The sequence below is a fragment of the Variovorax sp. J22P240 genome (assembly GCF_030316855.1).
GTDB lineage: Bacteria > Pseudomonadota > Gammaproteobacteria > Burkholderiales > Burkholderiaceae_C > Variovorax.
Genome location: NZ_JASZYR010000002.1, coordinates 1 through 57,671, shown reverse-complemented (window position 1 = coordinate 57,671; position 57,671 = coordinate 1). Strand labels below are relative to the sequence as shown.

44 protein-coding genes and 1 rRNA gene (1 of these 45 running past the window's edge) are annotated in these 57,671 nt (G+C 66.4%); 25 read left to right on the top strand and 20 right to left on the bottom strand.

Going from position 1 to position 57,671, the window contains the following annotated elements:
• Positions 1–5,444, top strand: partial view of a glycoside hydrolase family 94 protein gene (locus QTI24_RS07160; RefSeq protein ID WP_286599372.1) — the 3' portion only. The gene continues 2,719 nt to the left of window position 1, outside the view; 5,444 of the gene's 8,163 nt are visible here — the last part of the coding sequence; the start codon falls outside the window, past its left edge; it ends in the stop codon at positions 5,442–5,444.
• A gap of 102 nt (positions 5,445–5,546) precedes the next feature.
• Here QTI24_RS07160 and QTI24_RS07155 read toward each other — a convergent pair whose 3' ends face one another.
• Genes QTI24_RS07155 through QTI24_RS07145 form a run of 3 tightly spaced genes read right to left on the bottom strand, consistent with a single transcriptional unit; the run spans position 5,547 to position 8,568 of the window.
• On the bottom strand, positions 5,547–6,734 hold the full coding sequence (locus QTI24_RS07155) for an AI-2E family transporter (protein ID WP_286599371.1): 1,188 nt from the start codon (positions 6,732–6,734) through the stop codon (positions 5,547–5,549).
• Entirely contained in the window at positions 6,731–7,483 is a 753-nt protein-coding gene (locus QTI24_RS07150) for a LytR/AlgR family response regulator transcription factor (protein ID WP_286599370.1), read from the bottom strand. Before QTI24_RS07150 ends, QTI24_RS07155 begins: the two co-directional genes overlap by 4 nt.
• Positions 7,480–8,568, bottom strand: coding sequence for a sensor histidine kinase (locus QTI24_RS07145; RefSeq protein ID WP_286599367.1), 1,089 nt, complete (start codon positions 8,566–8,568; stop codon positions 7,480–7,482). The genes QTI24_RS07150 and QTI24_RS07145 overlap by 4 nt, the downstream gene beginning before the upstream one ends.
• Positions 8,569–8,617: 49 nt before the next feature.
• Here QTI24_RS07145 and argH point away from each other — a divergent pair, with 49 nt between their 5' ends.
• The 5 genes from argH to QTI24_RS07120 all read left to right on the top strand — a co-directional run bounded on the left by argH (position 8,618) and on the right by QTI24_RS07120 (position 14,940).
• Positions 8,618–10,015 carry an argininosuccinate lyase gene (argH, locus tag QTI24_RS07140; RefSeq protein WP_286599366.1) on the top strand — a complete coding sequence of 466 codons (1,398 nt, stop codon included), beginning with the start codon at positions 8,618–8,620 and terminating at the stop codon, positions 10,013–10,015.
• Between the two features lie 221 nt (positions 10,016–10,236).
• Positions 10,237–11,073 carry a glycosyltransferase family 2 protein gene (locus QTI24_RS07135; protein ID WP_286599364.1) on the top strand — a complete coding sequence of 279 codons (837 nt, stop codon included), beginning with the start codon at positions 10,237–10,239 and terminating at the stop codon, positions 11,071–11,073.
• 33 nt (positions 11,074–11,106) lie between these two features.
• Complete coding sequence (locus QTI24_RS07130) at positions 11,107–12,078, top strand: UDP-glucuronic acid decarboxylase family protein (RefSeq protein ID WP_286600066.1); 972 nt, start codon at positions 11,107–11,109, stop codon at positions 12,076–12,078.
• 4 nt (positions 12,079–12,082) lie between these two features.
• On the top strand, positions 12,083–13,456 hold the full coding sequence (locus QTI24_RS07125) for a UDP-glucose dehydrogenase family protein (protein ID WP_286599362.1): 1,374 nt from the start codon (positions 12,083–12,085) through the stop codon (positions 13,454–13,456).
• 17 nt (positions 13,457–13,473) lie between these two features.
• Complete coding sequence (locus tag QTI24_RS07120) at positions 13,474–14,940, top strand: rhomboid family protein (protein ID WP_286599361.1); 1,467 nt, start codon at positions 13,474–13,476, stop codon at positions 14,938–14,940.
• A 16-nt stretch (positions 14,941–14,956) separates the two neighbouring features.
• On the opposite strand, the gene QTI24_RS07115 is transcribed toward QTI24_RS07120, so the two are convergent.
• Positions 14,957–16,255 (bottom strand): hypothetical protein, encoded by a 1,299-nt coding sequence (locus QTI24_RS07115; RefSeq protein ID WP_286599359.1) that lies wholly within the window; start codon positions 16,253–16,255, stop codon positions 14,957–14,959.
• A gap of 180 nt (positions 16,256–16,435) precedes the next feature.
• Here QTI24_RS07115 and QTI24_RS07110 point away from each other — a divergent pair, with 180 nt between their 5' ends.
• Entirely contained in the window at positions 16,436–17,197 is a 762-nt protein-coding gene (locus QTI24_RS07110; protein WP_286599357.1) for an SGNH/GDSL hydrolase family protein, read from the top strand.
• Here QTI24_RS07110 and opgC read toward each other — a convergent pair.
• On the bottom strand, positions 17,174–18,316 hold the full coding sequence (opgC, locus tag QTI24_RS07105; RefSeq protein WP_286599356.1) for an OpgC domain-containing protein: 1,143 nt from the start codon (positions 18,314–18,316) through the stop codon (positions 17,174–17,176). The genes QTI24_RS07110 and opgC overlap by 24 nt on opposite strands.
• 130 nt (positions 18,317–18,446) lie before the next feature.
• Between opgC and QTI24_RS07100 the strand changes: the two genes are divergently transcribed.
• Complete coding sequence (locus QTI24_RS07100; RefSeq protein WP_286599354.1) at positions 18,447–24,380, top strand: alpha-2-macroglobulin family protein; 5,934 nt, start codon at positions 18,447–18,449, stop codon at positions 24,378–24,380.
• Positions 24,381–24,402: 22 nt separating this feature from the next.
• Here QTI24_RS07100 and QTI24_RS07095 read toward each other — a convergent pair whose 3' ends face one another.
• Genes QTI24_RS07095 through QTI24_RS07085 form a run of 3 tightly spaced genes read right to left on the bottom strand, consistent with a single transcriptional unit; the run spans position 24,403 to position 27,038 of the window.
• The gene (locus QTI24_RS07095; RefSeq protein ID WP_286599352.1) at positions 24,403–24,984 is read right to left on the bottom strand and encodes a hypothetical protein; all 582 of its coding nucleotides are present in this window, start codon (positions 24,982–24,984) and stop codon (positions 24,403–24,405) included.
• Positions 24,985–25,027: 43 nt separating this feature from the next.
• Entirely contained in the window at positions 25,028–26,452 is a 1,425-nt protein-coding gene (locus tag QTI24_RS07090) for a phospholipase effector Tle1 domain-containing protein (RefSeq protein WP_286599350.1), read from the bottom strand.
• Between the two features lie 28 nt (positions 26,453–26,480).
• Positions 26,481–27,038 (bottom strand): hypothetical protein, encoded by a 558-nt coding sequence (locus tag QTI24_RS07085; protein ID WP_286599348.1) that lies wholly within the window; start codon positions 27,036–27,038, stop codon positions 26,481–26,483.
• Between the two features lie 740 nt (positions 27,039–27,778).
• On the opposite strand from QTI24_RS07085, the gene QTI24_RS07080 reads away from it, so the two are divergent.
• From QTI24_RS07080 to QTI24_RS07065, 4 genes are read left to right on the top strand one after another with little or no spacing between them, the layout of a single operon-like run.
• Complete coding sequence (locus tag QTI24_RS07080; protein ID WP_286599347.1) at positions 27,779–28,054, top strand: DUF2277 domain-containing protein; 276 nt, start codon at positions 27,779–27,781, stop codon at positions 28,052–28,054.
• A 25-nt stretch (positions 28,055–28,079) separates the two neighbouring features.
• Positions 28,080–28,484 (top strand): PaaI family thioesterase, encoded by a 405-nt coding sequence (locus QTI24_RS07075; RefSeq protein ID WP_286599346.1) that lies wholly within the window; start codon positions 28,080–28,082, stop codon positions 28,482–28,484.
• A 4-nt stretch (positions 28,485–28,488) separates the two neighbouring features.
• On the top strand, positions 28,489–28,755 hold the full coding sequence (locus QTI24_RS07070; RefSeq protein ID WP_286599345.1) for a hypothetical protein: 267 nt from the start codon (positions 28,489–28,491) through the stop codon (positions 28,753–28,755).
• Positions 28,752–29,171 (top strand): GFA family protein, encoded by a 420-nt coding sequence (locus QTI24_RS07065; protein ID WP_286599343.1) that lies wholly within the window; start codon positions 28,752–28,754, stop codon positions 29,169–29,171. Before QTI24_RS07070 ends, QTI24_RS07065 begins: the two co-directional genes overlap by 4 nt.
• Before the next feature lie 3 nt (positions 29,172–29,174).
• On the opposite strand, the gene QTI24_RS07060 is transcribed toward QTI24_RS07065, so the two are convergent.
• Genes QTI24_RS07060 through QTI24_RS07050 form a run of 3 tightly spaced genes read right to left on the bottom strand, consistent with a single transcriptional unit; the run spans position 29,175 to position 33,845 of the window.
• Positions 29,175–31,745 (bottom strand): branched-chain amino acid ABC transporter ATP-binding protein/permease, encoded by a 2,571-nt coding sequence (locus tag QTI24_RS07060; protein WP_286599342.1) that lies wholly within the window; start codon positions 31,743–31,745, stop codon positions 29,175–29,177.
• On the bottom strand, positions 31,742–32,620 hold the full coding sequence (locus QTI24_RS07055) for a branched-chain amino acid ABC transporter permease (RefSeq protein ID WP_286599340.1): 879 nt from the start codon (positions 32,618–32,620) through the stop codon (positions 31,742–31,744). The genes QTI24_RS07060 and QTI24_RS07055 overlap by 4 nt, the downstream gene beginning before the upstream one ends.
• 37 nt (positions 32,621–32,657) lie before the next feature.
• Positions 32,658–33,845, bottom strand: a complete 1,188-nt coding sequence (locus QTI24_RS07050) for an ABC transporter substrate-binding protein (RefSeq protein ID WP_286599339.1) — start codon at positions 33,843–33,845, stop codon at positions 32,658–32,660.
• Between the two features lie 157 nt (positions 33,846–34,002).
• On the opposite strand from QTI24_RS07050, the gene QTI24_RS07045 reads away from it, so the two are divergent.
• The 4 genes from QTI24_RS07045 (at position 34,003) to QTI24_RS07030 (ending at position 38,499) form a co-directional block, all read left to right on the top strand.
• A complete protein-coding gene (locus QTI24_RS07045; protein WP_286599338.1) occupies positions 34,003–34,911 on the top strand; it encodes a polysaccharide deacetylase family protein in 909 nt (302 codons plus the stop codon).
• Positions 34,912–34,953: 42 nt separating this feature from the next.
• Positions 34,954–35,703, top strand: coding sequence for a GntR family transcriptional regulator (locus QTI24_RS07040; RefSeq protein WP_286599337.1), 750 nt, complete (start codon positions 34,954–34,956; stop codon positions 35,701–35,703).
• A gap of 22 nt (positions 35,704–35,725) precedes the next feature.
• Positions 35,726–37,882: a penicillin-binding protein 1C gene (gene pbpC, locus QTI24_RS07035; RefSeq protein ID WP_286599336.1), complete on the top strand. Its 2,157-nt coding sequence runs from the start codon at positions 35,726–35,728 to the stop codon at positions 37,880–37,882.
• A gap of 326 nt (positions 37,883–38,208) precedes the next feature.
• On the top strand, positions 38,209–38,499 hold the full coding sequence (locus QTI24_RS07030) for a hypothetical protein (protein WP_286599335.1): 291 nt from the start codon (positions 38,209–38,211) through the stop codon (positions 38,497–38,499).
• On the opposite strand, the gene panE is transcribed toward QTI24_RS07030, so the two are convergent.
• Positions 38,457–39,392, bottom strand: a complete 936-nt coding sequence (gene panE, locus QTI24_RS07025) for a 2-dehydropantoate 2-reductase (protein ID WP_286599333.1) — start codon at positions 39,390–39,392, stop codon at positions 38,457–38,459. The genes QTI24_RS07030 and panE overlap by 43 nt on opposite strands.
• Positions 39,393–39,494: 102 nt before the next feature.
• A complete protein-coding gene (locus QTI24_RS07020) occupies positions 39,495–39,626 on the bottom strand; it encodes a hypothetical protein (protein WP_286599332.1) in 132 nt (43 codons plus the stop codon).
• Positions 39,627–39,817: 191 nt separating this feature from the next.
• On the opposite strand from QTI24_RS07020, the gene QTI24_RS07015 reads away from it, so the two are divergent.
• The 5 genes from QTI24_RS07015 to QTI24_RS06995 all read left to right on the top strand — a co-directional run bounded on the left by QTI24_RS07015 (position 39,818) and on the right by QTI24_RS06995 (position 44,762).
• Positions 39,818–40,492, top strand: coding sequence for a response regulator transcription factor (locus tag QTI24_RS07015; RefSeq protein WP_286599331.1), 675 nt, complete (start codon positions 39,818–39,820; stop codon positions 40,490–40,492).
• 134 nt (positions 40,493–40,626) lie between these two features.
• A complete protein-coding gene (locus tag QTI24_RS07010; protein ID WP_286599330.1) occupies positions 40,627–42,420 on the top strand; it encodes a sensor histidine kinase in 1,794 nt (597 codons plus the stop codon).
• Positions 42,413–43,711, top strand: a complete 1,299-nt coding sequence (locus QTI24_RS07005; RefSeq protein WP_286599328.1) for a flavin-dependent oxidoreductase — start codon at positions 42,413–42,415, stop codon at positions 43,709–43,711. Before QTI24_RS07010 ends, QTI24_RS07005 begins: the two co-directional genes overlap by 8 nt.
• A gap of 36 nt (positions 43,712–43,747) precedes the next feature.
• Entirely contained in the window at positions 43,748–44,137 is a 390-nt protein-coding gene (locus QTI24_RS07000; RefSeq protein WP_286599327.1) for a nuclear transport factor 2 family protein, read from the top strand.
• Positions 44,138–44,390: 253 nt separating this feature from the next.
• Positions 44,391–44,762, top strand: coding sequence for a hypothetical protein (locus QTI24_RS06995; RefSeq protein ID WP_286599325.1), 372 nt, complete (start codon positions 44,391–44,393; stop codon positions 44,760–44,762).
• Here the strand turns inward: QTI24_RS06995 and cynS are convergent.
• A complete protein-coding gene (gene cynS / locus QTI24_RS06990) occupies positions 44,756–45,199 on the bottom strand; it encodes a cyanase (RefSeq protein WP_286599324.1) in 444 nt (147 codons plus the stop codon). The two genes, QTI24_RS06995 and cynS, sit on opposite strands and share 7 nt — an antisense overlap.
• Before the next feature lie 83 nt (positions 45,200–45,282).
• Entirely contained in the window at positions 45,283–46,950 is a 1,668-nt protein-coding gene (locus QTI24_RS06985) for an L-lactate permease (protein ID WP_286599322.1), read from the bottom strand.
• Positions 46,951–47,044: 94 nt separating this feature from the next.
• On the opposite strand from QTI24_RS06985, the gene QTI24_RS06980 reads away from it, so the two are divergent.
• Positions 47,045–48,202, top strand: coding sequence for an alpha-hydroxy acid oxidase (locus QTI24_RS06980; RefSeq protein ID WP_286599320.1), 1,158 nt, complete (start codon positions 47,045–47,047; stop codon positions 48,200–48,202).
• 28 nt (positions 48,203–48,230) lie between these two features.
• Here the strand turns inward: QTI24_RS06980 and QTI24_RS06975 are convergent, their stop codons facing one another.
• Positions 48,231–51,332: a helix-turn-helix transcriptional regulator gene (locus QTI24_RS06975; protein ID WP_286599319.1), complete on the bottom strand. Its 3,102-nt coding sequence runs from the start codon at positions 51,330–51,332 to the stop codon at positions 48,231–48,233.
• 33 nt (positions 51,333–51,365) lie between these two features.
• Complete coding sequence (locus QTI24_RS06970) at positions 51,366–51,623, bottom strand: DUF4242 domain-containing protein (protein WP_286599317.1); 258 nt, start codon at positions 51,621–51,623, stop codon at positions 51,366–51,368.
• Positions 51,624–51,821: 198 nt separating this feature from the next.
• On the opposite strand from QTI24_RS06970, the gene QTI24_RS06965 reads away from it, so the two are divergent.
• Positions 51,822–53,204 (top strand): FAD-binding oxidoreductase, encoded by a 1,383-nt coding sequence (locus QTI24_RS06965; protein WP_286599315.1) that lies wholly within the window; start codon positions 51,822–51,824, stop codon positions 53,202–53,204.
• Between the two features lie 18 nt (positions 53,205–53,222).
• Here QTI24_RS06965 and QTI24_RS06960 read toward each other — a convergent pair whose 3' ends face one another.
• A complete protein-coding gene (locus QTI24_RS06960) occupies positions 53,223–53,783 on the bottom strand; it encodes a putative glycolipid-binding domain-containing protein (protein WP_286599314.1) in 561 nt (186 codons plus the stop codon).
• Between the two features lie 182 nt (positions 53,784–53,965).
• Between QTI24_RS06960 and QTI24_RS06955 the strand changes: the two genes are divergently transcribed.
• Positions 53,966–55,171 (top strand): Y-family DNA polymerase, encoded by a 1,206-nt coding sequence (locus QTI24_RS06955; protein WP_286600064.1) that lies wholly within the window; start codon positions 53,966–53,968, stop codon positions 55,169–55,171.
• Between the two features lie 9 nt (positions 55,172–55,180).
• Here QTI24_RS06955 and QTI24_RS06950 read toward each other — a convergent pair whose 3' ends face one another.
• On the bottom strand, positions 55,181–56,209 hold the full coding sequence (locus tag QTI24_RS06950; protein ID WP_286599313.1) for a purine-nucleoside phosphorylase: 1,029 nt from the start codon (positions 56,207–56,209) through the stop codon (positions 55,181–55,183).
• Positions 56,210–56,365: 156 nt separating this feature from the next.
• Between QTI24_RS06950 and QTI24_RS06945 the strand changes: the two genes are divergently transcribed.
• Positions 56,366–57,493 carry a DNA topoisomerase IB gene (locus QTI24_RS06945; RefSeq protein WP_286599312.1) on the top strand — a complete coding sequence of 376 codons (1,128 nt, stop codon included), beginning with the start codon at positions 56,366–56,368 and terminating at the stop codon, positions 57,491–57,493.
• 93 nt (positions 57,494–57,586) lie between these two features.
• Here the strand turns inward: QTI24_RS06945 and rrf are convergent.
• Positions 57,587–57,671 (bottom strand): 5S ribosomal RNA (gene rrf, locus QTI24_RS31625); the annotation flags it as partial.

Genomic DNA, 57,671 nt, shown 5'->3' with positions numbered 1-57,671 from the left:
TCATGCAGTTGGCGGCGCAGACGCGCCTGCTGCTCGATGCGTCGGTCCGCGCTGCATGGCGATTGGCGGTGAGCCGTCGCCATCTGCTCGAATGGACGACGGCCGCCCAGGCCCAGGCGCAGGCGCGCTATGAGTTGCAGTCGTTCGTGCGGGGTGGCGCACTCACCAGCACCGTGTGCCTCGCGCTCGCCGTGGCATCGATGTGGAGCCCGCATCCCTGGATGGGGCCCCTGCTCTTCGGGCTGTGGGCGCTCGCCCCGGTCGCTGCGTGGTGGAGCAGTCGCACGCCGGCAGCAACCGAAGGCGAACTGACCGCCGAACGGCGCAGCTACCTCGAAATCCTGGCGCGCGACACCTGGCTCTTCTTCGAGCACGTCGTCGGTGCCGAGGACAACCACCTTCCGCCCGACAACCTCCAGTTCGAACCCGAGCCCACCGTCGCGCACCGCACGTCGCCGACCAACATCGGCATGTACCTCCTGGCGTGCTGCTGCGCACGGGAGTTCGGCTGGATCGACACGGGGGCGCTCGCCGCGCGGCTGGCCGCGACGCTCGACACGGTCGATCGCCTCGACAAGCACGAGGGCCATCTCTACAACTGGTACGACACGCGATCGCTGCGGATGCTGCCGCCAGCCTATGTATCGAGCGTCGACAGCGGCAACCTCGCGGGCCATCTGATCGCGGTCGCGCAAGCTTGTCGCGCTTTCGCTGCGGCGGAGGGCGAGTCCGCAGAGATGGAGACGCTGGCGCAGCGCTGCGAGACCTTGTGCGCGGGCATGGATTTCCGCGGGCTGTACGACACCAAGCGCCACCTCTTCCACATCGGACTGCGGATCGAAGAGAACGTGCTCGACGCGAGCTACTACGACCTGCTCGCCTCCGAGTCGCGGCTGCTCAGCTTCCTGGCCATCGCCAAGGGCGACGTGCCGCGCCGCCACTGGATGGCGCTGGGCCGCCCCTTCCTTTCCGTGGGGGTGAAGCCCGGCCTCAAGTCCTGGTCGGGCTCGATGTTCGAGTACCTGATGCCCGCGCTCGTCATGGCCGAGCCGCACGGCGGCTTGCTGCAGGTTGCGAACCTCGTCGCCATCGGCGAACAGCAGAGCTTCGGTTCGGCACACGGGCTGCCATGGGGAGTTTCCGAATCCGCCTACTTCGCGCAGGACCATTCGCTCGCCTATCAATATTCGCCTTTCGGCGTCCCGAGGCTCGCGTTGCGCCGCACGCCTCCTACCGATCGCGTGGTCGCACCCTACGCCACCGCGATGGCGGCGGTGCTCCGGCCGGCCGATTCGGTGGAGAACCTGCGCCTGCTCGAATCGCTCGGCGCGCGCGGCGAGTTCGGATTTTTCGACGCGGTCGATTACACCGTCTCGCGCCAGCCTGCCGGACAACCCTACACCGTCGTGCGCAACGTCATGGCGCACCACCACGGCATGACTCTGGTGGCCCTGTGCAATGCCGTGCGCGGCGACGCACCGCGCCGCTGGTTCGGCAGCGCACCTCTGGTCGAAGCGCATGCGTCGCTGTTGCACGAGCGCACGCCGCGCCAGATCATCGGCAGCGCCGATCCGCGCACGCCGCCCGAGCCGGCGACGGGCGAAGCGCCACCGATCTTCCAGCCCCGCGTCGTCGACCCGATGGAGCCCGGCTTCCAGCCCACGCACCTCCTCTCGAACGGCAGCTACACCGTGGCACTGCGCGCCAACGGTGCGGGCGTGAGCCGCTGGCGCTCGTTCAACGTGAGCCGCTGGCGGGACGATCCGCTGCGCGACGGCTACGGCACCTTCTTCTACGTCCGCGACGCGAACAGCCGCGCACTCACATCGCTGACGGCCCTGCCCGCCCCCGGCGAACATTGGCGCTACGGGGCACGCTTTCTCGCCGACCAGGTGCAGTTCGACGCGACGGGACCGGGACTGCAGGCGCGCATCACCGTGCTCATCAGCCCCGAGGACGACACCGAGCTGCGCACCGTCGCACTGCACAACACGGGCACCGAAACGCGCACGCTGGAACTCATCTCGTACTTCGAGCCGGTGCTGTCCAACCCAAAGGCCGACGAGGCGCATCCGGCCTTCGCGAACCTGTTCGTCGACAGCCGCTGGGAGCCAGGTTGGCGCGCGCTGTTGATGTCGCGCAAGCCGCGCCTGCATGGCGACCCGATCGTCGCAGCGGCGCACTTCGTCGCGTCAGTGGACGCGCAGGTGCTGTCCATCGACTGCATGACGGATCGGCGCGCCTTCATCGGGCGCAATCGCACGCTCGCCACGCCTTCGCTCGATCCGCAGCCGCTGGCGGCGGACAGCACACCGATCAACGGCCTCGACCCGATCGCGTGCCTGCGCGTGCGCCTGTCGATCGAGCCGGGCGCCACCGCCCGCGTGACCTTCGCGACCGCAGCCGACGACGACGTCGAAGCGCTCATGCCCTGCATCGACCGCTACCTGCAGCCGATGCACGTGGAACGTGCGACGCGCATGGCCGCGACGTTGGCGCAAGTACGCCTGCGCGACCTGAGCATCGATCCCGCGAAGAACCTCGCGCTGCAGGATCTCACGACCATCCTGACCTACACCACGCCCCGCGTGATGCGCGACCGTGGCCTGATCGACCTGCGGCAGATCTGGCGTTTCGGCATCTCGGGCGACAAGCCGATCGTGCTCGTCTATATCCACTCCATGGAGGGCAAGGGGCTGGTCGACACGCTGCTGCGCGCACAGCCCTGGTGGGGCTTCGGCGGCGTGGCTTGCGACCTCGTGGTCCTCAACAGCGAGCCGCATTCGTACCTGATGCCCCTGCAAAGGGACATCGAGGCGCTGCGCAACCGCGTCGCGCAACAGACGCAGAACAGTTTTCCGCGCAACGACGCCGCGGGCTTCTACCTGCTGCGCGACGCCGAAGTGGCGCCTTCGGAGAAAGCCGCGCTGTCGAGCCTGGCACGCGTGGTCTTCACCGCCGATGGGCGATCGCTCGAATCCCAGGTGGCGGCGCTGCGCGAGTCCGTGGGGCCGACCGAAGACGACGCGCGGCCTCGCGTCCCGCTCTCGACGCTCCCGCCCACCGCACACATCAACGACGCCTTGATTGCGCCGCAAGGCGGCTTCGACGCCGAAAGCGGCGAATTCCGCTTCGAAGTCGATGTGAACCGCCGCACCGTGCGGCCCTGGGTCAACGTGATCGCCAATGCCTCGTTCGGCTTTCAGGTCTCGGAATCGGGCACGGGCTTCACCTGGGCGACCAACAGCCGGCTTCATCAGGTGACGCCATGGTCCAACGATCCCGTGCAGGATCCGGCCTTCGAACACTACCTGTTGCAGGACCTCGACTCGCGCGAGCTGTTCCCTCTGACTCCGGCCGGCCGTGGTGTCGTCGCTGCGCGGCACCGCGTGCGCCATGGACAGGGCTATTCGGTATTCGAATGCCTGCACCGCAACGTGGTACTCGAAACCACCTTCTTCGCCGACCGCGACGAGCGGATGAAGCTGGTGCACGTGAAGATCCGCAACGAGGGCATCGGCGCCCGCCGCATGCGAGCCGTTGCGATGGTCGAGTGGCAGCTGGGCGCGGCCCGTGGAGAGCGGCGGACGGTTCACACGTGGAAGCCAGAGGGCCTCGCGGCGACGTTCGGCCAGCAGCGGGAATCGAGCGCCGGCTTCGGCGGCAGCACCGGCTTCCTGCAACTCGCGGGACTCAACGGCGCGACGCAGTGGACCTGCGAGCGCAGCGAATTCTTCGCCGGCCGCGGCACGATCGAATTGCCCGAGACCCTCGGCGGGCGCGGCGGCAGTGGCCTCGATGCCTGCGCCGCGATCGCCGGCGAATTCAGCCTCGCGACCGGCGAGAGTGCCAGCTTTACCTTCATGCTGGGACACGCGGACGATCCGGACGCGGCCATGCAGTTGGCCCGGCGTTGGCAACAGCGCGACGTGCCCGAGGCTCTTGCGCAGGCGCGCGGCTTCTGGGATGAACTGTTGGGCCGCCTTCAAGTCAGGACGCCCGACCCGCTCTTCGATGCCATGGTGAACCGCTGGCTGATGTACCAGACGCTGGTGTGCCGGCTGTGGTCCAAGGCCGGCTTCTACCAGGCCGGCGGTGCCTTCGGCTTCCGCGACCAGTTGCAGGATGCGATGGCTTTTGCGCTGACAGATCCGGCGCGCCTGCGCGAGCAGATACTCGTCAATGCGGCGCGGCAGTTCCCCGAAGGCGACGTGCAGCACTGGTGGCACGCGCCCGGGGGCGCCGGCGTGCGCACGCATTTCTCCGACGACCTGCTGTGGTTGCCGTACGCCGTGTCGCATTACGTGGAGGTCACCGCCGATCGTTCGGTGCTCGACGAAGTCGTGCCCTTCGTCGAAGGCCCGGAAATTCCGCCCGGCGCCGAAGACGCCTACTACGCGCCCCAGGTCGGCAGTCGCAACGCCAGCATCTACGAGCACAGCGCCCGCACCATCGACCGCAGCCTCGCGACCGGCGCGCATGACCTGCCGCTGATGGGCACCGGCGACTGGAACGACGGCATGAACCGCGTCGGCCACGAGGGCCGAGGCGAATCGGTCTGGCTCGCCTGGTTTCTGTGCAGCGTGGTAGAGCGCTTCGCGCCCTTCGCTCTGGCGCGCGGCGAACACGAGCGGGCACGGCGGTGGCTCACAGCGCGACAAGGCTGGATCAGCGCCCTGCATGCCGCAGGCTGGGACGGCACCTGGTTCCGGCGTGCCTTTTTCGACAACGGCGCGCCGCTGGGCTCGTCGATCAACGAGGAATGCCGCATCGACCTGATCGCGCAAGCCTGGTCATTGCTCTCGGGCGCCTCGGACGAGAAACACACGGCACAGGCGCTCGCGTCGATGAAGCAGCATCTGCACGACGAGCCCCACGGGCTGATGCGGCTGCTGCATCCGCCGCTGGCGCGATCGACCAACAACCCCGGCTACATCCAGGCCTATCCGCCCGGCGTCAGGGAGAACGGCGGCCAGTATTCGCACGCCGCCGTGTGGGCTCTGATGGCGCAAGCGTTGCACGGCGAGACCGAAGCCGCATGGCAGAGCTTCCAGGGCTTGAGCCCCGCGCATCGCGCTCGCCATCCCGAGCGCGGGCCGTTGTATGAGCTGGAGCCCTATGTGATGGCCGGTGATGTGTACGGCGCGGCGCCCTATGCGGGGCGCGGCGGATGGAGCTGGTACACGGGCTCGGCGGCCTGGATGCACCGGGCCGCGGTCGAGACCCTGCTGGGCCTGTCGGTGCGCGGGGACCAGCTTTCGCTCACGCCGAGAGTGCCGAAGGATTGGCCGGGGTTCGAAATCGTGGTGCGTTTGGCAGGAAAGAAGTTCACACTGCAGCGCGGCGATCTGCCGGAGGCAGCGAAACCGACGCATCAAATTGCGGTCGGCGAGTGGATCATCTGGCGAGTGCTACCCGACCGGGCTGTCGTCCGGGTGAAATGACTCCTTGGGGAAATACCGCAGAACCGGCTCCGCCGCTCTGCCGGTGTTGCCCCCGGTCGGGGGGAGGCGGCCACACGAAGTGGGCAAGCCTGGGGGCGAGCCTTATTCCCCCAGCAATTCCCCGATCGGCTGCAAATCCTCCACGTGATCGCAGGTGGCCTTTGCCACCATCATGATCGGGATCCCCAGGAGCAGCCCCCAGATCCCCCAGAGCCATCCCCAGAAAATCACGCCGACGAACACGGCGACCGGGTTCATCCGGCTCGTGCGGCTCGTCAGAAACGGCACCAGCAGGTTCCCCACGAGGGTGTGGATCACCAGCGACACGCCACCAACCAGCAGTGCCATCTCGATACCGTTGAACTGCAGGAAAGCGACCAGCCCCGCCGCCGCCATCACGATGACGGAACCGATGTAGGGAATCAGATTGGTGACCGCCGCCAGGATGCCCCACACCGCGGCGTTCTCCAGCCCGATGGCCCAGAAGGCGAGCCCGGTCGCGACGCCGACCAGCGCGCTGGTGAGGATCTGCACGATCAGATAGCGTTCGATGTGCTTCGTGATGTCATCCAGCACATGCACCGTGATCTTTTTCTTTTGCAGGCTGGGCCCGGTGATCTTGACCAGCTTGCGGCGGAAAGTATCGCCCGAACCGAGCGCGAAAAAGGTCAGGAAGGCCACCAGCGTGAGTTGCCCGGCCGCGCCGATCAATCCCACGGTGCCGCTCCATAGATAGTCGCGCACGTTGAAGGAGGGTCGTTCGATGACCACGCGCGCCACGCCCTTGCGGGCTGCGACCTTGGCCGAGTTTTCCTCGGCGGCCTGTTCGAGCTGCGCGGCTGCCTTCTGCACCGTGTCGAGCGCGTTCGCATCGGTGGCGCGGCTGTTGGTGCGCACAGCGATCCGCAGTTTCTGCGCCGCGACAGGGAGCGCATCGAGCAGTTCGGAGGCGCTGCCCGACAGCGAATAGCCCGTCCAGCCAAAAGCCCCGCCTAGGCCGAGGAGGATCACGGCCGCGCCGATCCAGCGCGAGATCTTCCAGCGTTCGAGCAGGTCGACCAGGGGGGCCAGCGCATAGGTCAGCATCAGGCTCACCATCAACGGAATGAAGACCGCCGCAGCCCAGCGCAAGGCGAACACGGTCGCCAACACCGCGAGCACGACCAGCGACGCGCTGCGCACATCGACCGGCATGTGCAGCAGCACGCGATCCGGCTCCTGCGACTCGACGGGTGCCTCGACCTTCGCGTCGGCACTTTCGGCGGCTTTCTGATCGGCCTCGGCGCTCACCGCGGCTCCTTGAGCACTTCGCGCACCGAGGACAGCTGCCGGCGCGACACCACGACCGGCTCCGGGATGCCGTCGAGCCGAAGTGCCCAGCCTTCGGCGTCCTCGCCGTCGTCGTACTTTTCGAGCGCACGGATGGCCGAGCGCGCGACCAGCGCATTGCGATGCACACGCACGAAGCGCGCGGGAAAGCGCTCTTCCAGCTCGGAGAGCGAGCCGTCGAAGATGTGGCTGCGCGCTGCAGTGCGCACCGTGAGGTACTTGAACTCGGACTTCAGGTAGAGCACCTCGGCCACGGGCACCCGCTCCGTGCGGCCGCGATCCTGGATGAGCAGGACGTCCTGGGGTGCCTCCGGCGCCGCTGCTGGCCGACGTTCCTTCAGGTGGCGCTCGACCTTCTGCAGGGCCTGCTGCAGGCGCTCGGCCCGCACGGGCTTGGTCAGGTAGTCGACCGCCTCCAGCTCGAAAGCGGTGACTGCGTGCGCCGCGAACGCGGTGACGAACACGACCGCCGGTGCCCCTGGCCGGCTGCGCAGGCTGCGTGCCAGTTCGATGCCGTCGATGCCGGGCATATGGACGTCCAGCAGCACCAGGTCGAAGCGGGTGCTCGCCAGATGGTGGAGGGCACCCTCCCCGTGTGCTGCCTCGGCGACGACCTCGGCCGTAGGTTCTCGGCAATCGGCCAGCAGAGCCCGCAGACGCGAACGCGCCAGCGCTTCGTCATCGACGATCAAGGTGCGAAGTGGGGTCATGTTTCTGCAGGAATGGCAATGCGGACGCGATAGCTCTTCTGGTCCATGCCGGCGCTGAACTGCGCCTGCATGTCGTGGAGCAGCCGGAGACGGTCGCGCACGTTGTCCAGCGCAATGCCGTGTCCTCGGGGCAAGGGCTGGTCGGCCCAGCGCAACGGCGGCAGGCTGTTGATCACCTCGATCAGCACCATGCTGCCGCGGCGCTCCGTGCGGATGCGCAACTTGGCGCCCTCGGGGCTCGGCTCGACGCCGTGCTTGACGGCGTTCTCCACCAACGGCTGCAACAGCAGGGGCGGCAGCCGGGCGATGTTGGCCTCGGGGTCGATGTCCCAGCGGATGCGCAGGCGTTCGCCGAAGCGCACCTGTTCGATGGCGAGATAACGCTGGGCCAGCGCAATCTCGTCCGCGAGCGTGACCGACTCGCCGGGGTCCGCCAGCGCCTGGCGGAACAGCTCGCTCAGGTCCTCCAGCATCGCCTCGGCCTTGGCCGGCTCCTCGCGGACCAGGGCAATCGCACTGTTGAGGGTGTTGAAGAGAAAGTGCGGCCGGATGCGCGACTGGAGCTCTTCGAGCCGCGCCGTCGTGGCCGCTGGCGTCCGCCCCCGCGCGCGCAGCACCAGCGCCGCCATCATCAGCCCCGCAAACAACGCGCCGGCCAGGGCACTGGCCAGCCAGGGGGCGCCACCGACCACACCGGTCAGGCGAAGCAAGGCGCATCCGTAGAGCCCGGCCACCGCGCCGAGAAAGGCGCCCGCCGCGTACTGCGCCTGGACCGGCAATCGGCTGAGCACTTTCTTCAGAGCACATGCAATGAGGAGCCAGAGCAAGGTGGCGGGCAAGGCCCCGCCCGTCACGGTCGCGGCCAGCAGCAGCCACTCCGACAGGGTGGGCGCCAGGAACAGGGTCACGACCGCCACCACGACCTCCACGAACAGCACCGCGCGCAGCACAACCCCTATCTGGCAGGCGTCGAACAGCACCATGCCCCCGCGCGCAGGCACCCGCCCCTTGGGCTGCAAGGGCGCCGACGGGGTCGTCGCGGACGACGACGAAGGGGTGGCCGATAAAATCGACGGGTTGCGCATCACAGAAACATTGGGTGACAAACCCATTATTGCCTCCCGAACGGCTCCCATGACCCAAAACCAACTCGACAAGAAATCCGAAGCCTGGTCCGCCCTGTTCTCCGAACCGATGAGCGACCTGGTGAAACGCTATACCGCGAGCGTCTTCTTCGACAAGCGTCTGTGGCAGGCTGACATCGAGGGTTCGCTGGCGCATGCCGGGATGTTGGCCGCCCAAGGGATCATCGGCGCGCAGGACCACGCCGATATCCAACGCGGGATGAAGCAGATTCGCGAGGAAATCGAATCGGGCGCCTTCGAATGGAAGCTCGACCTCGAGGACGTGCACCTGAACATCGAGGCCCGCCTCACCCAACTGGTGGGCGACGCCGGCAAGCGCCTGCACACCGGCCGCAGCCGCAACGACCAGGTCGCCACCGATGTGCGCCTCTGGCTGCGCGGCGAGATCGACCTGATCGGCGGCCTGCTGGTGGACCTGCAGAAGTCGTTGATCGAGATCGCCGACAAGAACGTCGAAGTGATCCTGCCCGGCTTCACGCACCTGCAGGTGGCACAGCCCGTGAGCTTCGGGCACCACATGCTGGCTTACGTCGAGATGTTCGCGCGCGACGCCGAACGCATGGCCGACGTGCGCAAGCGGGTGAACCGCCTGCCGCTTGGCGCCGCTGCGCTGGCCGGCACCAGCTACCCGCTGGATCGCGAAGCCGTGGCCCGCACACTCGGCATGGACGAGGTCTGCCAGAACAGCCTCGACGCCGTGAGCGACCGCGACTTCGCCATCGAATTCACCGCCGCCGCATCGCTCGCGATGGTGCACATCAGCCGCCTGAGCGAGGAACTGGTGCTGTGGATGAGCCAGTCCTTCGGCTTCATCGACATCGCAGACCGCTTCTGCACCGGCAGTTCGATCATGCCGCAGAAGAAGAACCCGGACGTGCCCGAACTCGCCCGCGGCAAGACCGGCCGCGTGGTCGGCCACCTGATGGCGTTGATCACGCTGATGAAGGGCCAGCCGCTCGCCTACAATAAGGACAACCAGGAAGACAAGGAGCCCCTGTTCGACACCGTCGACACGCTCAAGGACACCTTGCGCATCTTCTCGGAGATGGTCGGCGGCATCACCGTCAAACCCGTGGCCATGGAAAACGCCGCGCTGCGCGGTTACGCGACCGCCACCGATCTGGCCGACTACCTGGTGAAGAAGGGCCTGCCCTTCCGTGACGCGCACGAAACCGTGGCGCACGCGGTCAAGGCGGCGATCTCGCACAAGGTGGATCTGTCGGAGCTGCCGCTGGCCGTGCTGCAGACCTTCAATTCGAAGATCGAAAAGGATGTCTACGGCGTCCTGAGCCTGCGCGGCTCGCTGACTGCGCGGAACATCCTCGGTGGCACCGCTCCGGCGCAGGTTCGTGAACAGATTGCACGGCACCGCAAGCGGCTGGCCTGACGTGCTCGGGTTTACCCGAAACCCCGCCAATACCATGATGCTGTTGGCTTTTCTGCTATCAGAAAAGTAGCAAGCTGAGGTCATAGGCCGTTGGGACGAGTACCGCCGGCCATCGGATCTGTTCCAAAACGTAAGAATGTAGTGCTAAAGTTTGGCACGCTTCGCGCTTGGGAAGGTGGCAAGCTCCACCGTCCGAACCGCACATCGAGCGCCCAAACCTCATGGAACTACCTCGCTGCGTTGTTGTCATCCTGACCTTCAATTCCGCTTCGATCATTCGGGAAACCGTGTCGCAGGCGAAGAAGGTGAGCCCCCACGTCTATGTGGTCGACTCCCACTCGTCCGACGGCACGCCCGCCATTCTCGAAGAACTGGGATGCACCGTCGTGCAGCGTCCCTTCTCCAACTACAGCGACCAGCGCAACTGGGCGATCGCCCAGATCGAGGGCGCGTACGCCTGGCAGCTCCATCTGGACGCCGACGAGGTGCTGGATGACCGGTCGGTCGACGAAATCAACGCCCTGCTAGCGGGCACGCCCGAATTCGACGCCTACCTGATCCGCCGCCGCGACTACTTCATGGGCAAGATGCTGCGCTTCAGCGGCGTCAATCCGTGGCACCTCAGGCTCTTCCGGTCGGGCTCGGGGCGCTGCGAGTCCCGGCTGTACGACCAGCATTTCATCAGCCCCGCGAAGCCGGGGCGGATCAACGGGTTCATGCACGACAAGAATTCGGCCCGGCTCAGCGACTGGATCGCGAGCCACAACCGCTGGAGCGACGCCGAAGCCAAGGAGAAGCTCGGCCCGCGCGTGGCCGCCGATAACGTGCTGACGCCGCGCCTCACGGGCGATGCCCGCGAACGCACCCGCTACATCAAGGAGCTGTACTACAAGCTCCCGACGGGCATGCGCTCGCTCAGCTACTTCATTTACCGCTACGTCTTCCGGCTGGGTTTCCTCGATGGCCGGACGGGCTTCTACTTCGCCTTCTTCCAGGCCTTATGGTTCCGGATGCTGGTCGACGCGAAGATGTACGAACAGCGGTCCCAGCAACCCTGATCCGATGGATCTTTTTACGGAGTGATCACACGCATGCGGCAATACAACGCTTCCAAGCGAATGCTCGTCACCGGCGGCGCCGGCTTCCTCGGCAGCCACCTCTGCGACCGGCTCATCGAACAAGGACACGACGTCCTCTGCGTCGACAACTTCTTCACCGGCACCAAGCGCAACGTCGAGCACCTGCTCGACCATCCACGCTTCGAGCTGATGCGCCACGACGTGACCTTTCCGCTGTACATCGAGGTCGACGAGATCTTCAACCTCGCCTGCCCCGCCTCGCCGATCCACTACCAGCACGATCCGGTGCAGACCACCAAGACCAGCGTGCATGGCGCCATCAACATGCTCGGGCTGGCCAAGCGGGTGCGCGCCAAGATCCTGCAGGCTTCCACCAGCGAGGTCTACGGCGACCCCGAGATCCATCCGCAGGTCGAGGCCTACTGGGGCCGCGTGAACCCCATCGGCATCCGAAGCTGCTACGACGAAGGCAAACGCTGCGCCGAGACGCTCTTCTTCGACTACCACCGCCAGCACAAGCTTCGCATCAAGGTCGTGCGCATCTTCAATACCTACGGCCCCCGCATGCACCTGAACGACGGCCGCGTGGTCTCGAACTTCATCGTGCAGGCGCTCAAGGGCGAGGACATCACGATCTACGGCGATGGCCAGCAGACCCGCAGCTTCTGCTACGTGGACGATCTCGTCGAAGCGATGCTTCGCATGATGGGCACCGGCGACGAGGTGCCGGGCCCGATCAACATCGGCAACCCGGGCGAGTTCTCGATGCTGGAGCTGGCCAACAAGGTCATCGAACTGACGGGGTCCAAGAGCAAACTGGTGCGCATGCCCCTGCCCGCCGACGACCCCAAGCAGCGCCGCCCCGACATCTCGCTCGCGCAGAAGGAGCTCGATGGATGGGCGCCCCGCACCCAGCTCGAGGAAGGGCTGACGAAGACCATCGCGTATTTCGACCAGATCCTCTCGGAACCCAAGGCGGCCTGAGCTCATGAACATCTCGATCATCGGCACCGGCTACGTCGGACTCGTCACCGGTGCCTGCCTGGCGGACCTCGGCAACCAGGTGTTCTGCCTCGACGTCGACCCGCGCAAGATCGCGACGCTCAACGAAGGCGGCATCCCGATCTACGAGCCCGGCCTCGGCGACCTCGTCGAATCGAACGTCGCGGCCAAGCGACTCTCCTTCTCCACCGACATCGAAGCCTCCGTCGCTCATGGCGACGTGCAGTTCATCGCGGTCGGCACGCCGCCCGACGAGGACGGCAGCGCCGACCTGCAGTACGTGCTGGCTGCGGCGCGCAACGTCGGTCGATACATGGAGGGCTTCAAGGTCGTGGTCGACAAGTCGACGGTGCCCGTGGGCACGGCCGACCGCGTCACCGCCGTGATCCAGGAGGAGCTCGACAAGCGCGGGCGTTCCGATCTGCGTTTCTCGGTCGTCAGCAACCCCGAATTCCTGAAGGAAGGCGCGGCGGTAGAGGACTTCATGCGCCCCGACCGCATCGTCATCGGCTACACCGACGACGACAACGGCCGCGAGGCACTGGGTTGGATGCGGCGGCTCTACGCGCCCTTCAACCGCAACCATGAGCGCACGCGCGTGATGGATGTGCGCTCCGCCGAGTTCGCCAAGTACGCGGCCAACGCGATGCTCGCCACCCGCATCAGCTTCATGAACGAACTGGCCAACCTGGCCGACCGCGTGGGCGCCGACATCGAGGCCGTGCGCCAGGGCATCGGCTCCGATCCGCGCATCGGCTACAGCTTTCTCTATGCCGGAACGGGCTACGGCGGAAGCTGCTTCCCCAAGGACATCCAGGCGCTGACGCGCATTGCGCGCGACAACGGCCAGGCACTGCGCGTGCTCGAATCGGTCGAGGCGGTCAACGACGAGCAGAAGCGCGTGCTGACCAACAAGGTGCTGCAGCGCTTCGGCCCCGACCTGAGCGGCCGCACCTTCGCGCTCTGGGGGCTGGCCTTCAAGCCGAACACCGACGACATGCGCGAGGCGCCCAGCCGCGTGGTGATCAGCGTGCTGCTTCGCGCCGGCGCGCGCGTGGTGGCGCACGACCCCATTGCCGTCAACGAGACGCAGCGCGTGCTCCAGCTCGACTTCGCGGATGCGCCTTCGCTGCTCGAGCGCATCAGCTTCACCTCCGCCAAGGACCCGATGGAGGCGCTCGACGGCGCCGACGCGCTGATCATCGTGACCGAGTGGAAGGCCTATCGCAGCCCCAACCTCGAACGCCTCAAGACGCTGATGAAATCGCCCGTCATCTTCGACGGCCGCAATCTCTACGAGCCGACCAACATGAAGGAAGCCGGCGTCATCTATCAGGGCATCGGGCGCAACAGCCTCTGAGCGCGGACTGACGCGACTTGTTCTACGCGATCCCGCTCGAAAGCCGGCCGACCTGGCGCAACCCGCCATGGATGACCGTGCTGCTCATCCTGGTGAACATGCTGGTGTTCTGGGGACCGCAGCGCAGCGAGCAGAAGGCCGAGCAGCGCGCGGCTCGCTTCTACGTGCAAAGCGAGCTGCCCCGGCTGGAGTTGCCGGCCTTCGTCGAGTGGCTCGCTGAAACCGGCTCGCCGCATGCGACCACGGCCCGGCGGCTGCTCGCACGCGGCGATGTCGAGAACCTGCTTGAGGGGCTTCAGCGCGAGAAGGCCTTTCTCCACAAGCTGCATGTCGATGCGGTCGTGACGCCTGCCAACCCGCGCTACGCCGAGTGGAAAAACGAGCGCCGCGAGTACGAGGCGATGCTGCCGCCTCCCTTCACCGAGCGATGGGCACAGGACCACAACGCAGGAGCCGGGTTCAAGCCTTGGACCTGGGTCACCTCCGCGTTTCTGCATGCCAGCACGGGCCACCTGCTGGGCAACATGCTGTTCCTGTTTCTCTTCGGCTTCTCGGTCGAACTGGCGCTGGGGCGCGGCCTCTACCTGGGGTTCTACCTGCTCGGTGCAGTGGGCGCCTCGGCGCTGGCCGCTTGGGCCTATGCGGGCAACGGCGGGTACGGACTGGGCGCCTCCGGCGCAGTGTCTTCGCTGATGGGCATGTATGCGGTGATGTACCGGCTGCGGCGCATCCGCTTCTTCTACCAACTGTTCTTCTACTTCAACTACGTCACCGCGCCGGCGCTGATCCTGCTGCCGGCTTGGATCGCCAACGAACTGCTCCAGCACTTCGTCGGCGGCCAGGGCATTGCCTACATGGCACACCTGGGCGGCCTGCTGACCGGCGCACTGCTCATGGCTGGCACCATGCGGTGGCGGCAGCTTCAGCTTCCTTCCGCGACGGCCGAAGCGGCGCCGGACCCGTTCGCGCAACACGTCGCGTCGGCGCGCCGTCTCGCCGCCGAGATGAAGTTCGATCTGGCGTGCGCAGAATGGCGGGCAGCGGCCAAGCTGCGGCCCGACGACGCCGACACGCTCCGCGCATGGTTCAACACCGCCAGGCTCTGGCCGGCCGGCGAGGATTTCCATCGCGCGGCACACCGCATCTTCAGGCTCTCGCCGCACGATCCGGTCACGCTCGAGCTGCAGTACACGAGCTACAAGACCTACCTCGATCACGCCAAGCCCGGCGCACGCCTGAAGCCCGACGACATGGCACGGCTCGCCCGGCGATTCACGCGCGCGCGCCAGTTCGCCGATGCCGAGCGGCTGTGCCAGGCGCTGCTGAAGACCGCGCCCGATCACCCCGAGTTGGCCGACACCCTTTCGCTGTGCGCCACTGGCCTGCTGCAGGCCGGCCGTCGCGATCAGGCCCTGGGCTGGCTGCCCGAGCTGCTGCGCCTCGCGCCGCAGGACATGGTCACGCGCACGCTGCAGAAGGGCTGAACGGAAAGGCTGAACTTCAGCCCTGGGGAACCTCGCGCAGCAGCCAGCGCACTTCGGAGGTCTGCTCGCTACCGGGATAGCGGGCTTCGAGCGTCGTGAGGATCGGCTGCGCCATGTCTCGGCGGTTCAGCCCCTGCACCAGCACACGCGCGGCCAACTCGTAAGCCTGCGGGATCAGCGCATGACCGCGAAAACGCTTGTCGAAACCGGACAGCAGCGCGAGCGCGGCGCGTGCATCGCCGTTGCGCCATTCGGCCCGGCTGAGCGCCATCGTGGCGGCCGGGTCATCCACGACGAAAGTGGCGTCCTTCTCGCGGCAATCCTTGTACACCTTGACCGCTTCGGAGGTGAGGTCGCGGCGCACGAGCATGTCGATCAGCCGGCGCGCATGGTCCAGCAGCGTCGCAGTCTTGTCGGGCGACAGCAGCAGCATGCGGTGATAGCGGCGCCGGGCCGCCAGGTCGTCCGGCTGCGTACGCTGTGCCTCGTAGGCGAGCGCGAGCGCGCCGGCGGTGTCGCCATCGGTCACCATCTGCGCGACCAGCGCATCGGTCTGCTGCTGGGCGATCTGCGCCGGCGTTCGGGTGTCGATCTGCCGGTCGTCGGCGCCTGCCCCCGGCAACAACTCGATGCCCAGCTCGGCGTGGTTCTGGTACATCACATAGCCCAGCAGACTGGCCATGACCCAGCCGAAATAGATCATCACGAAGTTGATGGCCGGCAGCATGATCCAGCCGCTCATCAGCGGCAGCAGCATGACCAGCGCGATCTGCGCACCCGTGTTCAACAGGAAGAGAAAGACGCACAGCAGCGCATAGGGCCAGCCGACCGCGCGCATGGTCTCCCAAACGAGCGCCGGGTTCAGCGCCTGGAAGAAGCTGCCCGAATGCACCAGCACCATCATGGTGGCCGGCAGGGTGAATGACACGACAAACATCGCGATCTGCGCCAGCACCGGATTCAGCGCACCCAGGAGGCCTGCGGCGAAGGCCTGCACGAGCACCAGCGCGAAGAGCTTCCAGGGCAGGTTCGTCCACTCGTCGTCCAGCGTGCGCGGGAAGTCGCTGGCGCGCACGATGCCGCGTGAGCCGAGCGCCATGACCTTGAAACCATAGCGGGTGGCCGCGAGCACGATGCCGAGCTCGACCAGCAGCACGGCCAGCGCGCGCGGCAGGAAGATCAGCAGATGGGCAATCAAGGCGCACAGTGCCAGCACCACCGCGTAGGCCAGCGGCTCCCATTGGAAGGGGAACGCGAAAAAGGTGTTCAGGCGATGCCAGAACGGTCGAGGTGCAGGGCCGCTTTGCTCGTGCATGGGACGCTCCAGGGAAGGACCCCAGTATATGTTTCCATATGTTGCAGATCCCGTGCCGGCTTTCGGCCACGCCTCTGACCCCGTCTCTTGCACATGCGACCCGTTACCATTTGGCGACACGTTGGCAGGGAACTTGCCAACGTATTCAGGTCGAAGAACGTTTGGATTTCCATGGTGTCGATGAAAGCTGTTCGCCTTGCCGCTCTATCGCTCGCGTTGCTCACAACGCTGGCATCGCAGGCCCAATCCCTTGCATCGACCGACGCCGCACAGCCCTCTCCCGCCACCTCCTCCGCTTACCTCGCCGCCCAGGCCCGCTGGCAGAGCGAGCTCGACGCCTTCGCGAGTGCCGACCGGGCAGGCCTGCCCGCCAGCGACGGCGTGCTCTTCGTCGGCAGTTCCACCATCCGGATGTGGCCCAACATCGCGCAGGACTTCCGGCAGCAGCCGGTGGTCATCAACCGCGGGTTCGGCGGCTCGACGATGGCCGACTGCAGCCTCTTCGTGCACGAACTGGTGGTGCGCTACAAGCCGCGGCTGGTGCTCGTCTATGCCGGTGACAACGACCTGGCCGAAGGCCGCACGCCGCTGCAGATCCTGGAGAGCTTTGCGCACTTCGCCAACACCGTGCGGTCTGAACTGCCGAACACGCGCATCGCCTACATCTCGGTCAAGCCCAGCCCTTCGCGCGAAAAGCTCATGCCGCAGGTTCGCGAGACCAACAACGTGATCGCAGCCTACCTTCGCCGCCTGCCCAACAGCGAATACATCGATGTGTTCACACCGATGGTGGGCGCCGACGGCCGGCCCCGGGCCGAGTTGTTCCGCGGCGACCAGCTGCACATGAACGACGAGGGCTACCGGCTCTGGCAATCGGTCATTGCGCAATACCTGGACCCGGCAGCGCGGGTCGACGCCTCAGTCGCGCAAGGGCTGCGCTAGCGCCGTCGGGGGCTGGCCCCGCTCGTCCCACCACTGGACGGCCCTCGCCACACCGTAGAGGCCCGAGAACACCACGACCAACAGCAACGCATCGCCCCACCAGGGCCGCGCGACCTGGTTGTCGCCGTAGACAGCCAGCACAGTCAACACCGCCACTAGGTGCGCGCAGAAGACCGGCAGCGAAGCCCGGCCCATGGCCTCCAGCCAGTGCAGGCGCGGGATGCGCCGCATGAAGTCCGGGCCGAACTGGATCGCGAGGATGCCCAGCACAAGGAGATTCACGATGCGCAGCGGCCCCAGCTGCCACTTGTCGAACAGCAGGTTGAGCTCCACGTCGCCACCGAACGGCGCCTGGCCGTTGATGCCGTGGTGGCGCCAGTAGAAGCCGTACAGCGCGGCCGCTCCAGCCGCCGCCAGCAGCCACTTCGGGAAGCGGAAGGGTTGCGCGCCGGGCGCGTTGCGGCTCGCGCCCATCCACAAGCCCGCGAACCAGAGAAACTGCCACGCGAAGGCATTGAACGCGCCCATTTCATGAAAAGGCACCGGGAGCCCGACGTACCGGACCGCCAGCTCATAGAGCCATTCGCTGAGCCCGAACTGCGCCAGCCCCCAGACGATGGCACTCGCCACCATCACGCGGGCCCAGCCGTGCCGCATCGCGAAGGCCAGCACCCAGGGGCTCATCAGCATGAAGAAGATGTACATCGGCAGGATGTCGAGCAACGCGGGCTCGTACACCAGCAACAGCGAATAGATGAACCCCTCCCACGGATTCGCCAGGTAGAAGGACAGCAGGTTCTTCACAGCCGGCTGGTCGATGCGCAGGCTCACCGCCGTGATGATGGTGAAAAGGAAGAGCAGGGTCGCGGCCTGGCTCAGGTACACCTTGAGCGCGCGCCGCCAGAAGGCTTGGCGCATCGAATCGACGCCGCGGTTGTAGCTGATGCGGCTATAGACCAGCCCCGCCACGAAAGCCGACAGCAGCACGAAGCCTTCGGCCGCGGACACGAATCCGAAGGGCTGCCCCAGCGGGTCGGTCAGGCGCGTGGGTAGATGGGTGATGGTCATCAGCACGAGCATGAGCCCGCGCAATGCATCGATTTCCCAGTAGCGTTTCATCAGGCGGCGTGATGTGTGAGGCGGTCCGCGCGACACCCGCACGACGAGCCTCCAATTGTAAGGAACGCCCCTCCAGGCACCCGATTCGCAAGGCCAAATAGGCTACGCTCCCAAGAGGAGGAATACCCGTTTGAGCCCTTTGATTCCGAGTCTTCTGCTGGCCGCCGGCGCTTTCGTGGCCGGCCAGAGCCACGCGCTTCAGATCACCAGCCTGACGCCGCAGGGCGAAGTGGCGCGCATTCGCCAGGTCGTCGCGAAGTTCGACCAGCCGGCCGTCAGCTTCGGCGACCCCAAGGCGCCCGCCCCGCTGGCTCTGGGCTGCGACGATGCGCAGGCGGCCAAGGGCACCGGCCGCTGGACCACCGAGAAGCAGTGGGTCTTCGACTTCGAGAACGACCTGCCACCGGGCGTGCGCTGCACGGCCACGCGCGTCGCGGGCTTCAAGTCGCCCGCGGGCACGGCCCTCGGCGGCCCGGAGCGCTACCAGTTCAACAGCGGCGGCCCCTTCATCCGGCACTGGCAGCCGAGCTACGGAAAGATCGACGAGCAGCAGCTGTTCATGCTCGAACTCAACGGCGCGGCCACGCCGGAGAGCGTGCAGCAGAACGTCTGGTGCGCGGCCGGCGACATCGGCGAGCGCATCCCCGTCAAGCTCGTCGACGGCGAGCAGCGCACCGCCTTGCTCAAGGCCTTCGGGCGCGACAAGGAAGCCGAGAAGGAACCGCAGCGCTTCGTCACCCTGCAATGCAACCGGACGCTCACGCCGGGCAGCCGCGTGCAGCTGGTCTATGGCAAGGGCGTCGCCACGCCGTCGGGGGTGATCAACAACGTCGAGCGGCGCCTCAACTTCGAGGTGCGCGAGCCCTTTGCCGTCTCCTTCAGCTGCGAGCGCGAGAACGCGCAGGCGGCCTGCCTGCCGCTGCGGCCAATGGTGCTGCACTTCAACGCGCCGGTCGCGCGCAGGCTCGCAGCGGAAATCACGCTCAAGGGCGGCGGCAAGACTGTCAAGCCCCGCTTCGACGAGAACGTCGCGAAGGACGCCGACGCGATCGTCGAATCGGTGAGCTTCCCGCCGCCCTTCGCCGAGCAGACGCAGTTCACCATCGAGCTGCCGCCCAAGTTCGAGGACGCCTCCGGCCGCGCGCTGGCCTCGCCCGACAGCTTTCCGATGAAGGTCGCCACCGGCGCGATGCCGCCGCTCGCGAAGTTCGCCGCGTCGCCTTTCGGCGTTGTCGAACGGCTGGCCGAGCCGGGCGGCGTGGCGCTCATGCCGGTGACCGTGCGAAGAGTCGAGCCCGCGCTGCAAGTCCAGGCGCTGACGCCGGGCAAGGTCAGCGACATGAATCCGAAGACCGACGCGGAAATCATCGCGTGGTTCCGCAAGGTGCGCCGCTACGACAGCAACTACACCGTCACGCGCAACCTGGCCGCACGCGACGTGAAGGGCACGCTGCCGAAGGTGATCGACAAGGACGACCGCGACGCCATTCAGACGCGCATGGTGTCGCTGCTCAACGGCCAGAACGGCGTCAAGACCCTGGACATGCCCAAGTTCGACGGCGCCGATCCGCGCCCCTTCGAAGTCATCGGCATCCCGCTCACGCCGGGCTTTCACGTTCTGGAGATCGCGTCGCAGAAGCTCGGCGACGCGCTGCTCGACGAACGCTACGGCAACGGCCGCACGATGTACGTGCGCACCACCGCGCTCGCCACCAATCTGGCCGTGCACTTCAAGCTGGGTCGCGAGAACTCGCTGGCCTGGGTGACGACGCTCGACAAAGGCAAAGTGGTCGCGAACGCCACCGTGCGCGTGTCCGGTTGCGACGGCAAGGAAGTCGCCGCCGGCACGACCGATGCACGCGGCCTGGTGCAGTTCCCGGGGCTTTCCCCTGACGCTCCGAGCTGCAACAGCGAAGACGACTACAACGCGGACGCCTGGTTCGTCAGCGCTCGTGCGAAGGACGACGCGGGCGTCGAAGACCTGGCCTTCACCTGGAGCGACTGGCAACGGGGCATCGAGCCCTGGCGCTTCAACGTGCCGACCAGCCTGGACCCGCAGCCCGACCAGATCGCCCACACCGTGTTCGACCGCACCTTGTTGCGCGCTGGCGAAACGGTGTCGATGAAGCACCTGATCCGCACGCAGACGAGCAAGGGATTCGGCCTGCCCGGGACTTCGCCCGACACGCTGGTCGTGACCCACGTCGGCAGCGGCCAGCAGTTCACGCAGCCGGTTCCATGGCGCAAGACCGCGACCGGCGGCCGTAGCGGAGAGAACACCTTCCAGATCCCGCCCGGCGCCAAGCTCGGCGCCTACCAGGTCGAACTGCGCAGCGGCAAGGACGGCGACCAGCGCAGCTACAGCACAGGTCAGTTCCGCGTCGAAGAGTTCCGCCTGCCGGTGCTCGAAGGCCGTATCGCACCCACTGACAAGAAGCCGCTGGTGGCGGTAACTTCGCTGCCGGTCGACGTGCAGGTCAACTACGTGGCCGGTGGCGGCGCGGCCCAGTTGCCGGTGCACGTGTCGGCCATGGTGCGCGGCAAGCGGCTTGCGTTTCCCGACTTCGACGCCTTCAGCTTCGCGCCGCCCGGCAAGGAGAGCGCGAGCGACACCAGCGACGCGTCCGTCGACGACGCCAAGGTGATCGCCGACAAGCTGCCGCTCACGCTCGACAGGAACGGTGCCGGCAAGCTCACGATCGACAAGATCCCGCCGACGAAGGCCACGCCGCGCGAACTGCTGCTCGAAGCCACGTACGCCGACCCCAATGGCGAAGTGCAGACCCTGCGCAGCACTCACACGCTGTGGCCCGCCGCCGTCATCGCCGGCATCAAGACCGAGGGATGGGTCTCGACCAGCCAGAAGCTCCGCTTCCAGGCGCTCGCGCTCGACCTCGCCGGCAAGCCGCAGGAAGGCGTGACGCTCAACGTGCGCGCCATCGCGCGCATCACCACCACCAGCCGCAAGCGCATGGTGGGCGGCTTCTACACCTACGACAACAGGACCGACGTCAAGGAGATCGGCACCGTGTGCACCGGCAAGAGCGACGCGCGTGGTCTGCTGCTGTGCGAGGTCGACCTGAAGGAGCCGGGGCAGGTTGAACTCATTGCCAGCGCCACCGACAAGGACGGTCGCGACAGCCGGGCAGCCAGCTCGGTCTACGTCACGCGCCAGGGCGAGCTCTGGTTCGGCGGCGAGGACCACGACCGCGTCGACGTGCTGCCCGAAAAGAAGAACTACCTGCCCGGCGAAGTCGCAAAGTTCCAGGTGCGCAGCCCCTTCCGCTTCGCGACCGCACTGGTGTCGGTCGAACGAGAAGGCGTGATCGAGACGCACGTGGTGCAGCTCAACGGACAGGACCCGACCGTGAGCCTGGTCGTCAAGCCCGAGTGGGGTCCGAACGCCTACGTGAGCGTGCTGGCGCTGCGCGGACGCCTGCGCGAAGTGCCGTGGTACAGCTTTTTCACCTGGGGCTTCAAGGCGCCGCGCGAGTGGTGGACGGCTTTCTGGTACGAGGGCAAGGAGTACGTCGCGCCCACCGCGCTCGTCGACCTGAGCAAGCCGGCCTACCGCCTCGGGCTGGCCGAGATCCGCGTGGGCACGCAGTCGCACAGCATCGACGTGAAGGTGGCGAGCGACAAGCCCACGTACCCGGTGCGCGCCCAGGCACAGGTGACCATCACCGGCAGGCTGCCCGACGGCAAGCCCGCGGCCGGCGCCGAAGTGGCGGTGGCCGCGGTCGACCAGGCCCTGCTGGAACTGATGCCCAACGACAGCTGGAGCCTGCTCGAAGCCATGATGCAGCGGCGCAGCTGGGGCGTGAGCACCTCTACCGCCCAGATGGAAATCATCGGCCTCCGGCACTACGGTCGCAAGGCCGTGCCCGCGGGCGGCGGAGGCGGCAAGAGCCAGACCCGCGAACTGCTCGACACCCTGCTGCTGTGGAAGCCCGCCGTGGTGCTCGACGCCAACGGACAGGCCACGGTGACGGTGCCGCTCAACGATGCGCTGACCACCTTCCGGATCGTGGCCGTGGCCGACGCGGGCACCGGGCTGTTCGGCACCGGGCAGACCTCGATCCAGGCCACGCAGGACCTGCAGATCATCAGCGGCCTGCCGCCGCTGGTGCGCGAGGACGACCAGTTCCGCGCCCAGATCACCCTGCGCAACACCACGCAGCAAGCCATGAAGGTCGAGGCCACGCCGCGCGCCACGCTCCTCACGCTCGAACCGCAGACGGTCGACATCCCGGCCGGCGAAGCCCGCGAACTCGCATGGACCGTGAGCGCGCCCGCGCAACTCGCGCAGACGCGTGTCGAAGCCTTGTTGTGGGAAATCGAAGCGAAGGACACGCTGTCGGGCGCACGCGATGCGCTGAAGGTGCGGCAACGCATCGCGCCCGCCGTGCCGCTGACGGTGCAGCAGGCGACGCTGGTGCAGCTCGACGGGCCTTTCACCATCGACGTGGCCTTGCCCGCCGACGCCCTGCCCGGCCGCGGCGGCCTGCGCATGTCGCTGCAGCCCCGGCTCGCCGAGGGACTGACCGGCGTGCGCGACTGGTTCGCTGCCTACCCCTACATCTGCCTGGAGCAGAAGGCCAGCAAGTCCATCGGCCTGCGCGACGGCAAGGCGTGGCAGGCGGTGGTCGCGCAGCTGCCGACCTACCTCGACGGCGACGGCCTCGCCAACTACTTCCCGCCACGCGACGGCGAAGCCAACCGGGGCAGCGACATCCTCACGGCGTACGTGCTCGCCGCCACGCACGAAGCCGCCGCGCTCGATCCGGCCTTCGCGTTGCCCGCGGCAGCCGTCGCGCCGATGGCCCAAGGCCTGACCGCTTTCGTCGAAGGCAGGATCCAGCGCGAGTTCTGGAGCCCGCGCAAGGACCTCGACGTGCGCAAGCTCGCGGCGCTCGAGGCGCTGTCGCGCTACGGCAAGGCGCAGGGCCGCATGGTCGGCAGCATCACCATCGCGCCGAACCAGTGGCCGACCAGCGCCGTGATCGACTGGCTGAACATCCTCAAGCGCGTGCAGGACGTGCCGCAGCGCCAGCAGCGCATCGACGAAGCCAGCAACGTGCTCAAGGCACGGCTGAGCTTCCAGGGCACCAAGGTGGTCTTCAGCACCGAGCAGGACGACTACTGGTGGTGGCTGATGACCAACGGCGACGTCAACACCGCGCGCCTGCTGCTTGCGGTGATGGACGACCCGGCGTGGAAGGACGACATCGGCAAGCTTGCCAACGGCTTCATTGGCCGCCAGCGGAACGGCGCGTGGCACACCACCACCGCCAACCTGTGGGGCGGACTCGCGCTGGAGAAATTCTCGAAGCGCTTCGAGAGCGCGCCGGTCACCGGCATCACCGCCGCGAACCTGGGCACGTTCAAGGCGCAGGTGGATTGGAGCAAGGTCGAGCGCATCAAGGCGACCGACACGTCCGGCGCGCCCAACCAGACGACAGCCTTCGGTGCTCCGGCATCGCCCGGCACCCTGCGCAACAACAGCATGTTCATTCCGTGGCCTGAATCGCCCGCCACGCCGGACACGCTGCTCGTCACGCAGAGCGGCACGGGCAAGCCGTGGCTCACGCTGCAATCGATCGCCGCGGTGCAGCTCAAGGCGCCGTTCGCTGCCGGCTATGCGATCACGAAGACCATCACGCCCTTCGAGCAGGCCGTGAAGGGCATCTACACGCGCGGTGACATCCTGCGCGTGAGCCTGGAGGTGAACGCGAGCGCCGACATGACGTGGGTGGCCATCACCGACCCGATCCCCGGCGGCGCCACCATCCTCGGCGGCGGACTGGGCCGCGACTCGCAGATCGCGACCCAGGGCGAGAAGCGATCAGGGCGCGGCTGGCCCGCGTTCGAGGAGCGCAGCTTCGAGGCCTTCCGCAGCTACTACGAGTACCTGCCCAAGGGCGTGGTGAAGATGGAATACACCGTGCGGCTGAACAACGTCGGCGACTTCGCGCTGCCGCCCAGCCGGGTGGAGGCGCTGTATGCGCCGGAGATGTTCGGGGAAGCGCCAAATGCGAGGGTGAAGGTGGAAGCTGTGAAGTAAGGTGTCGGCACACCGCGACGGCTCACTCCTCTACCAGCAGGTATTCGCCCCGGCCCGCCGCTCGGCGCGGTCTCGGCCCGACCTTCACGCAGAGCGCCCGCTCCTCGCCGCAGACTGACAATGCGCCGGAGCGGGTTGCGCGCAGGATGGATGTGCCGAATTCGGCCTTGCGAATTTCGCGCATGCTTTGCCAGGCGACAAACGCGCTGCCACTTGCGGCAAGCAGCGAGCCGATGGTCAGCGCAATCAGGCCTTTCCAGATGAGGCCGCGTTGCGCCAGGGCCAACGAGCGCCTCTGCTCGCCCAGCGCGTCGGCGGCCCATTTTGCGCGGCCGGTGGATTGCTCCAATTCTTGATTGAACCGCTCCAGTGCCTGATGGGCGCCCTGCGCAACCGCGGCCTGCGAACCGTGGCTGATCGCCTGCGTGGCCTGCTGGGTAAAGCGCTCGACGCCACCGTCCAGGCGCTCCACGCCCTGATGCATGGCCCCGGTCGTGGCTTCGATGCGGCGCATCGCGTCGGCGCTTCGCGCCTCGATCTGGCTGGCGATATGCGCCAGTTTCACCAGCAGCTGCTGGACTGATTCGATGTTGTCCGTATTCATGGGGGACTCGTTCTTGTGCGTTGGCTGGATTCAGGCACGGCGGTCACATCCGCATCGCGTGCGGCTGGTGCGCGGGAGCTTCCTGCTGCTGGGCAGACTGCTGCCTCTGCTGTTGCTGCTGGGCCTCCTGCAAGGCCTGCTGAGCCTGCCCGTATTGATCCACTTCCTGCTGCCAGGCCTGCCCTTGCGGCGAGGCCATGAACTGCTGCGACGTGGTTTGAATCGCATGCTGCCACGCGGCGTTGCTGCCGCTCAGCGAGGCCGCATACAACTGGTCGATCATGCGGTCCAGGTCGCTCTTGGGTGTGACATCTGACTGCTGTGCGGGCGCGAGCGATGGCGCAGCAGTGTGGCGCTCCAGTTGCTGCTCCAGCACGGGGCTCATCGGATCCTTGCCGAAGCACTCGCGCACCGGGACGACAAGGCATTGCGCCTCGGACCCCATTTCATTGACGTGGTCGCGCAAGCCGTCCGCGTCGTAGCCCTGGGTGCGGTAGAAGAACGCGTGCTGCTCGGAGTGGTGAACGCGGTAGAGGTCCGGGTCTTCGGGCGCGATCCGCGCCTGCACGATGGGCGTGTCGCTGAGACGGTTGATGTACTGCGCCGCGAGGTTGTAGCTGAGCACGCCCAGGCCGTCGATGGCGTAGGTGTTGCCGATGTCGCTGTGCGCACCGCCCACGGTGGCGTTGAGCGCGCGATTGTCTTCACTGAAGCCGGCTGGGATGTGGTCGCTGGACTTGAACAGGTCGCGGCGTTCGTCTGCCGCTGTGATCTGCAGGACGGACATCACCGAGGCTGGCAAGCGGCGGTCGTGTTCCTCGAGGCCTGTTGCTACCGGGTCCAGCAGCAGTGCGGCCTGGATGGTCTGGCCTGGAGGGACTAGGAGGGGCTTGGTGTATTCGGCGTGGATGATCAGGTTTTCTCCGTCGAGGACGATCTTGGCGCCTTCTGGATCCTGAATGCCACGCTCGTCGATCATTCGCATCAGGGCGGCCGTCTGTTCGGCACCACGGCTGAAGCCGATACCCATCACTCGGATCTGCGCATTGGGATCGTCCTTCAGCCACGCCTTTGCTTGCTCGCAGAACTGGTGATAGGCCTTCTCCGCTCTCCGCTCGAAGGTGTAGCCATTGATGCCATCCGGAATGCGCTTGAGCGGGTTGTCCTGGGTATAGATGCCTTCGACGTAGCCGCTGGCGAGGTTGGTGACGCCCTGATCTTTGAGGTCGCGAATCTGGCTATGAACCCGCGCCACGATGCTCTGGTTTTCAGGTGCGTCCTTGTACAGGCTGTTGCCGGTACCGTCCTGCGCGGCGATGTAGAGACGCTCGTGCGGATTGCCCGCGTGCAGCAACACTGGCATCCGCAGTTGCGCCAAGTCCGTTTCCGCGCGCGTGTAGCTTTGCAACTGCTCTTCAGTGGCCAGATCGGTGTCCGCGCCGTCGGGCTTCCTGTCGACGCTCCCCATGATTGATGCTCCCTGTTGATCCTGTTAGTTAGTAGGTTTGGCTGAAAGCTTTGATCAAGTCATTGCGGAAATCGCTGTAGCGATTTCCAGGTACTTGCAGCTCTTTAGAAGAAATATGCGCCCGCATGTAGACATTGATCGTGCGGTTATTCACTTCCAGGATGATTCCCGGTGTGATGCCGCTGGCATTCGTTGAAACCTCCTCGCGCTTGAGGTTGTGGCGGATCAGTTGATCCTTGAAGATCTCCGCCATGTCGATCTCGGCATGTAATGGCGTGCCGTCCTTGGAGCGCCAAGTGACGATGGCCGGTGGCGGAAAGTTGCGGATCGGACCGTAGCCGGCGCTGAGGTTGTTCGGGTACTTGGCGCCGATAGAGGCCGAGGACAACTTCAGTTCATCCTCGTTGTCGATCCGACGATAGTTGCCGTACTTCACCTTGCAGCCGTAGGTGCTATAGCAAGACGCATCGAACCAGTGACCGGTGAACCGCAGTGGCCAATCCGCCACGACATTGGCGGACGACCCTTTCCCGGAAGCAGGCGTCACGCTGTCGGAAGGTTCAGGAGACTGGGCTGGATTGGTCATAACGGTCTGACATCCTGTCAATGCGAGTGAGGTGAGTAGTGCGGTGGCCCATGCGGGCCTTCGCGTCCATCGGTGTCGATTCATCAATGAGGCAGGCGGCCCTGCCGATCTTCGTATCGTGCGTCCGTCCGCCCACCACGAGCCTTGCTGGTGATCCTCAGTGGCCAGATCGGCGTCCACGCCGTCGGGCTTCCTGTCGACGCTCCCCATGATTGATGCTCCCTGTTGATCTTGTTAGTTAGTAGGTTTGGCTGAAAGCCTTGATCAAGTCATTGCGGAAATCGCTGTAGCGATTGCCAGGTACTTGCAGCTCTTTGGTGGAAATGTGTGCCCGCATGAGACATTGATCGTGCGGTCATTGACCTCCAGGATGATTGCCGGCGTGATGCCCATGTCCCACATGACCGATGCTCCCCTTTTTCTCTGTCAATTTCTTTGAAGTTTGGCTCGCAAATCATAGATGTTCAGAGCATGCAATTCGCGCGCACTCAAATCGACAATTCATTGACACTTGCGAATGAATTGAAGTGCAATCAATTCGGCCGTGCCACCAAGACAGGGAAAGATTCACCCCCGCCGTCGCGCGCCTGGACACCCCTCGCCATGGGGCAGCGAGGGAGCGAGAAAAAGTACGACGGCAGAATCCGGGCGGCCGAAGGCAGAATCAGGATCTGACCGCGCCGGCTTCGCGCAAAGCCGGGGCATGGCCCTTTGACGCATCCGATCGAATGGGAGCAACGATGTGTAGAAGTATCAAGACCCTGTTCAACTTCGACCCGCCCGCGACGGAAGAGGAAATGCGCGCCGCGGCGCTGCAGTTCGTCCGCAAGCTCAGTGGGTTCAACCACCCGTCCAAGGCCAACGAGGCTGCTTTCGATCGTGCAGTCGAGGACGTGACGGCCTGTGCGCGTGCGCTCATCGAATCGCTGGTGACCACCGCCGACCCGCGGGATCGCGAGATCGAGGCGGCGCGGGCACGGGCCCGAACGGTGGCCCGGTTCGGCACGCCGCACTGAATCTCACCACTGCAAGGAAGCCACCATGCCAACGATCGAGCAAATCCAGCAGATGCTGGACCCTGTGTTCCCCGGGCTGATGGGCGTGCGCCTCGTCACGGTGGAGCCGGAACGCGTCGTCGCCGAGCTCAAGGTGCGTCCGGATCTGTGCACCATCGGCGGCATCCTGCATGGCGGGGCGTCCATGGCGTTTGCCGACACGCTCGGCGCGGTAGGCACGGTCGTCAACATGCCGCAAGGCAAGCGCACGACCACGACCGACTCCAGCACCAAGTTCATCGGCGGCGCGCGCGTCGACACGACCGTCACCGGCGAATGCGTGGCGCTCCACCGCGGGCGAACCACGATGGTGTGGCAGACGTCGATCCGGTCCGCCGAGGGCAAGCTGTGCGCGGTCGTGACACAGACGCAGCTCGTGCTGGACGCCTAGGTCCATGCGCACGCTCATCTTCATCCTCGGAGGCTTCGCGCTGTTCGGCGCGTGCGTGGGAGTGGCCAAGCTGATGTCCAACGGCCTCGCGGATTCGATGCGCATGGCGACGGTCGTCTTCGCGGCGCTCTGGTTCGTCATCGCCGCGGCCAACATGTGGGTCGGCGTCGCGAAGGCGGGCTATTCGTTCGCCGAAGAGTTGCCGATCTTCCTGCTCATTTTCGGCCTGCCGGTCGCAGTCGCCGTTGTCGTGAAGTGGAGGGTGCTGTGACGAACGAGTCAGATCCATGCCTGGAAGGCGGCTGCCAATGCGGCGCCATTCGTTATCGGATCACCGGCAGTCCGGTGATGGCGGCCTTGTGTCATTGCTCGATGTGCAGGCGCGCGAACGCGGCTCCAGCGGTCGCATGGGCGATGTACGAGCAATCGCAAGTCTCGTTTCTCGCTGACGAACCGACGCGCTACGAGTCTTCTCCCGGAGCGGTGCGCAGCTTCTGCGCGCGATGCGGCACGCAGATCAGCTTCACCGCGGACTACATCCCGGGACTGATCGACATCACGATCGGCAGCCTGGACGATCCCGAACAGGTCGCGCCGACCTTTCACTACTGGGAGTCGAGACGCCTGCGATGGGTGCAGTTTGCCGACGCGCTGCCTCGCCACGCGGAGTTCCCTCCGATCGAGTGAGCGTCACTGCGCCTGTCCCGGGGCCTCTCCGGCACCCAGATAGGCCCGCGCCAGCGCATCGTCGCTCGCGATCTGCTCCGCGGTGCCCTGCGCGACGATGCGCCCTCCTTCGATCACGTAGGCCCTGTCGGCCAGCGCCAGCGCGAGACTGGCCATCTGGTCGACCAGCAGGATCGTCATTCCCTCCTCGCGCAGCACGTCGAGCGCCGCGAAAAGCTCGGCAATCACCTTCGGGGCAAGACCTAGCGAGGGCTCGTCGAGCAGCAGGATGCGCGGTCGCGCCATCAGCCCGCGTGCGATGGCCAACATCTGTTGCTCGCCGCCCGACAGCAGACCCGCGCGCTGATGTTGCCGCTCGCGCAACCGCGGGAAGCGCCGAAACATGTCCTCGACCCTGGCTTCGAGACCGACAGGCTGGCGAAACGCACCGAGCCGGATGTTGTCGACCACGCTCAACTCCGCAAACACCTGCCGTCCTTCGGGCACCAGGACCAGGCCGTGCTGCACGATGAGTTCCGCCGCCAGTTGCGATAGTTCGCGGCCTTGCAGATGGATCCCGCCCTGCACCGGCCGATGCAGGCCCGCGAGCGAACGCATCAACGTCGACTTGCCCGAACCGTTGGCGCCGAGCAATGCGACGACCTCGCCGCCACGGACCTGAAGATCGATGCCATGCAGCACAGGCTCGGCGCCGTAGCCGGCGACCAGCGAGCCGACGCCCAGCATCTCGTCCGCGGTCTCCGCAAGCGTCGTCGAGGGCCTGCGCTCGATCGCGTGGTGCGCGAGATCCTCACCCAGATAAGCCTGCCGCACGCGCGGATCGGACCGCACCTCGCCCGGTGCGCCCGCAGCCAGATGCTGGCCTGCGTCGAGCACCACCACCCGATGCGAGATGCCCATGACCAACTCCATGTCGTGCTCGACCAGCAGCACGCCGACGCCGGCATCGGCGATGTGCCGAAGCAAGGCTGCGAGGCGCTCCTTGTCGCCGCGTGAAAGGCCGGCCGCAGGCTCGTCGAGCAACAGCACTTGCGGGTCCGTCGCCAAGGCACGCGCAATTTCCACCAGGCGTTTGTCCACGTGCGGAAGATCGGCGGCGCGAGTGTGCGGATGGCCTCGATAGCCGCAGAAGTCCAGCAGTGCACGGGCCTGCGTACGGCACTGCGGCGCGCTGAAACGACTCGCGCCGAAGAGCATGCCGAGCGAGCCCCGGCTCACGGCCAGCGCCACGTTGTCCTCGACGCTCAGGCTGCCGAAGAGCTGGGATGTCTGGTAGGTGCGCGCGATGCCGCGTCGCGCAATCGCATGCGACGGCAAGCCTCGGAGCGAATCGCCCGCGATCTTGAAATCGCCTCCGGTGGGCCTGTAGAAGCCACTCAGCATGTTGAGCACGGTCGACTTGCCGGCGCCGTTCGGGCCGATCAGGCTGGTGATGCGGGCCGGCGCCGTTTCAAAGCTCAGATCGCTCGCAGCGCGTACGCCGCCGAACTGCATCGAGAGCCGATCGGACACGAGAGCGCTTCGGGAGCGGGCACGCAGCGGGGTCGCGTTCAACGGAGTTTTTTCCACGGGTAGCACTTCTTCACCGACAAGGCGCCGGCGAAGCTTCTCCCACAGGCCCACGGCGCCATCGGGCGCAACCCACAGCACGACGAGCAGCATGGCACCGAAGAACAGCAGACGGTATTCCTCCAGGCTCGAAAGCACCTCCGGCAGGAGCGCCACCAGGACCGCGCCCACCAGCGGCCCCGCGATCGACCCGGACCCACCGATGACCACCACCAGCACGAACAGGATCGACTGGCCGAAGCCGAAGGTGCTCGGCGTGACGAAGCCCGACAGCGGCGCGAACAGACCGCCGGCCACGCCGGCCGCCACTGCGGAAATCGCGAACGCGACCGTCTTGACGACGAGCGGATCGATGCCGACCGACTCGGCCGCCGTTTCGCTGTCGCGGACCGCGCGCATGGCTGCGCCCCAGGTGCCGCGCGACAGCCAGGTGAACAATGCCAGCGCCACACCGGCGGTGACGATGGCCAGCATCGCCATGGCCTTTTCACCACTGGCACCGAACACTGATGGCGCGGCGATGCCCATGATGCCGTTCTGGCCGCCCGTGAGATCGCGCATTTCGACCACGCTGTGCTCGACGATGAAGCCGAAGGCGATGGTGATCATCGCGAGGTACGGCCCCTTGACCCGCAGCGCCGGCAATGCGAGCAAGGCCCCCATCGCCCCGGCGAGCAAGGCCGCGACGGGCCAAGCCGCCCAGAAGCTCCACCCGGCCTTGGTGGTGAGGATGCCCACCGCATAGGCCCCGATGGCGTAGAAGCCCACGTGGCCGAAGGAGACCTGTCCGGTCAGCCCCTGCAGCACGTTGAGGCCGATGCCGACGATCGCCAACAGCGCAACGTTGGCCAGCACGAAGACGTAGTAACCGTTGACGCTCGCCGCTGCCGCCAGCCCCGCGGCGAGCAGAACGAGCACGGCGGCGATCTGGCCCGAGGAGCCCAGACCCAGCCAGCGGGCGTTGACCGTCGAAGACCGCAAGGGCGATGTCAGCACGGCACTCATACCTTCTTCACCTCCGCCCGGCCGAAGAGCCCGTTGGGCCGCAACGCCAGCGCCACGATCACCAGCCCGAAGCTGATGATCTGCGTGTAGCTAGAACCCAGCGTCGACGTGATCAGCGATTCCAGGATGCCGAAGAGCAGCCCCGCGATCATCACGCCCCACGGGCTACCGATGCCGCCCAGGATCGCAACCGCGAAGGCCTTCAGGCCGAACAGCGTGCCCATGTCGGCGTTGACGTTCAGCAGCGGCGCGATCAACACGCCCGCCACGCCCGCGAAGACCGCCGACATCGCGAACGCCAGCGCGACGACGCGCCGGATCGGGATGCCCATCAACCGTGCCGCGTCGCGGTTCTGCACCACCGCGAGCATCGCGACGCCCCAGCGCGTGCGGCGCGACACCGCATGCAGCAGCCCCGCGAGCAGCAGCCCGACGATGGGAATGACGATCTGCAACGGATACACGCCCAGTCCCACACCACCCACAGTCACCGGCGACACCGCCAGTGGCGACGGCAGGCTGCGCGGCTCCTTGCCGAAAGTGAACAGCACCAGGTTGTCGAGCACGATGCCGAGGGCCACCGTGGCGATCAGCCATGCGTTCGAGCCCCGGCTCGCAAAGGGCCGCACGGCGAGAAACTCGACCACCAGCCCATAGAGCGCGCACCCGCACAGCGCCAGCACCACGGCCGGAACCAGCGGCCAGCCGAGCGTCTGCGCGAAGGTGAAGGTCAGCACCGCACCCAGCATCATCGAACTGCCCTGTGCAAAGTTGACCGTGCCCGACACGGCATAGGTCACGTAGAACCCCAAGGCCATCAGGCCATACATGCTCCCCAGGCCGAAGCCACTGAGCAGCGCGGACAACATCGACATCGTGCGTGGACCTTCTTCAGACGCGGCGCGAGCGCCTTCAGTTGACCGTCACGCCGACGGGCAGGATGCGGTCGTCGATGAACTGCGCCCACACGTAGTCGTCCACGCCCAGCGCGTCGTGGTTGGCAGCGGTGAAGGGCGCCGCGTACTTCTTGATGAGTCCGTCGTAGCTGGCGATCTTGTAGAAGCCCTGTCGCACGGCGTCGCCGTCGGTCGAGCCGGCCTGAGCGATGGCGAGCGCCGCGAGGTGCATGCCGTCATACGCGTTCGCCACGCCCACGGCCGGCGTGATGTCGCCCGGGCCCTTGATGGCCGGGTACTTGGCCATGAGCGACTTGATGACGCGCTCGCCCACCGGCGATTGCTTGCCGAAGAAGCTGTAGGTCTGCACGAAGTGCACGTCCTTCGCGTTCGGGCCGGCCAGTTCGGTGAAACGGCCGCCTGCCGGGCCCCAGTGCGAGACCACCGGCACCTTCCAGCCCATGCGGTCCAGCGACTTCACCACCTGTGCCGAAGGGCCCACGTTGGCAACGAGGAAGAGAGAATCGGCGCCCGCCGCCTTCAGGCGCGTGAGCTGCGGGACCATGTCCAGATCGTTCGCCTCGAATTTCTCGACGCCCGCGACGGCCACGCCCTTCTCGGCCAGCGCCGCTTTCAGACCCTTCTCGTTCGATTCGCCCCACGGGTTGTTCACGAGGATCATCCCCGGCTTGGCCGCCTTGAAGGTCTTCTGCGCGTACTGCAGCATGGCCTTGTCGACCACTTCGTCGACGGCCGAGACGCGGAAGGCGTAGTTGGGATTGGCGCCGTTCCTGGTGATCGGCGTGCCCGCGGCCCACGGGCCCATGAAGGGCACCTTTTCCTGGTTGACGAGCGGCACGATCGCCATCGAGACCGGCGTGTCCAGGCCACCGAAAAGCACCGCGACCTTCTCCTTGAAGATGAGTTCGCGCGCCGCGGTCACGCCCTTGGCCGGATTCGCCTCGTCGTCGCGACGCACCAGTTCCAGCTTGCGTCCGCCGAGCAGGCCTCCCCTGGCGTTGACCTCGTCGATCGCGAGTTGCAGGCCGCGCGTGATGGCCTCGCCCGACAAGGCCGACTGTCCCGACAGGGCCGTGACCAGGCCGATCTTGATCGGATCCGCGGCGAGCGCGGTGCCGGTCAGGGTGGCGAAGGCCAGCGCGAATGCACTGGAAAGGACGGTGCGGCGTGCAAAAAGGGACATGGCGGTTCTCTCCGTGAATGGAAGCGCTGCGTGATGCAAGCGCCGTGCCAATGTCGCCAATGTCGACAACTTCATGCGTACATATCGATGAACCAATTGTCAACAATTGGTCCGGATCTTGCAGACGCAAAGACACCTGCCCCTCTGGAGACCCCGCATGCCCGACGCCCGCTATCTCGGCCCCCTGCCCGCCCATGAGCGCTTCGACTACCTGCCCATCACCCGCCGCGCAGGCCACGCCTGGCCGAACGGCGCCCGCCTGGCCGTCTACATCGGTCTCAATCTCGAGCACTTCGCGTTCGGCGAAGGCATGGGCGCGTGCATCGGCCCGGCGGCACCGCATCCCGACGTGCTGAATCACTCCTGGCGCGAATACGGCAATCGGGTGGGCGCGTGGCGCATGCTCGAACTGTTCGACAGCCTGGGCCTGCCTTCGGGCACGCTGCTGAACACCGCGCTCTACGACCACTGCCCCGAGCTGATCGCGGCCTGCGTCGCGCGGGGCGACGAGCTCATCGGGCATGGCCACAGCAACTCGGAGCGCCAGGCCGACATGGACGAGAAGAACGAAGGCGCCCTGCTGATCCGTTGCCGCGCCCGCATGCTGGAAGAAAGCGGCGAGGCGCCATCGGGCTGGCTCTCGCCGTGGATTTCGGAGAGCCGCCACACGCCGGACCTGCTGGCCGAGGCCGGCTACAGCTACACCCTCAATTGGTGCCACGACGACCAGCCCATGCCCATGCGCACACGCAGCGGCCGCACGCTGTGGTCGGTGCCCTACCCGCAGGAGCTGAACGACATCCCGATGATCATTGCCAGGCAGATGGACGCGAAGGATTTCGCGCAGATGATCATCGACAACGCCGACGAGATGCTCGAACAGTCACGCCGGCAGCCGCTGGTGATGGGCGTCGCGCTGCACCCCTACATCGTGGGCCAGCCCTACCGCCTGCGGCACCTGCGCCGCGCGCTGCAGCACCTCGCGGCCCTGCGCGACCGCGGCGAGGTCTGGTTCACGACGCCAGGCGCCGTCTGCAGGCACGTGGCTGCGCATGTGGCAAGCTAGCGGGGCCCGCTGTCCGCGCTCCCCGATCTCGTTCCCGTTCCCATGCCACGCTCCAGAACCGCCCGTCTTCCCGCCGTCGATACGCCTTTGCGTCCGACCGGCGCCCTGTCGTCGGTGGACGAAGGCGACGACGTCGAATCGCGCATCTACCGGGCCGTGTTCGACAGCGTGATGAACCAGCGGCTCACGCCCGGCACCAAGCTGCCGGAGAGTTCGTTGTGCGAGTTGTTCGGCGTGAGCCGCTCGGTGGTCCGCAAGGTGCTGCAGCGGCTGGCGCATGACCACATCGTGCAATTGCGGCCCAACCGCGGCGCGATCATCGCGGTGCCCTCACCCGAGGAGACGCGGCAGATTTTCGAGGCGCGGCGGGGGCTCGAGGCGATCATCGTCAATCTGGCGACGCAGAACGCGACCGCACGCGACGTGGCGGAGCTGCGCAAGCAGCTCAAGCAGGAACACGACGTGATGAACCGCTTCGACCAGCCGGCCTGGGCGCGGCTGGCGAGTTCCTTTCACCTGGGCCTGGCGGGGCTGGCGCGCAACCCGATCCTGGAGCGCTACCTGGTCGAGATGGTGTCGCGCTGCTCGCTCATCGTGGCGCTGTACGAGCCGCCGGGCAATGCCGCCTGCGAACACGAGGAGCACGAACGCATCGTGGATTGCGTCGCGCGCGGCGACGCCGAAGGCGCGGTGCAGCTCATGGACGAGCACCTGCGCGAGTTGGAACGAAACGTGTCAGTGCAGCGAGCCGCGCCCGATCGCACGCTGGCTCATCTGCTCGGCATGGCCTGATCCGCGCGCGGGGAGCATTGCCGTGCCCAACCGTCGTCTGACAGCCGCCGTATCGGTCGCACTGGCCGCGCTGCTGGCTGGCTCCGCATGGGCGCTCCCGAGCTTCACTGAGGTGCGCCGCGACTTCCATCCTTCCGACACGCCGATCGTCGACAGGGATGGCGAACTCCTGCAGCGCGTGCGCACGGACAGCACTGTGCGCCGCGGCCAGTGGGTCGCGCTGGCGGACGTCTCCCCGGCCCTGCGCACCGCGATGGTGCTGAGCGAAGACAAGCGCTTCTACGAGCACAGCGGCGTGGACTGGCGCGCCGTCTCGTCCGCAGCCTGGGGCAACGTATGGAACACGCGCACGCGCGGCGCATCGACCATCACGATGCAGCTCGCCGGCCTGCTCGACGACGACCTGCGGCGCGGCGGCGGTGGCCGCAGCCTCACGCAGAAGCTCGGCCAGACGGTGGCCGCGCAGCAGCTTGAGCGCTACTGGCGCAAGGACCAGATCCTGGAGGCGTATCTCAACACCGTGCCCTTCCGGGGCGAGATCGTCGGCATCGACGCGCTCTCGCGCACCTTGTTCGGCAAAGCCCCCCATGGCCTGGATGCGCGCGAAGCCGCTCTGGCCGCGGCGCTGGTGCGCGCACCCAACGCCAAGCCGGCCCTCGTCGCGCAACGCAGCTGCGAGCTCATGCGCGCGATGGAGCCCGAGAGCAAGCCGGACTGCGAGGCGCTCGACATGTTCGCGAGCGCGGCACTGCAGCGCCGCGGCTTCGACGCCAGCGAAGGCATCGCGCCGCATCTTGCGCGGCGGGCGTTGAAGGAATCCGGCCCCGACCCCGAGACCGTCCGCACGACGCTGCGTGCGCCGCTGCAGCGCTTTGCGCTGGGCACGCTGCAGCGCCACCTGCGCGAACTGCGCGGCCGCAACGTGGAAGACGGCGCACTCGTGGTGCTCGACAACGCCAGCGGCGAGGTGCTCGCCTGGGTCGGATCGTCCGGCGACCTGAGCCGTGCGGCCGAGGTGGACGGCGTGCTTGCGCAGCGCCAGCCGGGCTCCACCCTCAAGCCTTTCCTCTATGCGGAGGCCATCGCCGAGCGTCGGCTGACGGCAGCGTCGCTGCTCGATGACTCGTCGGCCCAGATCAATACGGCCAGCGGGCTCTACATCCCCCAGAACTACGACCGGCAGTTCAAGGGCTACGTGTCGGTTCGCACCGCGCTCGCGGCCTCGCTCAACGTGCCGGCGGTTCGCACCCTGGTGATGGTGTCCCCCGAGGCCTTCGCCCGCCAGCTTCGTTCGGCCGGCATGCCACTCGCTCAAAGCGGCGACTACTACGGCTACAGCCTGGCGCTGGGCAGCGCCGAGGTGTCGCTGCTGGCACTGACGAACGGCTACCGGACGCTGGCGAATGGCGGAGGGTTCGGCGAGACGCGATTCGTGCCCCGGCAACTCGCAGCCAGACGCGATGACGTCCCGTCCATCGACCCGCGCGCCGCGTTCATCGTGGGCGACATCCTGAGCGACACCAACGCCCGCGCGCGCACCTTCGGCCTAGACAGCGTGCTCGCCACCCGCTTCTGGACGGCAGTGAAGACCGGCACCAGCAAGGACATGCGCGACAACTGGGCGGTCGGATGGTCGCAGCGCTACACCGTCGGCGTGTGGGTCGGCAATGCGAGCGGCGCGCCGATGTGGGATGTCAGCGGCACCAGCGGCGCGGCGCCGGTCTGGACCGAGGTGATGGGCTATCTGCACCGCAATGAAGCCAGCCGTGCACCCGCGCCACCCGCCGGGCTCGTGCAGACGCGCGTGCGCTTCGGCGACGAACTGGAAGCGGCACGCAACGAATGGTTCATCGCGGGCACCGAACAGGCGGTCTTCGCGCTGGCGCCCGACGCCTCGGCGACGGAAGCGGCGTCGCGCATCACGGCCCCATCCAACGGCACCATCATCGCGCTCGACCCCGACATCCCGCCTAATCGCCAGCGCGTGCGATTCGAGGCCGAGGGGCGCGGCCTGCAATGGCGCATCGACGGCAAACCGTTCGCGCGCGGAAACAGCGCGCAATGGCTGCCCTGGCCGGGCCGGCACCGGGTCGAGTTGGTCGACGCGCGCGGACAGGTGGTCGACGAAATCAGGCTCGAGGTGCGCGGCGCGGGCGTGGTGACCGGCGCGAAACGCTGAGCGGCGGGGTCGCGTCCGACGCCTGTCAGCGGTTGACGACGGCCAAGGACAGGCGGTTGGCGTACGCGCAGGCCGCCCGGCGGATCACGACAGCGTTGGCCTTCCACTGCTGGGCCGCGCCCCTCGCGTCGCATACAACTACTTCATAGAACAGCCGTATGGAGGCCCATGATGTTGATCAGGATGACAACCGTGCCGCAAGCTCAGGATCCCCATGTCGTGGTCGCCTGGATCCGCGCATGCATCTGGGCCAACGTCGAAGGGTGGCCGTTCTGCAGGCTGAAGTAGTCCTCGAATGAGATTCTGAAGATGCAGGGAGATTTCGGATGCCATTGGAATTCCTTCGACAGATTGCCAAGCAAGGACTGCCTTGCACGGTCTATGCACCCGCGCACATCGACAAACTGCGCGTTTTGCAGGCAGCCGGCCTAGTCACCGCGGTGATTCCGCCGGTCGAGGAAATCCCGGGCGGCGGGAAGATCCATCGGCCCGCACAGGCGCTCGCCATCACCGACAAGGGCGAAGAAGCACTGCGAGACGAACTGCCCGCCAGTGACGGGGAGGTCGGGCAGGATCAAGGGGTCGGGCGCGACTCCCTCGCACGCCGCGCCTCATAGGCCTTGAGGTGCGCATGAGCCACCCGCAACAGCAATAACTTCTTGCCACCCGCGCCGCGCCGCAACAGATCGCCGACGATGTGGTCCGCCTCGATGGGCGCACCGCGCTCGATGTCCTTGAACATCGAGGCGGTCATCATCGAGTCGGCCGCGGTCAGGATGGCCCGGGCACGCTCGATGGCCACTGCCCGCGGGGCGAAGCCGTTGTGGCGTGCGATGGCCACACACTCCTGCACCATGCCGTTGGCGAGGTCCGTCCCACCGCTGCGCACGATGTCGCCGACGGTGGCGCGCATCAGGCAGGTCATGCTGGCCGCCGATGCGATGAGCATCCACTTTTCCCACATGTCCTGAAGAACGTTGTCGGAGGCCACGCCATCGAAGCGGGCCTTCGCAAAAGCCGCGTTCAACGCGTGCATGCGGGGTGAGCGCGAACCGTCGAGTTCGCCATAGGTCAGGCCATGCACGTCACTGAGATGAAGCACCGAGCCCGCATCGTCGAGCACCGCGGAGATCATGCCCAGGCCGCCCAGCACGTGCTCGCGGCCGAAGCGCTCGGCGAGTTCGTCGAGGTGACGCATGCCATTGAGCAGGGGAAGGATCGCCGTGTTCGGTCCGACCGCGGGTGCGAACGAGTTCATCGTCTCGGCGAGGTCATAGGCCTTGCAACCGACGATCACCACGTCATAGGGGCCGCCGATGCCCTCCGCCTGTACCGAGGACGGCGACGGCAGCGTGAGGTCGCCCCGCGGACTCTTGATCACCAGGCCGGTCTTCGCGAGTTGAGCCGCGCGACGAGGCCGCAGCAGGAAGGTCACGTCCTCGCCCGCCTCCAGCAGTCGCCCGCCGAAATAACCGCCCAGCGCACCAGCGCCTACAACCAGGAATCGCATGTGACTTTCTCTCTGGGTGATGGACCGGCGATTCTGCGCTGATGCAGCGACGCGTGCATGCCCTGGCGGACGAGATCCGCGGCTACTGTGCCGCCGACCGGACTAATCCATCTCGACGACGACGACAGTCAGCAACGTCACCAAGATGATGTGCAGCAGGAATTCGATGCGCTTCTCCGGAGGCGACAGGGCGAGCGTGACGCCTGCCACCACCAGCGTCAGCGAGCTGAACATCAATTGAAAAGATATCTCCACTGCGGCGCAGTCCTTTCAGGGCTCGGCCGACCCCCACTGCGGGACTGTTTCGACCACTTCCGACGCTACCGGGCGCCCGGCGCGTGAACATCCTCAGTTCATGGGGTGTCCACTTCCCATAAGTCACGATCGATCGTGCGAACATCCGGGCGTACCTGTGGAGTTGCCGTTTGTCGAATCCGAACCCTCAAGCCCCCGTCAGCGTTGCCCTCGTCGAAGACGATCCGGGCATGCGCGAGCGCTTCGAACGGGTCATCGCGGCCGAGCCCAGCCTGCGCCTGGCCTTCGGCGCATCGACGGCGGGCGAGCTGCTCGCGTGGTTCGCCAGCAATCCCGTGGACGTCCTGCTGGTCGACCTGGGGCTGCCGGATCGCTCCGGGCTGGAAGTCATTCGGCGCTGCCGCGACCTGCAGCCCGCCTGCGCGATGATGGTTCTGACCATCTTCGGCGACGAGGTGAACATGCTCCGTGCCTTCGAGGCCGGTGCCGGCGGCTACCTGCTGAAGGACGGGACCGAAGCCGATCTCGCCGCACACGTGTTGAGCCTGCATGCGGGCGGATCGCCCATGTCGCCGATCATCGCGCGGCAGTTGCTCGTGCAATGGCAGGCGCGCCCCGCGTCGGCGACGGCGGAGGTAGCGCCGGGCAGGGAAGCCCTGTCGCCGCGGGAGACGGAAGTGCTGGGGCTGGTCGCCCGCGGTTTCACCTACGCCGAGACGGCACAACGCATGGGCATCCTGCTCTCCACCGTTCAAAGCCACGTCCGCAACATCTACGGAAAGCTCGACGTGCACAACAAGACCGAAGCCGTGTTCGAGGCGCGGCAGCTCGGGTTGCTCCGCTAGTGCGAGCGGGCAGGTTCATGGGCGGGGCGGCTCGGCGGACAGCGCCTGTCCGGTGGATCGTCACGCTGGTCTGGGCGATCGCGGCCCTCTGCTGCTTCGCGCCGGCTTTCGCGGCAAGCGAGCCCGGGGTCGTCATGCTCGACAGGGCCCACGCATTGCTGGAGCCGCAGGGCGGGCCGCCGAGCGAAGGCGAGGTCGACCTTGCCCGCCGCTGGGACCGCGAGTTCCCCGGCCGGGGCGGTCGTGCGACCTACCGCATCACGCTGCCGCCGCGGGTCGACACGGAGCCGATGGCCCTGCTGTTTTCGCGGGTCGGCAACCAGGTGCACGTGCTGCTCAACGACAGCACCGTCCAGCGCTGGGGCACGCTGGGCGACCCGCTCTTCGACGCCACCAAGACAGTGCGCAGGGTGACGCTGCCGGCAGCCCTGCTGTACGCCGACCGCCCCAATGAACTGCGTGTCGAGGTCACAATTCAGGCGCAGCGCCTGGGTGGCCTCTCGGTGGTGCGATACGGACCGGTCCCGCAGATCGAGGATCTGTACTCCAAACAGATCCTCCGGCGCGACCTCGCCATGCTGGTCTTCGGTGCCGGCCTGGTCGGCATGGGCGCGCTCACCGCCGTGCTGTGGTGGCGGCAGCGCGATCCTTTCTACGGGTGGTTCAGCGTTGCGGCGCTGCTGGGCGTGGTGCGTGTCATCGACCGGTCCTGGCCCGATGTTCCCGTGTCATGGCCGCTCTGGGGCGCCGTCGCCGCGATCTGCTACACGGCCCACGTGGCGTTGATGTGCCGGTTCGCGCTGATCGCGGTCGGGTCGCTTTCCCGCGGCATGAGACGTGCCATCGACGGCGTGATCGTGGTGGTCTCGGTGCTCGACGCCCTCGCGTTCGCGCTGGGCATGCCGCTGCTCATGACGATCGGGTTCACGTTCATTCCGGTCCTCGGTCTCGCAACGCTGGCGCTGGTCATGCGCGAGGCGTTCGTGAGCCGCAGCGCGAAGGCGTGGGTGCTGGCCGTGGCGATTGCCGGCGCGCTGGCGGCAGGCACGCACGACGTGGTCATGATCCGCGTCGCCGGTGCGAGCGGCCTCTACAACACCTACATCCAGCACGGGATGTTCGTGTTCGTGCTCGCCATGATGTGGTTCGTTGCCGAGCGCTACAACCGCTCCGTCGCGAGCTTCCAGGCACTCAATGCCGACCTGTCCCGGCGCGTGGAAGAACGCGAGCGTCAACTGCATCAGGCTTTCGATTCCCTGCGGGAGCAGCAGCACCACCAATCGGTCTCGATCGAGCGGCAGCGGATCATGCGGGAGATCCACGACGGCGTGGGTTCGCAGCTCGTGGGCTTGCTGAACATGGTGACGCGCAAAGGCACGGACCCGACGGCTCTGAAGGAGCAGGTCCAGATGGCGCTCGACGAGATGCGCATGGCCGTCGACTCGCTGCAGCCGGCGCACGACGACCTCGGCACTTTGCTGGCCACACTGCGCTACCGCCTGCAGCCGCGCCTGCAGGCGGCCGGCATCGGGGTCATCTGGGACGTCGCCGAGCTGCCGGAACTCAGGCAGTTGTCGCCTCCTGTCGTGCTGCATGTGCAGCGGATCCTGCTGGAAGCCTTCACCAATGTCATGAAGCATGCCCACGCCTCCCAGGTGGAAGTGCAGGTTCGCTGGCAAGAGGAAGCCGCGCCGCGCGTGATGCTCCGCATCACCGACAACGGGATCGGGTTTCCCGCGGGTGTGCGTGCGCAGGAGACGCAGGCGCATGGCCGCGGCCTGGACAACATGCGTGCCCGGGCGGCCGCCATCGGCGCCAGCTTCGATGTGCAGCAGTCGCCGAATGGCGGTGTGAGCATCGCGCTGGAATGGCAAGTCGAACGTGCACCGCCCTCCTCCGGCTTCCATGACAATCCGGGGCATGGCTGAATCGTTCGACACTCGTCCCGTGCTGATCGCCGGGGGCGGCATCGGGGGCATCACCCTCGCACTCACCTTGCACCAGATCGGTGTGCCCTGCATCGTCTACGAAGCGGTGCCCGACCTGCAACCACTGGGCGTGGGCATCAACCTGCAGCCCAACGCCGTGCGCGAGCTGTATGACCTCGGCTTCGACGACAAGGTCCTCGGCACCATCGGCATCCAGGCGCGGGAGTGGGCGCTGGTCGGCCGCAACGGCAACGACATCTATGCCGAACCGCGCGGCCTGCTCGCGGGTTACCGCTGGCCGCAGTATTCGGTGCACCGCGGCCAGTTGCAGATGATGCTGTACCGGGCGGCGGTCGAGCGACTCGGCCCCGGCGCCATTCGCCTCGGCCACCGGGTCACGGGCTATCGGAATGGCGCCGAGGGCGTCACCGCCCTCATCGAGACGCGCGACGGCCAGCGCACCGAAGTCGAAGGCCGCCTGCTGGTGGCCGCGGACGGCCTGCATTCGGCCGTGCGGGCGCAGATGTACCCCGCGCAGCCGCCCATCCAGTGGGGCGGCGCCATCATGTGGCGCGGCACCACGCCGGGCGTGCCGGTTCGCAGCGGCGCGTCCTTCGTCGGCGTCGGGTCCTTGCGGCACCGGGTGGTGCTCTACCCGATTTCCCCGCCCGACCCGGCCACCGGCTTGGCGACGATCAACTGGATCGCCGAGATCACCGTCGACAACGCCAAGGGCTGGACCCAGGGCGACTGGAACCGTCGCGTCGGGCTCGATGACTTCATCCACCATTTCGAAGGCTGGGACTACGGCTGGCTGGACGTGCCCGCGATGCTGCGCGGGGCCAATGAAATCTTCGAGTACCCCATGATCGACCGCGATCCCGTACCCAGCTGGGTGGACGGCGACGTGGCGCTGCTCGGCGACGCGGCGCACGTGATGTACCCGGTGGGCTCCAACGGCGCGAGCCAGGCCATCGTCGATGCGCGCGTGCTGGGCGCAGCGATGGTCGAGCACGGCGTGGGCAGCGCCGCGCTGCAGGCCTACAACGACAAGCTGTGCGCCGACATCTCGGCGCTGGTGCTCCGCAACCGCGGTTCGGGCCCCTTCGGCATTCTGGGCCTGGTCGACGAACGCTGCGGCGGCGTGTTCGACGACATCGATCAGGTCATTCCCGCTGCCGAACGCGAGGCCTTCATGGCACGCTACAAGGCCGCCGCCGGCTTCGCCATCGAGACGCTCAATGCGGCGCCGCCGACGATCGCACCCGGGGCGCGGGCGCGCAGCTCTTGATGCTGTCCACGCTCGTTCAATTCAAGGAGTTCACCCATGTCGTCCAGTCCGATCGCCGCATGGCATCAGCTCGTCAAGGAACGCAACGTGCGCGGGCTCGACACCCTGCTTGCGGATGATGCCGTCTTCCTTTCGCCGGTGGTGCATACGCCTCAGGTCGGCAAAGCCATCACGCGGACGTACCTCGCTGCGGCGTTCCACGTGTTTTTCAACCCGTCGTTCCAGTACGTTCGCGAGCTCACGGGCGATCGGGACGCGGTGCTCGAATTCGAGCTGGAGCTCGAAGGCATCAAGGTCAATGGCGTCGACATGATCAAGTGGAACGACGAAGGCAAGATCACCGAGTTCAAGGTGATGCTGCGGCCCTTGAAAGCGGTCAATCTGATCCATCAGAAGATGGCCGCGATGCTCCAGGCCAATCAGTAGGGGTCCTGTCTTTCGATCCTGATTGCGCCCGTCATCCCCTCGATTGAGGTCGCCTCCCGACGCCTATTTCGGTGACAAGTTCTCGGACGATCAAAAAGGATTGGCGTCGAAGCCGCAGGCCGAGGTGGAAGTGCCCAGCTTCTAGAATTCGGCGCGGAACCCACCGGGCCTGCTTTCCTGGTCTATAGGAAGATCCTTTCGCCGCAGTTCGTGGCAGCATGGGGGTCTTGCGATCCCACTGAGGAGCAGCACCATGACCCGATGCCCCATGCATGCCGCGATCTTCTGCGCCGCCCTGGTGCCTGGCACTGCGGTGCTCGCCCAGCAAGACCTTGCTGCGGCGGAGCAAAGCTATCAGCGCACCCTGGCCTATTGCAACAACGGCACCTTGCCACGCCCGGAGCGCGATGCCTGCGTGCGCGATGCGGGGTACGCATTGGAGCGGGCCCGCGGCGGGATTTCGACCGGCGAAGAGGACGTGACCTCGCCCGGCGGCCGTGCAACGGTCGTCATTCCGGATGGCTCGCCGCTGCCCTTGAGCGACTCGACCACCGTCACCTCGCCCGACGGCCGTTCGACGATCGTGCTGCCGGCCGGCGGCTCCAGGCCCTTGCCCAATCAATAGGTCTTGTAGGGCAGGAACTTGCCCGAGAGCACCACGTTCACGCGGTCGCCCTTCGGGTCGGCCTGCCGCTGGATGTCCATGCTGAAGTCGATCGCGCTCATGATTCCGTCGCCGAACTCCTCGTGGATCAGTTCCTTGATGGTGGTGCCGTACACGCTCACCACTTCGTACCAGCGGTAGATCAGCGGGTCGGTCGGCACGGCGGTCGGCAGAGAGCCCTTGTACGGCACGACCTGCAGCCACTTCTGCTCCTCGGCGCTGAGGCCGAAGATCTTGCCGATGATCTTGGCCTGTCCGGCGTCGAGCGTCATCTGGCCGAGGCAGGCCGCAGTGGTCCACTCCTTCGAAAGCCCCACCTTTTTGGCCACGTCGGCCCACTGGATGCCCTTGGCCACCTTGACGGCAATGATCTTCTCGGTGACGTCGTTGCGGTTCATGCGGATGCTCCTGTTCGCGTTGGTTGTCCATGCACTCAGTGCAAGCAACAGCCGTGCCGCTACCCCTGTGCGTCGCGCGCGTTCTACTTCACGACCATCAGCGTGAACGGCCACACGTAGGCCTGCAGCGTCACCAGGATGCCCACGAGGCTTGCCAGCGCGATCGAGTGGAAGAACACGTAGCGCAGGATGTCGCCTTCGTGGTTGAACCAACGCGTGGCGGTCGATGCGACCACGATCGACTGCGCGTCGATCATCTTGCCCATCACGCCACCCGAGCTGTTGGCCGCGCCCATGAGGTTGGGCGACAACCCGAGCTGGTCGGCTGCCACCCTCTGCATGCCGCCGAAGAGTACGTTCGACGCGGTGTCGGAGCCCGTCAAGGCGACGCCCAGCCAGCCCATCAGCGTGCCGAAGAAGGGGTAGAGCACACCCGTGTTGGCGAAGGCCAGGCCGAGCGTGCTGTCGAGCCCCGAATAGCGCGTGAGCGTGCCCAGCGCGAGCATCAGCGCGATGGTGAGCAGCGAGTACTTCACGAGATTGAGCGTGCGGCCATACGCAACCACGAGCTGGCCGACGCTGTACTTCGCGACGAGCCCGCCGACGATGGCCGACAGCAGGATGCCCGTACCCGTCGCCGACAGCAGCGTGAAGGCGTAGATCGCGCCCTCTTTGGTCGGCTGCGGCACGATCGGCGGCACCTTCTCGACGAGGTTGTGCAGCCCCGTGATGGGGAAGTTGGGCGCGAACAGGCCATTGAGCCATGCCTTCACCGGCGGCAGGCCCCAGATGAAGACGAACACGGTCATGATGGCCCAGGGAGTCCAGGCACGGATCAGTTCCTCGCGCGAATGCTGCGTCGGCTTGGCGAGCGATGCAGCCGACGGCGCGCCGCCGTCCTGCTCGTGCCCCTTGAGCGATACCGAGCGCCAGACGGTCTTCGGGTGCCATACGCGCAGGAAAAATATCAACGACACCATCGACACGATGGCCGCGATGATGTCCACCAGTTCGGGGCCGATGAAGTTGGAAACGAGGTACTGGGGTATCGCGAACGATGCGCCGGTTACAAGGATGGCGGGCCAGATTTCCATCATGGCCTTGCGCCCCGCGAAGGCCCAGATGAGCCAGAAGGGCACCAGCAGCGAGAAGAAAGGCAATTGGCGTCCGATCATCGCCGTGACGTCCATCAGGTCGTAGCCGTGCACCTTGGCCAGCGTGATGACCGGCGTGCCAAGCGCGCCGAAGGCGACCGGCGCGGTGTTGGCGATCAGCGAAAGCCCCGACGCCGCGAGCGGCGAGAAGCCGAGGCCGATCAGGATCGCGGCCGTCACGGCCACTGGGGTGCCGAAGCCGGCAGCGCCCTCGAAGAAGGCGCCGAAGGAGAACGCAATCAGCAGCAACTGCAGGCGCCTGTCTTCGGTGATGCCCGAGAGCGAATCCTGCAGCACCTTGAAGCTGCCGTTCTGCTCGGCGAGCTGCTGCAGGAAGATGATGTTGAGCACGATCCAGCCGATGGGCAGAACGCCCGTCAGGCCGCCGAGGAAAGCGGCGCGGCCTGCGAGGCCCGCAGGCATGCCGAAGGCAACGATGGCGATCAACAGCGCGCTGAGCAGGCCGAGCCCCGCTGCCAGGTGCGCCTTCATGTGCAGGAAGCCAAGGCACACGAGCATGACGACGACGGGAATCGATGCCAGCGCCGTCGAAACCACCATGCTGCCAAATGGGTCGTAGACCTGTTGCCAACTCATGGAAACCACCTCTTTTCTGTGTGAAGTTGTAGGAGGAAGAGCCTGCGGATAATAGGCACCACGCAACGAACAGACAACCAAGGAGCCTCTCCCAGTGCCAGACCTCTCCAAGATCACGAACATCGAAGACCTGCGAGTCATCGCCGAACGTCGCGTGCCGCGCATGTTTTACGACTACGCGGACTCCGGGGCCTGGACCGAAGGGACCTATCGCGCCAACGAAAGCGACTTCCAGAAGATCAAGCTGCGCCAGCGCGTGGCGGTCAACATGGAAGGTCGCTCGACCCGCACGACCATGATCGGCCAGGAGGTCGCGATGCCCGTAGCCATCGCGCCCACCGGCATGGCCGGGATGCAGCACGCCGACGGCGAGATCCTCGGTGCGCGCGCGGCCAAGGCCTTCGGCATTCCATTCACGCTCTCGACCATGAGCATCTGCTCGCTCGAGGACATCGCCGAGGCCACGGGACGCCATCCCTTCTGGTTCCAGCTCTACGTGATGCGGGACCGCGACTTCATCGAACGGCTGATCGAACGCGCGCGTGCGGCCAACGTGTCCGCGTTGCAGCTCACGCTGGATTTGCAGATCCTCGGCCAGCGACACAAGGACATCAAGAACGGCCTCACGGCGCCGCCGAAGCCGACGATCAAAAACCTGATGAACCTCGCGACCAAGCCGCACTGGTGCATGGGCATGCTGGGCACCAAGCGCCGCACCTTCGGCAACATCGCGGGCCATGCCAAGGACGTGAAGGACCTGTCCTCGCTCTCGTCATGGACCGCCGAGCAGTTCGACCCGACGCTGAGCTGGGCCGACGTCGAATGGATCAAGAAGCTATGGGGCGGCAAGCTGATCCTGAAGGGGATCATGGACGTCGAGGACGCACGCCTCGCGGCGGCCAGCGGCGCCGATGCGCTGATCGTCTCCAACCATGGCGGTCGCCAGCTCGACGGTGCACCCTCTTCCATCGCGGCCCTGCCTGCGATCGCCGAGGCGGTGGGCACGGAGATCGAAGTCTGGATGGACGGCGGCATCCGCAGCGGCCAGGACGTGCTCAAGGCCCGCGCGCTGGGCGCGCACGGCACGATGATCGGCCGCAGCTTCCTCTATGCGCTGGGCGCCTTCGGCGAGGCCGGCGTGACGCGTGCACTGCAGATCATTCACAAGGAACTCGACATCACGATGGCCTTCTGCGGCCGCACGAACATCGACGAGGTCGATTCGAGCATCCTGCTGCCCGGCACTTTCTGAGCGCCGGATGGGGTCGCAGCCACCGGCCTCACGAGGCTTTGCGATCGCCCTGCTTGAGCAGGTCGTGGTGGATGGCGAACGCGGCAGCCTCCGTGCGGTTCGCTGATCGCGTCTTGCTCAGGATGCTGCGTACATGGTTCGCGACCGTGTTGGGGCTGACGAAGAGTTCCCGCGCGATCTGCCGATTGCCCTTGCCGACGGCCACGAGACGCAGCACCTGTGCCTCGCGGCCGCTCAGGCCGGCCGGGTAGTGCGCAACGGCCGTGCCGTCGAGGTTCGGACGGCGGGCACCGATGCGTGCTGACAGCGCGCGCATGTCGAGTGCGGCAGCTTCGGCCGCGGCTTCATCGAGTTGCCCGGTGGCGGCTTCACGGTCGCCAACGGCATCCCGGGCCAGCATCATCTGCGCGTAGCCATAGCGCGCCTGCGCCAGGGCTGGCCGGGCGTTCTGCCTTTCATTCATCTCCAGCGCCACCCGAAAGTGCGCTTCAGCTTCGCTCCACTGCCGCATCGTGGCCGAGAGCATCCCGAGGAAGGCATCTGCGGCACCGAAGGAGGCAATGGCGGTGCCGACCAGAAGGTTGCGCCCACGCCAGGGCTCGAGCAGTTTGTACAGATCTACCGCACGCGCCGCATCACCCAGTGCGGCACAGACTTGCGCGAGGTAGGCCAGGCTCGCCAGCCAGACGCCGTCGCGCGGGAAGGACTGGAAGCGGTCGTTCGCCAGGATCTCGAATTCGGATCGTGCGTCGTCGAGTTGGCCCAACTCGACGTAGATCAGCGCGAGTCCCGGCCGCCACACATTGGTCTGTGCGTTCTGCTGCACGAAATGGCGGACCAGCGGCGCGACCTCCTGCAGGCGGCCTTGCTCGCGGCGCAGTGTGAACATCTGAACGCCGTAGACACCGGCCGCATCCAGGCCCGGCATGCGGTCGCCGATCTCGAAGGTGCGCTTCGCGAACCGCTCGGCGTCGTCGAAGCGGCCTTCGAACAATGCGTGCAGGGTGCGCGACGACGACGCGACGTAGAGGAAAAAGGGTTGCCGCAGTTCTTCCGAGCCTCGTGCATAGGCTTCGACGTGCTCATGCCAGGTGGCCATGTCGCCCAACTCGAAGGCGTCGAACATGCGCCACGCGAGCGCCGAGTACAGCAGGAACCGGTCGCCCTGCTGCCTGGCGATCTGGATGGCCTCGTCGGCACTCGCCATGCGCTCGTTGATGCGATCGGGCTGCCAGCGGGCCGAGAGCGTGGCGAGCAAGGTCGTCGCGAGCGTGGCTGCGTCGCCGGCGCGGCGGGCCACGGTGACGGCCTCCTCGTGCACCTTCATCGCCTGCGTCTCCTCACCACTGAAGATCAGTGCGCGTGCCAGTGCGCTCAGCAACTGCGCCTTCATGACCCGGTCTTCGGCGCCCAGTGCATTGAGCGCATCGCGCAACAGGCGCGCCGCCGAGAAACCAGGGAGGCCCGGGCACCAGCTCGCCATCTCGAAGCCGAGCGCGGCGCGTGCCAGCTCATGGGCCAAGTCGACCTGCATGCTCGTCCGTGCGGCCTGGTCGAACACCTCGCGTGCCTGCAGGTATTCGCCGGCACGCGTATGAGCTTCGCCCAGCGAATTCAGCACCTGGCAACGCTCGAGAGCGTCACCGCCGCGGCCTACATCCATCGCCTGCAGCGCGAGCCGGTAGTAGCGCGCCGCTTCCTCATGGGCCAACAGGGCATCGGAACTCTCGGCAGCCTGTTGCGCATAGTGGCTCGCGCGCGCCGCGTCGCCTCCCGGAAGCGCGGCCCAGTAGTGGTGGGCCAGCGCGGGCAGATGGAGCGCGGAATCTTCGCCGTGAATGTCCTCGATCGCGCGGCCGACCTTGAGGTGCAGGCGGCTGCGCCGCGGCGGCGGGATCTCGTCGTACAAGGTCTCGCGGAACAGGGCGTGGCCGAAGTGGTAGCGGCCCGGCCCTTCGACGGCTTCGATGACCCGGGACTGCAATGCTTCTTCGAGCGCGTCCGTGCAGGCGTCTTCCTCCACGTCCTCGACGATGCGGACCAGCAGGCCGATATCGAATTCGCGGCCAATCACCGATGCGCAGGCCAGCACCTGATTGGCCACGGGCGACAGGCGATTCAACCGGCGGCCGATGACCTCGCGTACCCCTTCCGGAATGCGCCGAAGACCGCCGACTGCCAGCAAGGCTGCAGTGCCGCGCGGGCCTTCGCCGAGCACGTGCTCCTGAATCAGCAGGCGCGTCATCTCGGCCACGAAAAGCGGGTTACCTTCGGTCTGCCGGTGGACGGTGTCGGCGAGTGCGGGCGGCACGGCACCGCCGCCGGCAAGCATCATCATGCGGACCGTCTCGTCGCGGGCGAGGCCGGTTAAACGCAAGCGTTCGAAGCACTGGTGCCGCGCGAGTTCGCCCAACGTGCCCGACAGCGGATGCTGTCGCGACAACTCGATGTCGCGGTAGGTGATGACGAGCAGGATGCGACTGACCTGGAGATCGGGCGCGATGAATTCGAGCAGGCGCAGGGACGAAGCGTCTGCCCAATGGACGTTGTCGAGCACCAGCAACAGGGGTTGCTCCGCGGCGGCGCGTTTCCAGAAGCCCGCCATGGCATCGAACAGGCGAAAGCGTGCCTGCGCGGGATCGATCGCCGGCAGTGCCAAGGCGCCGGCGGGCAATCGTTCTGCGAGGTGGGGCAGGATCTCCGCCAAGGCCGACTCGTCATGGCCGAGGACGCGCCGTGCGGTCTCGTTGTCGTGCGTTTCGATCCAGCCGCGCAGCAGTTGCAGCCAAGGCCAGTACGGCGGGGCGCCGGGCTCTTCATTGCATCGGCCCCAGAGGACCTGCATGCCGCGTGCGGCAGCGCGCTGGGCAAGGACCTGCGCGGTGTGCGACTTGCCGATGCCCGGCTCACCAGCGAGCGCTGCCGTGCCGCCCGTGCCGCTGAGGGCGCGCGCCAGTCCGCTTTCGAGCGCCGCGAGTTCACGCTCGCGACCGACGAATCGTTCGATCGAAGCCCGCGCCGTCTCGTCGTTGAAGGTCGCGGCGGGAGCCGCAGTCTGGAGCGCCGAACCGCAGCCATCGCAGAAAGCGGCATCGGCCCGGTTCTCGCGGCCGCATCGGGCACATTGCACAGCGGGTCCTCGGGTTCCCTGAGTGCAAAGCCGCTACACGAGGGCTTCGGGGCGAATCTGGCTGACTTCGATCACGACATCCGCCGGCAGCCGGGCCAGGCGTGCAGCCGTGCGGATCTCTTCGGGGCTGGGTGCCTCGTAGAGGCAATAGGTCTTCTTGCGATCCGCAGAAAGAAAGGAGAACAACCAGTTCACGCCGACATCGGCGTTGATGCGCTGGATGCTCGCGACGTCTGCCGCCGCGAGCTCCAGTTCTTCCGCGTACTGGCGTTCGATAAGGAACAGTGCCATGGCCCTCTCCTGTCCGGCAGGGCAACGATGGGCCCCGGGCAGATGATTGGGCGACAAATCCGCCGCACGGTCAACGTGCGCGGCATAGTCAATTCTGACCATTCGCGGGCGCGCGCGGCACTTCGAAAAATGATCAGTCCGGTGGATCGTCAACACGTCGTTGGCTTCCTAGACTTTGCTCACTTTCAAGGAGTGGTCATGTTCAACGAAGTCCATCTCGATGCCTACAAGGCGCAATTGCGCGGTAGTTTGATCCAGCCGGACGACGCCGGCTACGACGAGGCCCGCAAGGTCTACAACGCCATGATCGACAAGCGACCGCGCCTCATCGCGCGCTGCGCCGACGTGGCGGACGTGATCGCATCGGTCAATTTCGCCCGAGACAACCAACTGCTGCTCGCCGTGCGCGGCGGCGGACACAACGGCGGCGGCCTCGGCACCTGCGACGACGGCCTGGTGATCGACCTCTTCCGGTTGCGCGGCGTGCGTGTCGATCCCAAGGCCCACACCGTGCGGGCCGAAGGCGGGTGCACCTGGGGCGACGTCGACCACGCGACGCATGCCTTCGGCATGGCGACGCCGGCGGGCATCATCTCCACCACCGGTGTCGGCGGCCTGACGCTGGGCGGTGGCATCGGGCACCTCTCGCGGCGCTTCGGACTGACGATCGACAATCTGCTGGGCGTCGACATGGTGCTCGCGGACGGGAGCTTCGTCACCGCCAATGCCAAGGAGAACGCCGACCTGTTCTGGGCCGTGCGCGGCGGCGGCGGCAACTTTGGCGTGGTGACTTCTTTCGAGTACCGGCTACACCCGCTCAGCACCGTGGTGGCCGGTCCGACCTTGTGGCCGATGGAGCGTTCGGCCGAAGTGTTCAAGTGGTATCGCGATTTCATCGGCAAAGCGCCGACGGAGCTGAATGGCTTCTTCGCCTTCCTCACCGTACCGCCTGGCCCGCCCTTCCCCGAGGAACTGCACCTGAAGAAGATGTGTGGCGTGGTTTGGTGCTACAGCGGAGTTCCGGCGCAGGCCGAGGAGGCGCTCGCACCGGTGCGAGCGATGAACCCTGCGCTGTACGGCGTCGGGCCCATGCCCTACCCGATGCTGCAGAGTGCCTTCGATGCCCTGTACCCACCCGGACACCAGTGGTACTGGCGCGCTGATTTCGTGAACGAGCTGCCCGACGAAGCGATCGGGCTGCACGTGGAGTACGGCGCCCAGTTGCCGACGATGCAATCGTCGATGCACCTGTATCCGATCGACGGCGCGGTGCAGCGCGTCGGACGCAAGGACACACCCTTCAGCTACCGAGACGCTCGGTGGGCGTCCGTCATCGTGGGGGTGGACCCCGATCCTGCGAACCGCGACCGCATCACCGACTGGTGCAAGAACTACTGGGACGCGCTGCATCCCTATTCGGCTGGCGGCGCGTACATCAACTTCATGATGGACGAGGGGGAGGACCGTGTGAAGGCCACCTACCGCGAGCACTACGACAAGCTGGCGGCCATCAAGCGGCAGTACGACCCGGGTAACCTGTTCCGCGTGAACCAGAACATCCGGCCTGTGGCGACGGCCTGAGTTGCCGGCAGTACGAAGTCAGGCCTCGGCTTCCCACAGCGTGGGGTAGTGCCGGACAAAGCCATCGGACGTGACTTCGAGCATGGCCGCGTAGTCGAAGCGCGGCGCGGTGTACCAGTACTCGGTCTCGCCGCGCCGCTCGTAGTGCTGCTTGAGTTCGCTCAGGCTGCCGCTGTCGAGATCGAGCCATGCCGCCGGGGCGTCGGACGCTTCGCCCGGGGCGAGATGCAACCGGCGCAATGCCATCAAATTGGTCGCCGGCGTGAAGCCGAGATCGAGGTCGACGCAGTGGCCCAGCTCCGGCACCGAGGCGTCGTTGAGCTTCCAGCTGCCATGCGCATCGCGCACGATGGACAGGTCGATTGCTTCGCTGCCGAGCCAGCCGCGCACCGTTCCCCATTGGGTGTGCCAGGCGCGGTCGCAGCGGACTCGGTAGTGGAGTTGGGCGATGCGACCGTCCTCGTTGCGAAACGCCGCGGCGCCGTCGATCTGCCAGTTCTCGCCGTTGCGATCGAGACGGCACACATCATGACCGGGGGTGCCGAGCCGGCGCCAGAGCATGAATGCGATGGTCTGCATACGCCGATGATGGCACCGGGCGCCTGCCATGCGCAAGTCTGGATTGCATCCGCGCCCTGCGTGCTCAGTTCAGGAGCGCCGGAGCACGTGAAGGTTGGCCGCGCAGACCATGCCACCAGCTGCGTCAGACGACAATACCGGCCGTGACCGCCGCACCGATTCGCCGCATCGCCCACCTCGACATGGATGCCTTCTACGCATCGGTCGAGCTGCTGCGCTACCCGCAACTCAAGGGCCTGCCGGTGGTGATTGGCGGCGGGCGCCGCAAGGTGGACGAGGCCATCCGCGATCTACCCGAGGGCGCCACGTTGGCGGACATACCAGTCGGGGCCTTTCCGCTGCTCAAGGACTACGCAGGACGGGGTGTGATCACGACCGCGACGTATCCGGCACGCCAGTTCGGCGTGGGATCCGCGATGGGGCTCATGAAGGCGGCAAAGCTGTGTCCGCAGGCGATCATCCTGCCGGTGGATTTCGATGAGTACCGCAGATTCTCACGGCGGTTCAAGGAGGTCATCACCGAGATCGCGCCGGTCATGGAAGACCGAGGTGTCGACGAGGTCTACATCGATTTCACCGACGTTCCCGGCGGCCAGCGCGAAGGCGGGCGCGTGCTGGCACGGCTCATTCAGAAGTCGATTCTCGAGGCGACCGGGCTCACCTGCTCGATCGGCATCGCACCCAACAAGCTGCTGGCCAAGATGGCGAGCGAGTTCGACAAGCCCAATGGCATCTCGGTGGTCTTCGAGGGCGATCTCCAATCGCGCATCTGGCCGCTGCCGTGCCGCAAGGTCAACGGCATCGGCCCCAAGGCGGACGAGAAGTTGCAGCGCCATGAGATCCGGACCATCGGCGAACTCGCGGCGCGCGATCGCGAGTGGCTGGTCGCGAACTTCGGCAAGGCCACTGGCGCATGGATGCACGAGGTCGCCTGGGGACGCGACAACCGGCCCGTCGTCACCGAGAGCGAGCCCGTCTCGATGAGTCGCGAAACAACCTTCAACCGCGATCTGCAGGCCGTGCGAGACCGGGCCGAGTTGGGCGCCATCTTCACGCACCTGTGCGAGAAAGTCGCCGAGGACCTGCAGCGCAAGGGCTACGTCGGCAAGACGATCGGCATCAAGCTGCGCTACGACGACTTCAAGATCGCGACGCGCGACCAGACCATCGACCACTTCACCGCCGACGCCAAGGCGATCCGGCAGATTGCGGGCCGATGCCTCAAGCGGGTGCCGCTGGAGCGGCCGCTGCGTCTGCTCGGCGTGCGAGTAGGGGCGCTTGCCAAGGTGGGCGATGCGGCCACCTTGGCAGACCAGCCAAAGGCGAGCAGTCGTCGGCGAACACCGGACGATGCCGGATCCGTGGCGCGAACTGCCTCGCTCTTCTAGCGTGGCCTTTCAACGCGCCGGCACACCGCCCTGCCATTGCGGCCAGTTGGCGACGATGTGGTCGACGACGCGGCTGCCGACGAGTTCGATGTTCTGGACGGTCTCGGCAAAGCCGCCGGCGGTTTCGCCAGGGGCCGGATCCAGATGCTGCAGCGTGGTTTCGCGCGGATTGCCCTGGTCGAAGTTGACGGCGCCGCGCAGGCTCATCACACGGTCGGTGCCGTGCGTGCGTTTGATCACGAGGGTGATCGCGGCGGCCTCCATCTCGGTAATGACGTAGTCGTCGGCGCCGTAGAGCTTGGCGATGTACTGCGCCTGGTTGGACATGCCGGGGCCGTGGAAAAAGGTGTCGCCCGTCATGTGCGTGCCGGTGCCGACGAACGGAGCGCGCCGTGCGGCGGCTTGCGGGTAGCGCATCCGGTAGTTGCGCGCGGAGTCAGCATCCTTCAGCGGCGTGTCTGCCGACAACTTCATCGCCCACGCTACGAGTTCCGGGTTGAGCTTGAAGCGGCGGTACTCCTCGTAGCCCTTGCGCGGCATGAAGGTCGGCTCGCCGGCCTTGTTCTCTTCCGGCGCCCAGCGGTGGCCGAGGTCATAGTCCACAAGCCAGGTGGCCCAGTTCACCTCGCCGATCGTGCCGCGCGAAGGCGGCGTGCCGGCCACGCCCGAGATCACGTAGTAGGCCTTGGAGAAATCGAAGTTCGGATTCAGCAAGATCGCCTGCATCGACGACGACGAATTGACCTTGCCCATTCCGAGCACAGCGCCACAGACGCCGTCGGCATTGCAGTACACGGGCGACAGCGCGCCGGGCACGGTGATCGGCGTTGCGCCCTTCCAATAGCGCTCGTACCAATGCTGGAATTCGCCCGCGCGATCGCCGGTGTTCTGGCCGACCTCGAACATGGCGGCAACGAACACTTTGACCTGGACGGGCTCGGCGACTTTCGGTGAGGGGGTCGACGCGCAACCGGCGGCGAGCGCGACGACGGCGGGCAGCACCAACCATCGCGCGCCAATGGACCAGCCTGGGAACATGGGATCTCTCTCCGAAGGAATAAGGGGGAACGGACGTCGACACAAGTGCGCGACGCACCGGCAACGTTTGTGGAGTCCTACACCGGCGCTGATCCGGTGCCACCACGCTGTGACGCATCTCCTGCTGCGTCTTTGTGCGCGATTGTCGCAAACCTCATGCCCGAATCGAGTCATCGCCCCGCTCCGCTCGCCAACGGGCTGGTCTATGTTGATTCCTGCATGCCCGGATGGCAGCGGGTGAAGCGAGGAGCGGCATTTCGGTACCGTGACGCCGAGGGCGGATGGGTACGAGACGTCGATGAGCTCTTCCGTATCCGACAGTTGGCAATTCCGCCCGCCTACCGAGACGTCTGGATCTGCCCGCTGGCGAACGGCCATCTTCAGGCGACCGGTTTCGATGTGCGCGGCCGCAAGCAATACCGCTACCACGCGGGTTGGCGCGCGCTGAAGGACGAGACCAAATTCGATCGGCTCGAGGCCTTTGGCCGCGCGCTTCCGAGGATTCGCAGCCGGGTGGCGCGCGACTTGCGGGCGAGACCTCGTGCACCGTTGGGCCGCGAAGTTGTGTTGGCTACGCTGGTCCGCTTGCTCGACACAACCTTCCTGCGGGTGGGGAACGAGGAATATGCGAGCAGCAATGGCTCGTTTGGCCTCACGACTCTCCGCAATCAACATGCTGACGTTCGCGGCGCATCGTTAAGGCTGCGTTTCCGCGGCAAGAGCGGCGTAATGCACGAGGCGAGGCTTGACGATCCGCGAGTCTCGAAGGTGGTTCGCGGATGCCAGCAATTGCCCGGGCAAGAACTCTTCCAGTGCCAGACTGAGGACGGCGAGGTGCGAGGCATTTCATCCACCGATGTGAATGACTACTTACGCGATATCGCTCATGCAGACTTCACTGCTAAGGATTTCCGAACTTGGCACGGAACTGTGCAAGCGCTGGAACTGACGCGCCTGGCCTGCGAAGGCGTCGATGGGAAGAGAGAGACGAACACCGACCGGTTCAGTGCAAAGGACATATTGAAAGCCGTGGCCGCCCAACTCGGAAATACGCCCGCCGTGTGCAAAAAGGCGTATGTGCATCCGGCCGTACTCGCACTTGGCACCACGCTGGCCGACGATGCAGACGCCATGAACGACATCTGGTCAAAGATCGCCCTCGTCACATGCAGCACGCGCCACCTGAGTGCTGCGGAATCGCGATTGCTGGTGTTCCTGAGCCAGCACCGTCGTCGGGTGCCTGGCAAGAAGAAGAGCGCTGGGGCTGCAGGCTCGTTTCCATAGCCAATTGTTCGCGTCGAACGATGAGTCTGAACGTCGAATTCAAACGCAAAAAAGCCCAGCCTTTGAGGGGCTGGGCTTTTCTGGGCTGTAAGAGCCTGACGATGACCTACTTTCACACGGGAACCCGCACTATCATCGGCGCTGAGGCGTTTCACTGTCCTGTTCGGGATGGGAAGGA

Coding starts and splice junctions, on each gene's coding strand:
- QTI24_RS07145 (WP_286599367.1), bottom strand. CDS start 8,568: ATGCGCAACCCGTCGATTTTATCGGCCACCCCTTCGTCGTCGTCCGCG.
- QTI24_RS07090 (WP_286599350.1), bottom strand. CDS start 26,452: ATGGGGAGCGTCGACAGGAAGCCCGACGGCGCGGACACCGATCTGGCC.
- argH (WP_286599366.1), top strand. CDS start 8,618: ATGACCCAAAACCAACTCGACAAGAAATCCGAAGCCTGGTCCGCCCTG.
- QTI24_RS06995 (WP_286599325.1), top strand. CDS start 44,391: ATGACCCGATGCCCCATGCATGCCGCGATCTTCTGCGCCGCCCTGGTG.
- QTI24_RS06955 (WP_286600064.1), top strand. CDS start 53,966: ATGGATGCCTTCTACGCATCGGTCGAGCTGCTGCGCTACCCGCAACTC.
- QTI24_RS07125 (WP_286599362.1), top strand. CDS start 12,083: ATGAACATCTCGATCATCGGCACCGGCTACGTCGGACTCGTCACCGGT.
- QTI24_RS07030 (WP_286599335.1), top strand. CDS start 38,209: ATGCCATTGGAATTCCTTCGACAGATTGCCAAGCAAGGACTGCCTTGC.
- panE (WP_286599333.1), bottom strand. CDS start 39,392: ATGCGATTCCTGGTTGTAGGCGCTGGTGCGCTGGGCGGTTATTTCGGC.
- QTI24_RS07110 (WP_286599357.1), top strand. CDS start 16,436: ATGAAAGCTGTTCGCCTTGCCGCTCTATCGCTCGCGTTGCTCACAACG.
- QTI24_RS07020 (WP_286599332.1), bottom strand. CDS start 39,626: ATGTTCAGCTCGCTGACGCTGGTGGTGGCAGGCGTCACGCTCGCCCTG.
- QTI24_RS07050 (WP_286599339.1), bottom strand. CDS start 33,845: ATGTCCCTTTTTGCACGCCGCACCGTCCTTTCCAGTGCATTCGCGCTG.
- QTI24_RS06970 (WP_286599317.1), bottom strand. CDS start 51,623: ATGGCACTGTTCCTTATCGAACGCCAGTACGCGGAAGAACTGGAGCTC.
- QTI24_RS07135 (WP_286599364.1), top strand. CDS start 10,237: ATGGAACTACCTCGCTGCGTTGTTGTCATCCTGACCTTCAATTCCGCT.
- QTI24_RS07075 (WP_286599346.1), top strand. CDS start 28,080: ATGCCAACGATCGAGCAAATCCAGCAGATGCTGGACCCTGTGTTCCCC.
- QTI24_RS07070 (WP_286599345.1), top strand. CDS start 28,489: ATGCGCACGCTCATCTTCATCCTCGGAGGCTTCGCGCTGTTCGGCGCG.
- QTI24_RS07095 (WP_286599352.1), bottom strand. CDS start 24,984: ATGAATACGGACAACATCGAATCAGTCCAGCAGCTGCTGGTGAAACTG.
- QTI24_RS06950 (WP_286599313.1), bottom strand. CDS start 56,209: ATGTTCCCAGGCTGGTCCATTGGCGCGCGATGGTTGGTGCTGCCCGCC.
- QTI24_RS07080 (WP_286599347.1), top strand. CDS start 27,779: ATGTGTAGAAGTATCAAGACCCTGTTCAACTTCGACCCGCCCGCGACG.
- QTI24_RS07045 (WP_286599338.1), top strand. CDS start 34,003: ATGCCCGACGCCCGCTATCTCGGCCCCCTGCCCGCCCATGAGCGCTTC.
- QTI24_RS07010 (WP_286599330.1), top strand. CDS start 40,627: ATGCTCGACAGGGCCCACGCATTGCTGGAGCCGCAGGGCGGGCCGCCG.
- QTI24_RS06965 (WP_286599315.1), top strand. CDS start 51,822: ATGTTCAACGAAGTCCATCTCGATGCCTACAAGGCGCAATTGCGCGGT.
- QTI24_RS07130 (WP_286600066.1), top strand. CDS start 11,107: ATGCGGCAATACAACGCTTCCAAGCGAATGCTCGTCACCGGCGGCGCC.
- QTI24_RS07085 (WP_286599348.1), bottom strand. CDS start 27,038: ATGACCAATCCAGCCCAGTCTCCTGAACCTTCCGACAGCGTGACGCCT.
- opgC (WP_286599356.1), bottom strand. CDS start 18,316: ATGAAACGCTACTGGGAAATCGATGCATTGCGCGGGCTCATGCTCGTG.
- QTI24_RS07005 (WP_286599328.1), top strand. CDS start 42,413: ATGGCTGAATCGTTCGACACTCGTCCCGTGCTGATCGCCGGGGGCGGC.
- QTI24_RS07000 (WP_286599327.1), top strand. CDS start 43,748: ATGTCGTCCAGTCCGATCGCCGCATGGCATCAGCTCGTCAAGGAACGC.
- QTI24_RS06985 (WP_286599322.1), bottom strand. CDS start 46,950: ATGAGTTGGCAACAGGTCTACGACCCATTTGGCAGCATGGTGGTTTCG.
- cynS (WP_286599324.1), bottom strand. CDS start 45,199: ATGAACCGCAACGACGTCACCGAGAAGATCATTGCCGTCAAGGTGGCC.
- QTI24_RS06960 (WP_286599314.1), bottom strand. CDS start 53,783: ATGCAGACCATCGCATTCATGCTCTGGCGCCGGCTCGGCACCCCCGGT.
- QTI24_RS07150 (WP_286599370.1), bottom strand. CDS start 7,483: ATGACCCCACTTCGCACCTTGATCGTCGATGACGAAGCGCTGGCGCGT.
- QTI24_RS06945 (WP_286599312.1), top strand. CDS start 56,366: ATGCCCGAATCGAGTCATCGCCCCGCTCCGCTCGCCAACGGGCTGGTC.
- QTI24_RS07115 (WP_286599359.1), bottom strand. CDS start 16,255: ATGCACGAGCAAAGCGGCCCTGCACCTCGACCGTTCTGGCATCGCCTG.
- QTI24_RS07055 (WP_286599340.1), bottom strand. CDS start 32,620: ATGTCGATGTTGTCCGCGCTGCTCAGTGGCTTCGGCCTGGGGAGCATG.
- QTI24_RS07040 (WP_286599337.1), top strand. CDS start 34,954: ATGCCACGCTCCAGAACCGCCCGTCTTCCCGCCGTCGATACGCCTTTG.
- QTI24_RS07060 (WP_286599342.1), bottom strand. CDS start 31,745: ATGAGTGCCGTGCTGACATCGCCCTTGCGGTCTTCGACGGTCAACGCC.